At 63.9% G+C, this 55,817-nt stretch carries 52 protein-coding genes, 1 pseudogene and 1 riboswitch (2 of these 54 running past the window's edge); of the genes and pseudogenes, 27 read left to right on the forward strand and 26 right to left on the reverse strand.

Going from position 1 to position 55,817, the window contains the following annotated elements; all coding sequences use genetic code 11:
• The 4 genes from AC0L3I_RS15705 to AC0L3I_RS15720 all read right to left on the reverse strand — a co-directional run.
• Positions 1-604: the 5' portion of an ATP-binding cassette domain-containing protein gene (locus AC0L3I_RS15705; RefSeq protein WP_473527463.1), read on the reverse strand. The gene continues 206 nt to the left of window position 1, outside the view; only the first 604 of its 810 coding nucleotides appear in the window; it begins with the start codon at positions 602-604; the stop codon falls past the left edge of the window.
• Positions 601-1,413 carry an ABC transporter permease gene (locus AC0L3I_RS15710; protein WP_473527464.1) on the reverse strand — a complete coding sequence of 271 codons (813 nt, stop codon included), beginning with the start codon at positions 1,411-1,413 and terminating at the stop codon, positions 601-603. Before AC0L3I_RS15710 ends, AC0L3I_RS15705 begins: the two co-directional genes overlap by 4 nt.
• A 105-nt stretch (positions 1,414-1,518) precedes the next feature.
• On the reverse strand, positions 1,519-2,583 hold the full coding sequence (locus AC0L3I_RS15715; protein WP_473527465.1) for a putative urea ABC transporter substrate-binding protein: 1,065 nt from the start codon (positions 2,581-2,583) through the stop codon (positions 1,519-1,521).
• Between the two features lie 100 nt (positions 2,584-2,683).
• Positions 2,684-2,798, reverse strand: a riboswitch (guanidine-I (ykkC/yxkD leader).
• 141 nt (positions 2,799-2,939) lie between these two features.
• Positions 2,940-3,626 carry a GntR family transcriptional regulator gene (locus tag AC0L3I_RS15720; RefSeq protein WP_473527466.1) on the reverse strand — a complete coding sequence of 229 codons (687 nt, stop codon included), beginning with the start codon at positions 3,624-3,626 and terminating at the stop codon, positions 2,940-2,942.
• A gap of 297 nt (positions 3,627-3,923) precedes the next feature.
• On the opposite strand from AC0L3I_RS15720, the gene AC0L3I_RS15725 reads away from it, so the two are divergent.
• The 12 genes from AC0L3I_RS15725 (at position 3,924) to AC0L3I_RS15780 (ending at position 20,233) form a co-directional block, all read left to right on the forward strand.
• Complete coding sequence (locus AC0L3I_RS15725; protein WP_473527467.1) at positions 3,924-5,051, forward strand: BMP family ABC transporter substrate-binding protein; 1,128 nt, start codon at positions 3,924-3,926, stop codon at positions 5,049-5,051.
• Positions 5,052-5,109: 58 nt separating this feature from the next.
• A complete protein-coding gene (locus tag AC0L3I_RS15730) occupies positions 5,110-6,234 on the forward strand; it encodes an ABC transporter permease (RefSeq protein WP_473527531.1) in 1,125 nt (374 codons plus the stop codon).
• Entirely contained in the window at positions 6,234-7,160 is a 927-nt protein-coding gene (locus tag AC0L3I_RS15735; RefSeq protein ID WP_473527468.1) for an ABC transporter permease, read from the forward strand. Before AC0L3I_RS15730 ends, AC0L3I_RS15735 begins: the two co-directional genes overlap by 1 nt.
• A 25-nt stretch (positions 7,161-7,185) precedes the next feature.
• Entirely contained in the window at positions 7,186-7,887 is a 702-nt protein-coding gene (gene biuH / locus AC0L3I_RS15740; protein WP_473527469.1) for a biuret amidohydrolase, read from the forward strand.
• Between the two features lie 9 nt (positions 7,888-7,896).
• A complete protein-coding gene (locus AC0L3I_RS15745; protein WP_473527470.1) occupies positions 7,897-9,426 on the forward strand; it encodes an ABC transporter ATP-binding protein in 1,530 nt (509 codons plus the stop codon).
• On the forward strand, positions 9,426-10,094 hold the full coding sequence (locus AC0L3I_RS15750) for a cysteine hydrolase family protein (RefSeq protein ID WP_473527471.1): 669 nt from the start codon (positions 9,426-9,428) through the stop codon (positions 10,092-10,094). The genes AC0L3I_RS15745 and AC0L3I_RS15750 overlap by 1 nt, the downstream gene beginning before the upstream one ends.
• Positions 10,087-10,437, forward strand: coding sequence for a cupin domain-containing protein (locus AC0L3I_RS15755; protein ID WP_473527472.1), 351 nt, complete (start codon positions 10,087-10,089; stop codon positions 10,435-10,437). The genes AC0L3I_RS15750 and AC0L3I_RS15755 overlap by 8 nt, the downstream gene beginning before the upstream one ends.
• A complete protein-coding gene (gene atzF / locus AC0L3I_RS15760) occupies positions 10,434-12,263 on the forward strand; it encodes an allophanate hydrolase (protein WP_473527473.1) in 1,830 nt (609 codons plus the stop codon). The genes AC0L3I_RS15755 and atzF overlap by 4 nt, the downstream gene beginning before the upstream one ends.
• 171 nt (positions 12,264-12,434) lie before the next feature.
• Positions 12,435-14,639, forward strand: coding sequence for a hypothetical protein (locus AC0L3I_RS15765; RefSeq protein WP_473527474.1), 2,205 nt, complete (start codon positions 12,435-12,437; stop codon positions 14,637-14,639).
• Positions 14,636-16,066: a YeiH family protein gene (locus AC0L3I_RS15770; protein ID WP_473527475.1), complete on the forward strand. Its 1,431-nt coding sequence runs from the start codon at positions 14,636-14,638 to the stop codon at positions 16,064-16,066. Before AC0L3I_RS15765 ends, AC0L3I_RS15770 begins: the two co-directional genes overlap by 4 nt.
• 45 nt (positions 16,067-16,111) lie before the next feature.
• On the forward strand, positions 16,112-16,825 hold the full coding sequence (locus tag AC0L3I_RS15775) for a phosphoadenylyl-sulfate reductase (protein ID WP_473527476.1): 714 nt from the start codon (positions 16,112-16,114) through the stop codon (positions 16,823-16,825).
• 168 nt (positions 16,826-16,993) lie between these two features.
• A complete protein-coding gene (locus AC0L3I_RS15780; RefSeq protein WP_473527477.1) occupies positions 16,994-20,233 on the forward strand; it encodes a winged helix-turn-helix domain-containing protein in 3,240 nt (1,079 codons plus the stop codon).
• Between the two features lie 60 nt (positions 20,234-20,293).
• Here AC0L3I_RS15780 and AC0L3I_RS15785 read toward each other — a convergent pair whose 3' ends face one another.
• The 11 genes from AC0L3I_RS15785 to AC0L3I_RS15835 all read right to left on the reverse strand — a co-directional run bounded on the left by AC0L3I_RS15785 (position 20,294) and on the right by AC0L3I_RS15835 (position 31,250).
• A complete protein-coding gene (locus AC0L3I_RS15785) occupies positions 20,294-20,929 on the reverse strand; it encodes a LysE/ArgO family amino acid transporter (RefSeq protein WP_473527478.1) in 636 nt (211 codons plus the stop codon).
• Positions 20,930-21,282: 353 nt separating this feature from the next.
• Entirely contained in the window at positions 21,283-22,302 is a 1,020-nt protein-coding gene (locus AC0L3I_RS15790) for an isopenicillin N synthase family dioxygenase (RefSeq protein ID WP_473527479.1), read from the reverse strand.
• A 212-nt stretch (positions 22,303-22,514) separates the two neighbouring features.
• Positions 22,515-23,210, reverse strand: a complete 696-nt coding sequence (locus AC0L3I_RS15795) for an SDR family NAD(P)-dependent oxidoreductase (RefSeq protein ID WP_473527480.1) — start codon at positions 23,208-23,210, stop codon at positions 22,515-22,517.
• Between the two features lie 90 nt (positions 23,211-23,300).
• The gene (locus AC0L3I_RS15800; protein ID WP_473527481.1) at positions 23,301-23,510 is read right to left on the reverse strand and encodes a GFA family protein; all 210 of its coding nucleotides are present in this window, start codon (positions 23,508-23,510) and stop codon (positions 23,301-23,303) included.
• A gap of 45 nt (positions 23,511-23,555) precedes the next feature.
• Positions 23,556-23,810 (reverse strand): hypothetical protein, encoded by a 255-nt coding sequence (locus AC0L3I_RS15805; protein ID WP_473486116.1) that lies wholly within the window; start codon positions 23,808-23,810, stop codon positions 23,556-23,558.
• 482 nt (positions 23,811-24,292) lie between these two features.
• Entirely contained in the window at positions 24,293-24,673 is a 381-nt protein-coding gene (locus tag AC0L3I_RS15810) for a hypothetical protein (RefSeq protein WP_473527482.1), read from the reverse strand.
• A gap of 148 nt (positions 24,674-24,821) precedes the next feature.
• Positions 24,822-27,503 (reverse strand): ATP-binding protein, encoded by a 2,682-nt coding sequence (locus AC0L3I_RS15815; protein ID WP_473527483.1) that lies wholly within the window; start codon positions 27,501-27,503, stop codon positions 24,822-24,824.
• A gap of 58 nt (positions 27,504-27,561) precedes the next feature.
• Positions 27,562-27,858 carry a TOBE domain-containing protein gene (locus tag AC0L3I_RS15820; protein WP_473527484.1) on the reverse strand — a complete coding sequence of 99 codons (297 nt, stop codon included), beginning with the start codon at positions 27,856-27,858 and terminating at the stop codon, positions 27,562-27,564.
• Complete coding sequence (locus AC0L3I_RS15825) at positions 27,851-28,432, reverse strand: DUF1349 domain-containing protein (protein ID WP_123146829.1); 582 nt, start codon at positions 28,430-28,432, stop codon at positions 27,851-27,853. Before AC0L3I_RS15825 ends, AC0L3I_RS15820 begins: the two co-directional genes overlap by 8 nt.
• A gap of 100 nt (positions 28,433-28,532) precedes the next feature.
• A complete protein-coding gene (locus AC0L3I_RS15830; RefSeq protein ID WP_473527485.1) occupies positions 28,533-30,050 on the reverse strand; it encodes a S10 family peptidase in 1,518 nt (505 codons plus the stop codon).
• 102 nt (positions 30,051-30,152) lie between these two features.
• Positions 30,153-31,250 carry a lactonase family protein gene (locus AC0L3I_RS15835; RefSeq protein ID WP_473527486.1) on the reverse strand — a complete coding sequence of 366 codons (1,098 nt, stop codon included), beginning with the start codon at positions 31,248-31,250 and terminating at the stop codon, positions 30,153-30,155.
• Positions 31,251-31,419: 169 nt separating this feature from the next.
• Here AC0L3I_RS15835 and AC0L3I_RS15840 point away from each other — a divergent pair.
• The 3 genes and pseudogenes from AC0L3I_RS15840 to AC0L3I_RS15850 all read left to right on the forward strand — a co-directional run.
• Positions 31,420-31,506 (forward strand): annotated as a pseudogene (locus AC0L3I_RS15840) (amine oxidase); the annotation flags it as partial.
• 3 nt (positions 31,507-31,509) lie between these two features.
• Positions 31,510-32,670, forward strand: coding sequence for a CaiB/BaiF CoA transferase family protein (locus tag AC0L3I_RS15845; RefSeq protein ID WP_473527487.1), 1,161 nt, complete (start codon positions 31,510-31,512; stop codon positions 32,668-32,670).
• Between the two features lie 20 nt (positions 32,671-32,690).
• Positions 32,691-33,827: an extracellular solute-binding protein gene (locus AC0L3I_RS15850; RefSeq protein ID WP_473527532.1), complete on the forward strand. Its 1,137-nt coding sequence runs from the start codon at positions 32,691-32,693 to the stop codon at positions 33,825-33,827.
• A gap of 169 nt (positions 33,828-33,996) precedes the next feature.
• On the opposite strand, the gene AC0L3I_RS15855 is transcribed toward AC0L3I_RS15850, so the two are convergent.
• Positions 33,997-34,833 carry an amidohydrolase family protein gene (locus AC0L3I_RS15855; RefSeq protein ID WP_473486124.1) on the reverse strand — a complete coding sequence of 279 codons (837 nt, stop codon included), beginning with the start codon at positions 34,831-34,833 and terminating at the stop codon, positions 33,997-33,999.
• 50 nt (positions 34,834-34,883) lie between these two features.
• Positions 34,884-35,687 carry an IclR family transcriptional regulator gene (locus AC0L3I_RS15860; protein ID WP_473486125.1) on the reverse strand — a complete coding sequence of 268 codons (804 nt, stop codon included), beginning with the start codon at positions 35,685-35,687 and terminating at the stop codon, positions 34,884-34,886.
• Between the two features lie 234 nt (positions 35,688-35,921).
• On the opposite strand from AC0L3I_RS15860, the gene AC0L3I_RS15865 reads away from it, so the two are divergent.
• The 4 genes from AC0L3I_RS15865 to AC0L3I_RS15880 are packed head-to-tail and all read left to right on the forward strand — an operon-like array spanning position 35,922 to position 38,915.
• Entirely contained in the window at positions 35,922-37,034 is a 1,113-nt protein-coding gene (locus AC0L3I_RS15865; protein WP_473486126.1) for a mandelate racemase/muconate lactonizing enzyme family protein, read from the forward strand.
• Between the two features lie 10 nt (positions 37,035-37,044).
• A complete protein-coding gene (locus AC0L3I_RS15870; protein ID WP_473486128.1) occupies positions 37,045-37,374 on the forward strand; it encodes an L-rhamnose mutarotase in 330 nt (109 codons plus the stop codon).
• Positions 37,367-38,443, forward strand: coding sequence for a Gfo/Idh/MocA family protein (locus AC0L3I_RS15875; protein ID WP_473486129.1), 1,077 nt, complete (start codon positions 37,367-37,369; stop codon positions 38,441-38,443). Before AC0L3I_RS15870 ends, AC0L3I_RS15875 begins: the two co-directional genes overlap by 8 nt.
• Before the next feature lies 1 nt (position 38,444).
• Positions 38,445-38,915: a MaoC/PaaZ C-terminal domain-containing protein gene (locus AC0L3I_RS15880; RefSeq protein WP_473486130.1), complete on the forward strand. Its 471-nt coding sequence runs from the start codon at positions 38,445-38,447 to the stop codon at positions 38,913-38,915.
• A gap of 268 nt (positions 38,916-39,183) precedes the next feature.
• Here the strand turns inward: AC0L3I_RS15880 and AC0L3I_RS15885 are convergent, their stop codons facing one another.
• Together AC0L3I_RS15885 and AC0L3I_RS15890 are read right to left on the reverse strand one after the other, a co-directional pair.
• Positions 39,184-39,834 carry a Vgb family protein gene (locus AC0L3I_RS15885; RefSeq protein WP_473527488.1) on the reverse strand — a complete coding sequence of 217 codons (651 nt, stop codon included), beginning with the start codon at positions 39,832-39,834 and terminating at the stop codon, positions 39,184-39,186.
• A 9-nt stretch (positions 39,835-39,843) separates the two neighbouring features.
• Positions 39,844-41,064, reverse strand: a complete 1,221-nt coding sequence (locus AC0L3I_RS15890) for a helix-turn-helix domain-containing protein (protein WP_473527489.1) — start codon at positions 41,062-41,064, stop codon at positions 39,844-39,846.
• Between the two features lie 137 nt (positions 41,065-41,201).
• On the opposite strand from AC0L3I_RS15890, the gene AC0L3I_RS15895 reads away from it, so the two are divergent.
• Entirely contained in the window at positions 41,202-41,972 is a 771-nt protein-coding gene (locus AC0L3I_RS15895; RefSeq protein ID WP_473486135.1) for a DUF899 domain-containing protein, read from the forward strand.
• Between the two features lie 6 nt (positions 41,973-41,978).
• A complete protein-coding gene (locus AC0L3I_RS15900; RefSeq protein WP_473486136.1) occupies positions 41,979-42,284 on the forward strand; it encodes a hypothetical protein in 306 nt (101 codons plus the stop codon).
• A gap of 120 nt (positions 42,285-42,404) precedes the next feature.
• Here the strand turns inward: AC0L3I_RS15900 and AC0L3I_RS15905 are convergent, their stop codons facing one another.
• Genes AC0L3I_RS15905 through ehuB form a run of 5 tightly spaced genes read right to left on the reverse strand, consistent with a single transcriptional unit; the run spans position 42,405 to position 46,218 of the window.
• Complete coding sequence (locus tag AC0L3I_RS15905; RefSeq protein ID WP_473486138.1) at positions 42,405-43,136, reverse strand: GntR family transcriptional regulator; 732 nt, start codon at positions 43,134-43,136, stop codon at positions 42,405-42,407.
• A complete protein-coding gene (gene ehuA / locus AC0L3I_RS15910; protein ID WP_473527490.1) occupies positions 43,133-43,912 on the reverse strand; it encodes an ectoine/hydroxyectoine ABC transporter ATP-binding protein EhuA in 780 nt (259 codons plus the stop codon). The genes AC0L3I_RS15905 and ehuA overlap by 4 nt, the downstream gene beginning before the upstream one ends.
• Complete coding sequence (ehuD, locus tag AC0L3I_RS15915) at positions 43,909-44,568, reverse strand: ectoine/hydroxyectoine ABC transporter permease subunit EhuD (protein ID WP_473527491.1); 660 nt, start codon at positions 44,566-44,568, stop codon at positions 43,909-43,911. Before ehuD ends, ehuA begins: the two co-directional genes overlap by 4 nt.
• Positions 44,565-45,293 carry an ectoine/hydroxyectoine ABC transporter permease subunit EhuC gene (gene ehuC / locus AC0L3I_RS15920; RefSeq protein ID WP_287049344.1) on the reverse strand — a complete coding sequence of 243 codons (729 nt, stop codon included), beginning with the start codon at positions 45,291-45,293 and terminating at the stop codon, positions 44,565-44,567. Before ehuC ends, ehuD begins: the two co-directional genes overlap by 4 nt.
• A 55-nt stretch (positions 45,294-45,348) precedes the next feature.
• Positions 45,349-46,218: an ectoine/hydroxyectoine ABC transporter substrate-binding protein EhuB gene (gene ehuB, locus AC0L3I_RS15925; RefSeq protein ID WP_352951645.1), complete on the reverse strand. Its 870-nt coding sequence runs from the start codon at positions 46,216-46,218 to the stop codon at positions 45,349-45,351.
• A gap of 219 nt (positions 46,219-46,437) precedes the next feature.
• On the opposite strand from ehuB, the gene AC0L3I_RS15930 reads away from it, so the two are divergent.
• The 6 genes from AC0L3I_RS15930 (at position 46,438) to AC0L3I_RS15955 (ending at position 53,857) form a co-directional block, all read left to right on the forward strand.
• Positions 46,438-47,628 (forward strand): M24 family metallopeptidase, encoded by a 1,191-nt coding sequence (locus AC0L3I_RS15930; RefSeq protein WP_473486142.1) that lies wholly within the window; start codon positions 46,438-46,440, stop codon positions 47,626-47,628.
• A gap of 77 nt (positions 47,629-47,705) precedes the next feature.
• Entirely contained in the window at positions 47,706-48,854 is a 1,149-nt protein-coding gene (locus AC0L3I_RS15935; RefSeq protein WP_473527492.1) for a M24 family metallopeptidase, read from the forward strand.
• 10 nt (positions 48,855-48,864) lie between these two features.
• The gene (locus AC0L3I_RS15940) at positions 48,865-50,121 is read left to right on the forward strand and encodes a sarcosine oxidase subunit beta family protein (protein ID WP_473527493.1); all 1,257 of its coding nucleotides are present in this window, start codon (positions 48,865-48,867) and stop codon (positions 50,119-50,121) included.
• Positions 50,122-50,134: 13 nt separating this feature from the next.
• Complete coding sequence (locus AC0L3I_RS15945) at positions 50,135-50,416, forward strand: sarcosine oxidase subunit delta (protein ID WP_473527494.1); 282 nt, start codon at positions 50,135-50,137, stop codon at positions 50,414-50,416.
• Positions 50,413-53,367 (forward strand): sarcosine oxidase subunit alpha family protein, encoded by a 2,955-nt coding sequence (locus AC0L3I_RS15950; RefSeq protein WP_473527495.1) that lies wholly within the window; start codon positions 50,413-50,415, stop codon positions 53,365-53,367. Before AC0L3I_RS15945 ends, AC0L3I_RS15950 begins: the two co-directional genes overlap by 4 nt.
• On the forward strand, positions 53,360-53,857 hold the full coding sequence (locus AC0L3I_RS15955) for a sarcosine oxidase subunit gamma (protein WP_473527496.1): 498 nt from the start codon (positions 53,360-53,362) through the stop codon (positions 53,855-53,857). Before AC0L3I_RS15950 ends, AC0L3I_RS15955 begins: the two co-directional genes overlap by 8 nt.
• Before the next feature lie 27 nt (positions 53,858-53,884).
• On the opposite strand, the gene AC0L3I_RS15960 is transcribed toward AC0L3I_RS15955, so the two are convergent.
• Together AC0L3I_RS15960 and AC0L3I_RS15965 are read right to left on the reverse strand one after the other, a co-directional pair.
• Positions 53,885-54,922 carry a phosphotransferase family protein gene (locus AC0L3I_RS15960; protein WP_473527497.1) on the reverse strand — a complete coding sequence of 346 codons (1,038 nt, stop codon included), beginning with the start codon at positions 54,920-54,922 and terminating at the stop codon, positions 53,885-53,887.
• 28 nt (positions 54,923-54,950) lie between these two features.
• Positions 54,951-55,817, reverse strand: partial view of an acyl-CoA dehydrogenase family protein gene (locus AC0L3I_RS15965; protein WP_473527498.1) — the 3' portion only. 345 nt of this gene lie beyond the right edge of the window; 867 of the gene's 1,212 nt are visible here — the last part of the coding sequence; its start codon lies off the right edge, out of view — the gene reads right to left on this strand; it ends in the stop codon at positions 54,951-54,953.

Below are 55,817 nucleotides of genomic sequence, written 5' to 3' on the forward strand. Positions count from 1 at the left end.
CGATATCGTGGGTGACCATAACCACCGTCATGCCGTGCTCGGTCCAGAGCTCGGTCAGCAGTTCGTGCATCTCGACGCGGATGCCGGGATCGAGCGCCCCGAACGGTTCGTCGAGAAGCAGGATCTGCGGACGGCCGAGCAAGGTCTGCGCAATCGCCAGCCGCTGCTGCATGCCGCCGGAGAGCGATGCGGGATAGAGGTCGCGCGCATGGGCGAGCCCGACCCGCGCCAGCATGGCTTCGGCCTCTTGCCTGGCGTTTCTGCGCCTGGCGCCGAAGACGCGGCCAAACGGCCCGCCCGAGCGAAAGTCTTCGACCAGCAGCAGGTTCTGGATGGCAGTCAGATGCGGAAATACCGAATAGCGCTGAAAGACAATGCCGCGCTGCGGCGTCGGCTCCGGAATAATGGGCCGATCGCCGACGATGACGACACCACTGCTCTGCTGCTCCTGGCCGAGCAGGATGCGCAGGAACGTCGATTTTCCGCAGCCGCTGGCGCCGACCAGCGACAGGAATTCGCCGGCCTCGGCGGTGACGTTGACCCGCTCGAGCACGCGGGCATCGCCGTAGCTCTTTTCCAGCTCGTGAACGACGATGCGGCTCATCTGGCCTCCACCGGATGCGCCCAGGGGGACACCGCTTGGGAAAGCCGCACCAGCAGCCAGTCGGTGATGACGGCAAGCAGCGTGATCCAGGCGACATAGGGCAGGATGACGTCCATCGAGAGATAGCGGCGGACGAGGAAGATGCGGTAACCCACCCCTTCGGTCGAGGCGATGGCTTCGGCGGCGATCAGGAAAAGCCAGGCCGGCCCGAGCGCCAGCCGCACGCAAGTGATGAGGCGCGGCATGACTTGCGGCAGCACCAGCCGCAAGACCATGGTCCAGCTGTTGCCGCCAAGTGTTTGCGCCTTGGCCACCAACTCTGGTGGCAACTCCATCACCCGGTTGGCGATGTCGCGCACCATCACGGGCGCGACGCCAAGGGCAATCAGCGTGATCTTGGCCGTTTCGCCGAGGCCAAGTGCGATGAACAGGATCGGCAGCAGCGCCAGCGGCGGGATGACGCAGACGACGGTGACGAAGGGCAGCAGGAAGCCCCGCACCCGCGGAATGAAGCCGATGGCGATGCCAAGCGAAAGCGCCGTGAATGTGGCAACGCCGACGCCGGCGAACAGCCTGAGGAGACTGGCGTAGGTGTCGACCCACAGGATAAGGTCGCCCGAGCGCTTGTCCGGAACCGTCGCCAGGTCAAGAAAGGCGGACCACATCTGTGCCGGCGAAGGCAGCAGTTTGTCGCTGGGATTGACGGCCAGTCGTTGCGCCGAAGCGATCAGATAGGCGATCGCCACGAACAAGAACGGCAAGCCGCCGAGGAACAAGGCGCTGCCGCGCGAGACCTTCGCATTGATCATGCGAAGGCGCACCTTCGGCCTTGGCCGGGAAGGGCGCGTGGTGCCCTCACCGCCCCTCGCGGAGACTTCATCCCTGGCACTCATTCCCTTGGCCAGCATGTCGCGTCAGGGCGTTTCGGTTGCGGCCTCGGCCATGAAGGCTGGATCGAAACGCAGCTTGACGTTCTTGGCGTCGCCCAGCGTGGACCCGTCGGGAAAGCTCATGCCGACCATGTCGACACTCGTCGCGTTGGTCCCGAGAATGCCGTGGCTGAACAGGAAGTTGCGGACCAGATCCATCGTCTTCGGCAATTCGGTGCCGTTGGTGAACTCGACCGCCTTGGCGGGGTCGAAGAACATTGCCGTCGAAGCGAGCTGCGCGTCGAAGCCCGCGAGGTCGGTACCGGACGCCTTGGCCATCTCCTCCTTGGCTGCCTTGCCTTCCGGCGTGTCGGAAGTCATCAGGTCCATCGCTTCGTACCACGCGCCGACAAGCGCCTTGCCCAATGCAGGATTGTCCTTCAGGGTCTCGGTGTTGACGACCATCAAGTCGATGATCTCACCGGGAATCTGCGAGGAATCGAAAACCTTCTGCGCACCCGGCATGGCGACGATCTCGGAGACCAGCGGGTTCCAGGTAACGACCGAGGTGACGTCGCTGGTGCCGTAGGCGGCGACCATGTCGGCGTCGGACGTGTTGACGACGGTGATGTCCTTCTCGGCGAGCTTGACCGTGTCCAGTGCCCGCGCCAGCAGGTAATGCGAGACGGAGAGCTCGACGAGATTGACCTTCTGGCCGGCAATGTCGGCGAGCGCGGCCTTGTCCTTGAGGATCACGGCATCGTTGCCGTTGGAGAAGTCGCCGATGATCAAGGCGGTGGTGTCGACGCCGCCGCCTGCGGGGATCGACAGCGCGTCCATGTTGGTCATCGAACAGCCGTCGAAACCGCCGGCCGTATACTGGTTGATGCTTTCGACATAGTCGTTGATGCGGGTGATCTCGACGTTGATGCCGTTTTTTTCAGCCCATTTCTTCATGATGCCGCTGTCGGAGAGATAGCCCCACGGCATCCAGCCGACATAGATCGACCAGCATATTTTGAAGTCTTTCTTGGGTGCCGCGTCGGCGGCGGAAATCATGGGAAGACTGAGTGATGCGGCTAGGATGATTGCGGCCAGCTTGCGAAGCATTGCGTACCCCTGTTCGCGATCCGGATTGCGACCGGACCTTATGTTGGGGCTTGCGGAGCGCGCATCCGGGAGAGGTTCGCGCCAGCAAACCCGTGCAGGGTTCTCCCGGGATTTTGGCCCGCCGTGTTCCGCCGGATGCCTCAGTGCATCCCTGGCGGTCGCATCTCTTGGACCAGCACCGCTTTGTTGCGGCCGGAACCCTAGACGCTCTGCACACCATCAACGAAGCAAGGAGCATGCCAAAGCCCAACTATGCCAAAAGGCCGGCATTTGTGGACCTGTGCGGCTTCGAGCGTTTCGCTTGAGTGACGCGAAAATCATCGCATCGCCGACGGATTGGGCAGTTTGCCTGATTGCTAGGAAGACATCCCGAACGAATCCGCCGCCGGTTTCATCGGGTCAACCGCAGCAAAGACGGCGCTCGCCTCGCTGACGATGGAAACGTGATCCTTGGCTGCATGTCCTGCGGCAGCGCTGTCGCCGCGCATGATCGCGGTAACGATGACGTCATGCTCCTGCCAGGATTTGGCCAGGCGGCCCGGCAGCATGAATTGCGCGCGCCGGAACGGCGCCAGCCGGCTGCGCGTCATTACGGTCAGTTCATAGATGTGCTTGCTGTGCGCGCCGCGATAGAGCCGGGTGTGGAACTCGGTGTTGAAATACTCGTAGTCCTCCTCCGCGCCCAACTGCACGAGGCGCGCCGATGCCTGGTGCTCGATCTCGAGCGCGCGGCGCTCTGCGGTGGCCATGCGCTCGGCTGAAAACCGTGCGCAAATCGCTTCAAGCTCGGCCATACTCTCGAACATCGAGGCAAGATGCTCCTGCGTCACCACGGCGACAGTGGCGCCCCGGTTGGGTCGCCTTTCCACCAGCCCCATGGCGCTCAGCCGGCCAAGCGCCTCCCTGACCGGGGTGCGCGACACGTCGAAACGGGCAGCGAGCGAGGCCTCGTCGAGCTTTTCGCCGGGGCGCAGGAAGCCGGTGACGATCCGGTCACCGATCGCCCTCACCATCTGATCGACAGTCGTGCCCGACCTGATCAAGCTGCGCTTCCCCGACAATTCTCCTCCGTCAGTCTTTTTCGCGGCCGTGCGGCAAGTGGCTCGCCGGAAGTTTCGACTCGGGCGCGCCCTCTATGCCTTTATTTTAATCTAGATGTCAAACTGGCTAATTGAAAGGCAAAAAGTGCATGCAATTGCCTTTCGCTTGAGCACGGCAAATCGGCACGCCAACTGATTTAATTGGATAAATTCTAGCCTTTGAACTGGCACAGCGATTGCATGCACTTTTACGAGAAGGGAATTAATCGACCCGAAAAGGGTTCAACAGGGAGCATTCACATGACCGAGAGATTCATGCTTAGCCGCCGCGAGTTGCTCAAGACCTCCGCCGCCGGAGCGGCGCTCGGTCTGGCCTCGGCGTCTTTCCCGATCAGCAGGGCGTTCGCCGCTGCCGTCACTGTCGGCTTCATCTATGTCGGACCGAAGGACGACTACGGTTACAACCAGGCGCATGCCGAGGGTGCTGCCACATTGAAGGCCATCGAGGGCATCTCCGTGGTCGAGGAGGAAAACGTCCCCGAGACGGTCGATGTCCAGAAGTCGATGGAATCGATGATCAACCTCGACGGCGCCTCGCTGATCTTCCCGACCTCGTTCGGCTATTTCGATCCGCACATGCTGGCCATGTGCGCGAAATTCCCCGACGTGCAGTTCCGCCATTGCGGCGGCATGTGGAACAAGGACAAGCATCCGATGAATGCCGGTTCCTATTTCGGCTATATCGGCATGGGCCAGTATCTCAACGGCGTCGCCGCCGGCCACGCCACCAAGACCAAGAAGATCGGCTTCGTCGCCGCAAAGCCCATTCCGCAGGTCCTGCTCAACATCAACTCCTTCCTGCTCGGCGCACGCTCGGTCGACCCGACCATCACCTGCCAGGTGATCTTCACCGGCGAATGGTCGCTGGCGGTCAAGGAGGCGGAAGCCACCAATGCACTGGTCGATCAGGGTGCCGACGTCATCACTTGCCATGTCGACAGCCCGAAAGTCGTGGTCGAAACGGCGGCGGGACGCGGCGCCTTCATCTGCGGCTACCATGCCAATCAGAGCCCGCTGGCGCCGGAAAAATATCTGACCGGCGCGGAATGGAACTGGGCGAAGGTCTACAAGATGTTCGTCGACGACCTCATGGCCGGCAAGCCGCTGCCCAATTTCACGCGCGGCGGACTGGCCGACGGCTTCGTCAAGATGAGCCCGCTCGGCCCCGCCGTCAGCGAGGCGGCGCGCGCCCAGTTCGACGGCACGCTCGCCGAAATGATGAAGGGCGGCTTTTCGGTGATCAAGGGGCCGTTGAAGAACAACAAGGGCGACGTCGTCGCAACCGAGGGCCAGACCTTCGTCGAAGCCGCGATCGAGTTGGAAAGCATGGACTATCTCGTCGAGGGTGTCGTCGGCTCGACCGCTTGAGCATGGATCGGAGACGGGGGCCATGGCAGACACCGTGAGCAGTGCGAGCGTGCCAGTGATGCTCGGCGCCCGGGGCTACCCCACGGCGCTCGAATGGATCGCCCGGCGGGCGGAGGCCTTCGTCATCCCGCTCGCGGCGCTGATCGTCGGCATGGCCCTGTTCAGCCTGTTCATCGCGCTGGTCGGCAAATCGCCGGCGCAGCTCTATGAAACGATGTGGCGCGGCGGCTTCGGCTCGTGGTTCTCGGTCCAGAACTCGCTGTCGCGGGCCGCACCCTTGCTGCTCGCGGCGCTCTGCGTGGCGCTGCCGGCCCGGCTCGGCCTCGTCGTCATCGGCGGCGAAGGCGCGATCGTGCTGGGCGGCGTTGCCGCGGCTGCGATGGGCGTGGCCACCAGCGGTGCCCCCGCCTTTTTCGATATTCTTGCCATGGGCGTGGCGGGCATGGCCGCCGGCGGCATCTGGATCGGTGCCGTCGGCGCGCTACGCCACTACCGTGCCGTCAACGAGACCATATCGAGCCTGCTGATGGCCTATATCGCCATCGCCCTGATGAACCATCTGGTGGAAGGGCCGCTGCGCGATCCTGCCTCGCTCAACAAACCGTCGACCGAGCCGCTGGCGGAGGCCTACCGCATCGGCAATATTCCAGGCATGGACGTGCATTGGGGCCTGGTCGTCGGCGTTATCGCCTGCATTCTGTCCTGGCTGCTGATCGAAAAGACCCGCTGGGGGTTCGCCGCCCGCATCGCCGGCGGCAATGTCAGGGCAGCCCAGGTGCAGGGACTTGCTGTCGGACCGCTGATCGTCGGCTTCACCGCGCTGGCCGGCGGCTTCGCCGGCCTTGCCGGCATGCTGGAAGTTGCCGCCGTGCAAGGCAGCGCCAACGCCTCGCTCGCCGCCGGCTATGGGTATACCGGTATCCTGGTCGCCTTCCTCGCCCGCCACAATCCGCTCGCCATCATCCCGGTCGCCTTCCTGCTTGGCGGCATCGACGCCTCCGGCGGGCTGATCCAGCGCCGCATGGACCTGCCCGACGCCACCGTGCTGGTGCTGCAGGGCATGCTCTTCGTCGTCATCCTGTTCAGCGAAACCTTCTACGGCCGCTTCAAGGCCTTCAATCCCGACCTCTGGCAGAGGGGTGATCTCTTGAAGGGGCCTGATCTCTTGAAGGGGATTGCCTGATGGACTCGACCGAGATCGGCCTCTGGGGCGTTCCGCTCGCGATGCTCGGCGGCGCCATCCGCGTGTCGACGCCCTTCATCTTCGTGTCGCTGGGCGAAGCCATCACCGAGCGTTCGGGGCGCATCAATCTCGGCCTCGAAGGCACGCTGGTGTTCGGCGCGATGACTGCCTATGCCGTCGCGGTGATGACCGGCTCGCCATGGCTCGGTCTGCTGGCCGCCGCCGCCGCCGGCCTTTGTTTCGGCCTGTTCCACGGCTGGATCTGCAAATTCCGTGGGGTGAACGACATTGCCATCGGCATTGCGCTGATGCTGTTCGGCTCGGGTCTCGCCTTCTTCTTCGGCAAACCGTTCATCCAGCCCTCGGCGCCCGACCTGCCGGCGATCCCGTTTGGCGGCTGGTCCGATGTTCCGCAGGTGCAGGCGGCGCTCAACATCAACGTGCTGTTCCTGATCGGTGCAGCACTTGCCGTGTTCCTGTGGTGGGCTTTCCGCAACACCCGCGCCGGCCTGATCCTGCGCGTGGTCGGCGACAGTTCCGACGCCGCGCGCGCCATGGGCCTCAACCCGAATACGGTGCGCCTCATCGCCACCGGTATCGGCGGTGCGCTGGCCGGTATCGGCGGCGCCTATCTGTCGCTCTACTATCCCGGCAGCTGGACCGAAGGCATTTCGTCGGGACAGGGGCTGATGGCGGTGGCGCTGGTCATCTTCGCGCGCTGGAACCCGCTCGGCTGCTTTGCCGCCGCGCTGCTGTTCGGCGGCGCCGGCGCGCTCGGGCCGGCGCTGCAATCGGTCGGCGTCACGCAAGGCTACTATCTGTTCTACGCCGCACCCTACATTCTCACCCTCGTCATCATGATCGCCACCTCGTCGCCGAGCCGTTCGCTGGCTGGCGCGCCGGGCGAACTGTCGATCACCAAATGACGTTTCCAGACTGGAGTTTTGCTCAATGAACGCCAGAGCCGAGGTCACGCAGCGCTATATCGATGCCGATCCCTATCCATGGCCCTACAATGGCGAGCTTCGGCCCGACAACACGGCGCTGATCATCATCGACATGCAGACCGATTTCTGTGGGCCGGGCGGTTATGTCGACCATATGGGCTACGACCTTTCGCTGGTGCGGGCGCCGATCGGGCCGATCAGGTCGGTGCTCTCCGCCATGCGGGCGAAGGGCTACACCATCATTCATACGCGAGAGGGCCACCGGCCCGATCTCGCCGACCTGCCGGCCAACAAGCGCTGGCGCTCGCGCCGCATCAATGCCGGCATCGGCGACCCCGGACCCTGCGGGCGCATCCTGGTGCGCGGCGAGCCGGGCTGGGACATCATCCCCGACCTCTATCCGGCCGAAGGCGAGCCGATCATCGACAAGCCGGGAAAGGGCTCGTTCTGCGCCACCGACCTGGAATTGATCCTCAACCAGCGCGGCATCGAAAACATCGTGCTGACCGGCATCACCACCGATGTCTGCGTGCACACGACGATGCGCGAAGCCAACGACCGCGGCTTCGAATGCGTGATGCTGGAGGATTGCTGCGGGGCGACCGACTACGGCAACCATCTCGCTGCGATCAAGATGATCAAGATGCAAGGCGGCGTGTTCGGCGCGGTGTCGAACTCGGCGTCGTTCGTGGCCCAGTTGCCATGAGGTTCGACCATGGGTGACCGCGGCAAAAAAGCGGTTGGCGTCGAGACCATCGGCATGAGCATGCGCTTCGGCGCCTTCACCGCGCTGGACCACGTCTCCATCAAGGTGCCGGCGGGATCGTTTCATGCGCTGCTTGGCGAAAACGGTGCGGGCAAGTCGACGCTGGTCAAGTGCATCATGGGTTTTTATCACCCGACCGCCGGCAACATTCTGGTCGACGGCCGCGAGGTCACGATCGCCAGTCCGAAGGATGCCTCGGCGCTCGGCCTCGGCATGGTTTACCAGCATTTTACGCTGGTCCCGTCGCTGACGGGTGCGGAAAACCTGGTCATTTCCCGCGAGAAGGTGCCGGGGATCATCGACTGGCGCAAGGAGCGCGCCGCACTTGCCCAATTCATGGAGCGGATGCCGTTCAAGCTGCCGCTCGACGTCAAGGTGGCGGAACTCGCCGCCGGCGAGAAACAGAAGCTCGAAATCATCAAGCAGCTTTATCTCGGCCGCAGCTTTCTGGTGCTGGATGAGCCGACGTCGGTGCTGACCCCCGGCGAGGCGCAGGAAGTGCTGGGCCTCGTGCGCGGCATGACCAAGGCGGGCGACCTCACCGTGCTGATGATCTCGCACAAATTCCACGAGGTGACGGCTTTCGCCGACGACATCACGGTGCTGCGCAAGGGCAGATTGACCGGAACTGGGAAAGTATCGGACCTATCTCACAAGCAGATGGCGGCGATGATGATCGGTGACCAGCCGATCGCCGCGCTCGACTCGCGTGCTCCAGTGCCTGTCGGCGCCAGGCAAATCCTGACGGTGAAGGCACTGAAGGCGCCCGACCGCACCGGCCTGAAGACCATCAACATCGGTGAGCTCGATGTGAAATCCGGCGAGATCGTCGGTGTCGCCGGCATTTCCGGCAACGGCCAGAAGGAGTTTTTAGAAGTCCTTGCCGGGCAGCGTACGCGTGATGCCGGCGACGTTCTGGTGAAGGGATCGCCCTACGGCGCCAGCCGCACCGAGGCACGCACGCTCAATGTGCGCTTCATCCCGGAGGAACCGTTGCGCAATGCCTGCGCGCCGAGGATGACGGTTGCCGAAAACATGGCTTTCCGGACCTTCGACCTGAACGAGGCCGGCAAGCCGATAAGCTGGATCCGGATGAGCGCCATCAGGGACTATGCGACGCGCCTGGTCGAGCAGTTCAAGGTCAAGACGGCCTCGCTCGCCTCGCCGATTTCGTCGCTCTCCGGCGGCAACGTCCAGCGCGCTGTGCTCGCCCGCGAACTGACCGGCGAGGTCGATCTGCTGATTGTTTCGAATCCGTGCTTCGGCCTCGACTTCTCCGCCGTCGCCGAAATCCGCGCCCGCATCATGAAGGCGCGCAACGCCGGCGCCGCCGTGCTCCTGATGTCCGAGGACCTCGACGAATTGGTGGAGCTTTCCGACCGCATCTTCGTCATGTCCGACGGCGCGCTGGTCTATGAGACGCCGATCGCGCAGGCGAGCGTCCAGACGATCGGCGAGCACATGGCCGGACATCACTGATGGCGGCAATCGACGCGCTGCCGTTTCCGTTTCCCTTCAAGCCTGAGGCGATGGCGCTGGTCGTCATCGACATGCAGCGCGATTTCGCCGAGCCGGGCGGCTTCGGCGCCAGCCTCGGCAACGACGTCAGCCGGGTGGTGGCGATCGTGCCGACGGTGAAAAGGCTGATCGAAGGGTTCCGCGCCGCCGGCCTGCCGGTGATCCACACGATGGAATGCCACAAGCCCGACCTTTCGGATCTGCCGCCGGCCAAGCGCAATCGCGGCAATCCATCGATCCGGATCGGCGACGTCGGCCCGATGGGCCGTGTGCTGATCGTCGGCGCGCCGGGAACGGCGATCCTCGACGAGCTTGCCCCGCTGCCGGGCGAGATCGTCATCGAAAAACCCGGCAAGGGCGCGTTCTATGCCACCAGTTTCGGTGAGGACCTGAAACGACTCGGCGCGCAGCAACTCGTCTTCGCCGGGGTCACGACGGAAGTCTGTGTGCAGACGACGATGCGCGAGGCCAACGACCGCGGCTATGAATGCCTGCTGGCCGAGGATGCGACGGAGAGTTATTTTCCGGAATTCAAGGCGGCCGCGCTGGCCATGATCAGGGCGCAGGGCGCGATCGTCGGCTGGACGGCGACGACGGACCAGGTGCTCAAGGGAATTGCCGATGCCTAACATTGCATACCCGGCTCTCATCGATGGGGGCTGGCGTGATCTGGCATTCGAGCATTTTCGCGACGGCATCACGGTGCATTGGCTGCTCAAGGGCGGACCGGCCGAACCGTCCGTCGCCATCCTGAACTATCGGCCCGGCGCCGGCGTGCCGCGCCATCGTCATGTCGGGCTCGAAACCATCGTCGTGCTGGAAGGCACCCAGAGCGACGAGAACGGCGACTATCCTGCCGGAAGCGTGATCCTGAACCTGGTCGGGACCGAGCATTCGGTGTGGACGAAAGACGGTTGCGTCGTGCTGATCCAGTGGAATCTGCCGGTGGCCATTCTGGACGAGACGAAATGAGCGACATCCGTTTTGATATCGGGAGCCTGCACGCGGCCTATGCCTCTGGCACGTCAGCCGCGACCGTAATTGAAACCGTGTTCCAGCGCATAGCGGAAGCGGACGATCCCGGCATCTTCATCCACCTGGCGAGCAAGGCGGACCTGCTCGCCGAAGCCGAAGCACTCGGCGGATTCGATCCCGTGGCAAAGCCGCTCTGGGGCGTGCCGTTCGCGGTCAAGGACAACATCGATGTTGCCGGCATGCCGACCACGGCGGCCTGCGCCGAATATGCCTACTTGCCGGCGAAAGACGCCACCGTCGTCGCGCGTCTGAGGGCAGCCGGCGCGCTGGTCGTCGGAAAAACCAATCTCGACCAATTCGCCACCGGCCTCGTCGGCGTGCGCACACCTTATCCAATCCCGAGAAACGCGGTCGATCCGAAACTGGTGCCGGGCGGCTCCTCGTCCGGCTCGGCTGTGGCGACGGCGCGCGGCATCGTTTCTTTCGCACTCGGCACCGATACCGCCGGCTCCGGCCGCATTCCCGCCGGCCTCAACAATATCGTCGGGCTGAAGCCGACCGTCGGCGCGCTGTCGGCCGTCGGCGTGGTGCCGGCCTGCCGCACGCTCGACTGCGTCTCCGTCTTTGCGCTCACCGTCGATGACGCCTACAGCGTCTTCAGGGCCGCGGCGGCAAAGGATGATGCCGATCCCTATTCGCGCTTCACCGCGCCGCCGCCGCTCGGTCCGCGTCCACCGGTGCTGTCTGTCGGCGTTCCGGCAAAGACGGACCGGGAATTTTTTGGCGACGCGGCCATGCAGGCGGGATTCGAAGCGGCGCTGCGGACGCTGGAAAAACTTGGCTGCCGGCCGGTCGAAATTCCGTTCGGTGATTTCTACGCCACCGCCAACTTGCTTTACGAAGGCGCCTGGGTGGCCGAGCGCTATGCGGCGATCGCGGATTTCATGGAAGCGAACGAAGCGGCCATGCATCCGGTGACGCGCACAATCATCGGCGGCGCGCGAAAGCTCTCCGCGGCAGACGCGTTCAACGGCCTCTATGCGCTGCAGGCCTACAAGGCCAGGCTGGCGCCAGTCATCGCCTCGGTCGACCTTTTCTGCGTACCGACCGCGCCGACGCATTACACTATCGGCACCGTCTTGGCCGATCCGATCGTCACCAACAGCCGGCTCGGCACCTACACCAATTTCGTCAATCTGCTCGACATGTGCGGCATCGCCATACCGACGGGCAAGCGCGACGATGGCTTGCCGATGAGCGTCACCTTGCTTGCCGCTGCCGGCAAGGACGCCCTGACGGCGGCGCTGGCCAGCGAGGTCCATCGAGCCAGCGGTCTTGGCCTTGGCGCGACTGGTTGGGCGATGCCTGCTTCCCCCGCCAAAATCCCTGATTTCGATGACGACATGATCGAGATCGTCGTCGTCGGCGCGCATCTGTCGGGAATGCCGCTCAACGGCCAGCTCTGCGCGCTGGGAGGCCGGATGAGCAGGGCCGCCAAGACGGTCGCCTCCTATCAGCTTTACGCGCTCGCGGGCCAATCTGTGCCGAAGCCGGGGCTAGTGCGTGTTGCCGATGGCGAAGGGGCGGCGATCGATGTCGAGGTTTGGCGGCTTTCGCCAGACGCGTTCGGACGCTTCGTGGCCGCGATCCCGCCGCCGCTCGGCATAGGCACGATCGAGCTCGACGAGGGGACATCGGCCAAAGGCTTCCTGGTCGAAACCGCCGGGTTGTCACGAGCTATCGACATTTCGGGCTATGGCGGTTGGCGTAGCTTCATCGCAAAGGCCGGCGGAGAGCGACTGGAAAGCGTTCCGGCCGATTGAACGACCGGCCGTTCGCGCCGGCAACCTCGGCGCGACCTCAATTCATAGCAGCGATGCTCGGCGAGCCAGCCACGCCGAATGCCGTAAGCGATCCGTAAGCGCGCGTGTTCGAAACATTGCACCGTGAGTGGCAGGCGACATCAAGCGCTTGCGACTGCCGGAGACCTCGCGATGCGAACAGGCAGTGCAGTGGCCGCAACAGGTTTCGTCGGGACACATCAGACCCGGCGATGGTCCGTGCCGTCGGGTTTTTCTTCTCGCCGGACGCTGTCGACGGCAGCGGTGATAATTCTCAGCCTGCTGCCGGCTTCGGGGATCGCTGGAGATCAGACCCCCGATTGGCGCCTGAACGCTCGAATCGTCGCCGTCGGGCTGCCCGACGTGGCCGGCGTGCGCGAGGTGGGCCGCTTTCATGTCGGCGGGCCGATACCGGGAAATCCGGAATTCCTTATGGCGACGCGCGAAGGGCGGGTGCTCGATCCGCTCAGGGTTCTGGTGGCCGTGGGCAGCAATTTCGGCGCACCACCGGGCGATCCGGCGCTTGAGGCCGGGGCGATCCTGTCCATCGATCCGCGCGCGGGCAAGTCTGGTGGCACCATTGTCGTTCCGCAAGACCTCACCGGTAACGACGGAGATGCGCGGGTTCAGCTCTACACGGCGCAGAGCGAACGGTTTCTCAACCGGCAGTACAATGCCGGAGCCCGAACCGCTCGCCTCGCAGCCGCATCCGGACCGCGATATATTTCGATCAACAACGCCTTCGGAAGGCCCTGGATCGCTAACGCGCCTAGCGGGATTAATGGCGAGGGCAGCGTCACCGTCGTCGACCCCGACGGTGCGCCACTCGCCAACGCGCCAAGCCGCGTGGCCGGCGGCGTGTTCGCCGGCCGACATACCGATCGCGAGCAGACGCCGAAAGCACAGCCGAGCGGCTGGCTTGGCAAGCTGCTGAATTATCAGGCAAGCGGCCAGCTTACAGCGGGCGGAATGCGGACGGGCGCGCTCGGAACGGCGTTTCTCGGTCCGTCGCCGGACGGCAGCGGCTTTGCCGTGTTCGCCGCCGTCACGGCGGATGGCGGCGTGGTTCAAATCCATGTCCAGGACGGCGTCGACGGCTTGGCCGGGCCTGGCACGGTAAGCACCGGCCGGCGCACGGTAAGCACCGGCCGGGGCACGGTAAGCACCGGCCGGGGCACGGTCAGCACCGGCCACGGCATCGGCGACGATCCCGGCGTCATCGGCATCGCCTTCAAGTGGAACCCGGACCGCGCTCTCTACATCGCCGATCCGGGCCGTGACCGGCTGGTGCTGCTTGAACTGGAGGACGACCGGCGGCATTTCACGGTGGCCGGGACCCGCACGATCTCGCTGCCGGAATTCGACCGTCCGGTCGACGTTGCCGCCGTCATTCCCGAAATCGCCAATCCGCAGTTTTCGAGCCACACGACGTTGGCCGGCGGGTCTGATCTGTTCGTCGCCAATCGCGGCGACGGCTCGCTGCTGCGCTTGAACCAGGACGGCCGGTTTCTCGCCCGGGCGACGATCGAGATTCCAGGCCTTGGACCCCTCGGCCCCGATCGCCTTCGTGCGATTGCGACATCGGCTGACGCGCAGCGGATCTGGATAACGATAGGCGGCGACATTCCGGGATTTCCGGGTCGCGAAGGCGTGCTCATCGAGATCCCCACCTTCGGCGAGCACGGCGCGTCAAAGACGACGCAGGAGACGCAAGGCACACCGGCCGACGCCAATCTTGTGGCACGCGGAAAACAGGTGTTTCAGACCGACTACACGCCGCAGACCGGCCTCGGCCCACTGTTCAATGCGGCGTCCTGCGTGGCCTGCCATCCCGGTCCCGGCGGCGCGAGCATTGATGAAAGCCACTTTGCGCGCAGGATAGCCCACATGGATCCGGTGTCTGGGCGCACGGTTCCGATCGATCATCCCAACAGCCCGGTCGCCAGACGCCATGCCTTGCGCGATGGCATGGCGATCGTGCCGGCGGCGATGCCAAGCCAGGCCAATGTGATTTCGCTGCGCATGCCGCTCGCTCTCTACGGTATCGCCAGGATCGACGAGATACCCGACAGCGTCATCGAAGCGCAGGCGGTCAGCAAGGGCGACGGCATCAAAGGCCGCGCACATCACGTCGTCGACGCCCAAGGCGCATCGCGGGTCGGCCGATACGGTTGGAAGGCTGATATCGCCACCCTCGAAGACATGGTGGCGAACGCTTTCGCAAACGAACTCGGCGTCACCAGCGCGACTGTCAGCCGCGAGGCGGGCGCGCAGCCGATCGAAGACGATTCCGCACAGATCGACGCGGTCGCCTCCTATCTGCGAGTGCTCCGCCTGCCGGATGGGGCAAAGCCATGAGCCTCGCCCTGACGCTCCCCCATGCGCCGGAAAAAGTGCGTCCGGTCTTGCCTGGCGTCATCGTTGCTGCGGCACTCGCCCTTGCGGCCGGCTGGATCGCCGGCGGACTGGGCGAGCCGCTGTCGCGCAACCCGGTCCTCGTCGCCATGCTCTTCGGACTGCTGATCGGCAGCAGCTTCGCCTGTCCGGACGCCTTGCGCCCGGGGCTCGACTTCACCAAGCGCTATCTGTTGCGGCTCGCCGTGGTGCTCGTCGGCTTCCGCATCACGACGCGGCTGTTCCTGGATCTGGGGTTCATGCCGCTCGCGGTGGCGGCCATCGAGCTGATCCTGGTGCTGACGCTGCTCTACGCCATCGCGCGCAAGCTGTTCAGGCTCGACGCCGAGATCGCGCTGCTTGTCGCGGTCGGCAGCGCCGTCTGCGGCGCCGCGGCGATCCTCTCGATGGCCGCGCTCGTGCGTGCACGCGACCAGAGCGCCGGCATCGCCATCGCCTTGATCACGCTGAGCGGCCCGGTGGCGTTGCTCGCCTATCCGGTCATGTTCCTGGGCGGTTGGCTGCCGCATCTCGACGACCGCCTCTATGGAGTGTTCGTCGGGGCGAGCATCTTCGAACTGGCGCAAGTCTACGGCGCCTCCTTCGCCATTTCCGACGACGCGCTGAACACCGCCACACTGGTCAAGCTCAGCAAAGTGCTGATGCTCGTCCCGCTTCTGCTGGCCGCCAGCCTGGTGTTTCGCAGCCGCAACAAGGCGCAAGAGGCCGCGCCGATCCCGTTCCCGTGGTTCATCGTCGCGTTCATCGGCGTGGTGATGCTCAATTCGGAGATCATCCTCAATCCGCAACTGCGCCGCGTCATCCTCGATGTCGACCAGTTCCTGTTCCTCATGGTGATGATCGCGCTCGGCATCACCACCCGGGTCGGCCGACTCGGAGAGGCCGGTGGCGCTTGGCGCCTGATCGGCGTCGGTTTCGTCGGGGTAGCTCTGTCGGCGGCCCTGGCCTATTGTGCGCTGATCCCCTTCTCGGCGACCTTCCTGGCCGCATCACCCTCATCGAGCCAAAGCGCGATGCTTAGCAGCCATGGCGGACGGCTTTTCGCCTCGGTCGGTTGCGCCAAATGCCATGTGCCGGCGCTGGAGGGTGTCAACGGCGAAGTCGAGCTGTACTCCGACCTTTTGCTGCACGACATGGGGCCGGCGCTCGACGACAAGATCGTCCAGGGCGATGCCATCGGCGCCGAATGGCGGACGACGCCGCTCGTCGGCGTCGGCCTGCGCCAACGTTACCTGCACGACGGCCGCGCGACCACGCTGCGCGATGCCGTCTTCGCCCATGGCGGCACGGCGCAGATCGTGCGCGACCGCTTCTTCGACCTGGACGAGACCGACCGCCAGGCGATCCTCGATTTCGTGGCGAAGCTATGATGCGGCCTCGTCACACCACCACCGTTTTTGATCGGCCGAACCGCCATGTATGAAGCCCTCATCGCAGAGCTGAACCATCTCGACGGACCCGACCTGCTGGCGCCGCTCGTCAGCGACGTGTTTTGCGGAAACATAGCGCTGGTGTCCTCGTTCGGCGCGGAATCCGCGGTGCTGCTGCATATGGCGGCCTCGATCGACCGTTCGCTCCCCGTCATCACGCTCGACACCGGAAAGCTGTTTTCGGAAACGATCGCCTATCGCGCGCAGTTGACGGCTCTGCTCGGCCTCACCGATCTGCGCGTCATCACGCCCCAGGCGGATGTCTTGCGGGCGCTCGACGGCGCTGGAACGCTGCACCGCCGCGATCCGGACCGGTGCTGCCAGATCCGCAAGGTTCTGCCGCTCGAAAATGCGCTGACTGGTTTCAAGGCCTGGATTTCCGGTCGCAAGCGATATCATGGCGGGCTTCGCGCCGATGTTCGGACGCTCGAGGAAACTGACGGACGCGTGAAAATCGATCCGCTTGCCCGCTTCACCCGCCAACAGATCGAGGCCTATCTCGATTGCTATAATCTTCCCCGGCACCCGCTCCTCGAAAAAGGCTACCTCTCGATCGGCTGCGCGCCCTGCACGGTCGCGTGCGGCAGCGCTGACAATCCGCGCGCGGGCCGCTGGAGCGGACTGTCGAAGATGGAGTGCGGGATTCACCGGTCGCCCGCCGGCGCGGCCTCACACAATTCGGTCTCCTCCGCGTCCTGATTTCGCGATCGCAGACATCCAGTCGACGCCTAGAATCGGCCATTGCCGCTTCATCTGCGAAGCCACTACGAATTGTCGCATGATTGCGCTACCCTAAGGTCAATCTGGGCGGCGGGACGGTCATGGCGGCACGACCGACGCTCGATGATTGGTCGAGCGGGAGCCCCCATGACCCCCCTAGACGCCGTTGAAGCCGATGCGAAGCGCCCGCTCTCGGGCACAGGCCGGATCGCCAAACTGGCGGCGCCGCGCAGCGCCAGGATATTGAGACGGAACCGCGTTCTCGAAGCGATCGATCTGAAATCGCGATCGAGCGTATGCTGGGTGGCCGCGCCGGCCGGCTACGGCAAGACGACGGCGGTCATCGACTATCTCGAAAGCGTCGAGGCACCGCATGTGTGGTTCCGCATCGACGAGGGCGACCAGGATATTGCGCGCTTCTTTCAATATCTGGCGCAGTCACTCGCCTCGGCCGCGGACATGCCGGTGTTCGGCGTGGAGTATGCCGAGCAGCCGAAGGAGTTCGCCAGGCGCTTCTTCAGGGCTTATTTCGCGCGGTTGAAGCCCGGCACCATTCTGGTCCTGGACGATTTGCAGGACGCCGACACGCTCGAATTCCGGGCGGTGCTTTCCGTGATGTTCCGTGAGCTTCCTGACACGGTTCGCTGCATCTGCGTCTCGCGCACGCTGCCCCAGGACGAATTGGGCGACCTCGTTCTCAAGGGTCAAATGGCCGTCGTCGACCGGTGGGCGCTCGAATTCTCGACATCGGAAGCACGCGATTTCGTCAAGCTGCGTTCGAGGAACGGCGCCGTTTCAGTCGATGTCGAAGCGGCGCGCGGCTGGGCGATCGGGCTGGTTCTCCTCGCTGACCACGGTTCGGCGGTCGGACCTGACGACACGAACGGGACAGCACCCGGCGGGCAGAACGCGCTGTCGGACGTTCTCGGCCGTCATTTCTTCCTTTCCCTCCCCGCCGCCGACCAGGACATGCTGCTGAAACTCAATCTGCTGCCCGAAATCAGCGCCGAGCTGGCGGACGTTATGATCGGGTCGGGCGAAGCGGGAAAGCTGCTCGACAGGCTCTACAAGCGACAGTTGCTGGTCACGCGAACGGAAAACAGCCGCGGCGTCTTCCACCTGCACGACCTCTTGCGGGACTTCCTCGACCGACGCTTCGCGCAGCGTGTGCCGATTGAAGAGCAGAAGTCGCTCAAACAAAGGGCGGCAAAGGTCCTCGCGGACGCCGGTCGTTATGACGAAGCCATACACCTCGCCTTGCAGGCAGAGGACTGGGACCGGTCGAGCGGACTCATGCTGGGCCGGGCGGAGGCCGTGCTGGCGCAGGGACATCGGACAACCTTCATCGAATGGGTCGGCCGGTTGCCGGAAGCTTTCATGAATGGCTGGCATTTCTATTGGCTGGGCGTGGCCCACATGCCGGACGACGCGGCGGCAGAGCACTGGCTGTCGAAGGCATGGCACGCCTTTGGCGAGGCCGACGATCAGCGCGGGCTTTGTCTTACGGTGTCGCGCGCGGTGCTGGTCAAGACGGACAGTTGGCGCACCTACGAGGGTCTTTCGGTCTGGACTCGCCGGGCGTTCGAAATCATCGAGCGCGGCCTGCCGGAACTGCCTCCCGAGGAAGCGATGCTGGTGCGCATCGGTATGGTGCGGGCGCTGAACTTCGGCGACGACTACTATGGCAACAGCCCGGCCGGACAAGCGCTGGAAACCGAACTCCTGCAGCGGTTGACCCGGAATCCCGAGCAGGATCCGAGCGGCTTGCGGCTGCTTGCCAGCGAATCCCTGATCGAGCATTCGGTATCGATCATGCGGGCCGATTTGTTCACGAAGGCCGTCGACAGCGTCGTTGACGATTTGAGCGACAAGGAGATGCTGCCTTGGGTCCTCGGCATGTGGCTGGTCGAGTTTGGCGCCAAGAGCGGCCGTTATTTTCCCTACAAGAGACGGGGTTTTCCCTATCCTTCGGCCGAAGCGGCGTTGCGGGAGGCGATCGCCATCGGCGAGCGCGAATCGCTCAAGGGCGTGGAGTTCGGTGGCCTCTATCACCTTCAGATGCAGATGAAGTTCCGCAACGATTTTGCCGAGTTCCAGCAGGTGGTTGAGCGCCTGGCCGAGATCGCTGACAGCCGTTTCAGCACGCAAGTCGCCGTCGTCGCCAATTGCTTCGCTACGCTTCATGCCAGGCAAGGCGATTTCGCGGCCGCCTATCAGGATTGCGAGCGTTTCATGGCGGCGAGCGAGGCCGCCAACGAGCCGATGGTCGAGCGCTGGGCACACTATATCACGAAGTTCCAGGTGCTGCTCGCCGACAGGAAGCCGCGCGAAGCCGCCACGTTTCTTGACGATTTGCTGCCGCGGCTGGACGGCGGCGCCCGCAAACGTACCGAGATATGCATTCTGGCAGCGGCCGCGCTGGAGAGCCTGTGGGACGGCGATCCGCACTATGGCGATCGGCTGAAGCTCTTCATGGAGGCGCTCCGCGACATCAGCTGGCCAATGGTGCTCCTTAACGTTCCGGAGTTGCTCGCCGAACTGCTTGGCGATGCACTTGAGCGCGGCATCGAGCCCAAGCTTTGCCGGTCGCTGATCGGGGAACGCCGGCTGGACGTGCCGCAGCGGCGGCCCGCGGCCTGGCCATGGCCGCTCAAGGTCCACGTTCTCGGAGGCTTTCGGCTCGAACTAGACGGAAACCCTCTCCCTCTCGGCGCCAAGCCACCGACGAAGGCTCTCGACATACTGCGGGTACTGGCGATCTCGAAAGACAACACATGCTCGATGGAGACCCTTCAGGACTGGCTGTGGCCCGACCTCGACGGCGACCAGGCGCGGGCGGCCTGCGAGCAAGCGCTGCATCGGCTGCGCAAGCTGCTCGGGCGGATCGACCTCATCGTTCAGCGCGAAGGCAAGCTTCGGCTCGCATCGGACAAGGTCTGGGTCGACCTCGCCGACTGGCATGCACGGCTCAAGGCCATCACGACAACCAATGGCCGGCCGTCGGGACTGCGCCTGGAAGCGGAAGCGCTCTTCCTTGCATTCCCCGGTCCGCTGTTTCTGCACGAGCGAGCCAGCTTCTGGTCGCTCGCCGCCGCCGAAAAAGTGCGTCGCGATCTGATCGATCTCGCCTTGCGGATCGGCCAGCGGCTGGAGGCGACCAACGCCCATGAAGCGCGCTCAATTTATCTGAGGACGTTGGACCTCTATCCGGATGCCGGACCCGTCTGCAAGGCGCTGATCAAGGAGCGGCTGTCGCGCCGTGATTTCGAAGGTGCGGTCGACGACTATGCGCGCTACGAACGGGCGCTGCGTGTTGCCGGAGAAGCGGCGCCCGCTGCGGAAATACGCGCCTTGGTCGACCCCCATCTTGTGCGACACACGCGCTGAAGACGATGTGTTGCGCTGTCTGGCGAAACACCGGGCTATCCTCGATCTGGCGGTCATAACTCAAGCTCCGTTCAGGATGTTTGCGGCCAGGAGAATGGCTGCCAGGATCAGAACGAGACCGGCGATCGCGTCCATCCGCCTGCGGTAGATCGGGCGGTCGAAGCGGCGGGACAGGCTCACCCCGGCCAGGCTCCAGCCATAGAACTTGATCGCGGAAGCCGCGAGGAACCCGGCTGCGAACCCCGCCTGTTCCTCGCTGCCGTAGCTGAACGAGAGAACGCCGACGAGAAACATCGCCTCGAGCCAAACCAGAGGATTGAGCCAGGTGACGGCAAGCATCGAACCGATCGCCCGAGATCGGGACTTGCCGCCTGTCGTGGCAGCTGCCGTCCTGCGTCTGCGGCTGATGTTGAGCAAGGTGCGCGCGCCCCACCAGGCGAGGAATACGGCGCATACCGCCTGCAGGACACCGGAGATTGCGGGATGGTGCGTCAGCAGCGTCCCAAGCCCGCCGATTCCCATGGTCACCAAAGCGATTTCCGAGAGGTAACCGGTGGAAGCGACCGCAAAGGGGTGGCTGCGCGTCAGTCCCGTCTGGATCAGCATGAGGTTCTGGGGGCCGAGGGAAAAGATAAGCCCGAGGCCGAACACGAAGCCGGACACCGCTGCCGGCGACAACAGGGCGTCGGCTGTCATGTGACGCCACCCGGCTTTTTCGGTCGCGCACCCTTCGGCATCTGCCGCCTCCCACGCGACACAGTTTGGAAGGCAGGCGCATATGGATCGCTTACGGCAAAGCCGGCAGTCTCAGTTCATGGTTCGACGACCACAGCTGATTTGCCGAAATCGCACGAAAAAAATGGCCGGGCTCGAATACGGCCCGGCCAAAAGAAGGTTACAACCTTCAGAGGGGAACGCCGTTCAGCGGAATGGGAGGAAACCGTCGAACGGTCTTACCTGTTTGAGCTTGTTTGGGCGTGTTGGCGACGAACAAAATTCCAAAAGCCGGCGGGATAACGAAAATTCCCGTTCTATTTGCTCAGGCGTCTTCAGACAGGTGACGCCCTCGTCTCAAGGAGATCGGCATAGTGCCGGCGCGCCACGTCAGGATGCGAGCGCAAGCGACTTTTCAGCACGTTGGTTCCGACATCGCGAAACAGCGGATTGTCCGGATCGCTCGCCGGTCCGCGAGCCTCGGCAGCCAGTTCTTCAGGCAGGGTGAGCAACGGGATCGTCGCATCGAGCCGGGCGCTGAAGAAGAACGGAACGGAAATCCGCTCGACACCGGCCGGCGGCGTGACGACACGGTGGACCGTCGCCCTGAGATAACCATTCGATGCCAGTTCGAGGAGCTCGCCGATGTTGACCACCAGCGTTCCGGGGATGGGATCCACATTCACCCAGCTTCCGTCATATTCGACCTGCAGCCCCTTATTGTCGTCCTGAAGCAGGAGCGTCAGGAAACCGCCGTCCTTGTGTGCGCCGACGCCCTGGTCGCCGCCGGTTGCACCGCGTCCGGGATAACGCACGATCTTCATGCGGTGGTTGGGCTCACCGCTATAGATCGGATCGAAAGCGTCCTCGGCCTGGTCGAGCGACAGCGCGAAAGCCTTCAGCAGGCGGATCGCCACCGCCGTCGCCCTGGTCTGCCATGCCAGCAGTGCCGGCTTGAGTTCCGGCAGGACCGAAGGCCACTGGTTCGGCCCTTGCAGCCGCGTCCAGGCAGGAATGCCCGGCCCCTGTGGTATGGGTCGACGCTCGACGCCGATGTCGAGCTGTTCGCGCCAATCGGCCTTGCCCTTGGTCAGTTCGCCACCGGTGCGCGTGTAGCCGCGGAATTGCGGGGACTTGACCATTTCGATGGCCAGCTTGTCGGCTTCCGGCAAGGCAAAGAACCGGCGCGAGGCGTCGAGCACCTCGTCGACCTCCACAGTCGAAATTCCGTGGCCGCTGAGATAGAAGAAGCCGACATCGCGGGCCGCCGTGCGCAGGTCGAACAGAAAGGTCCGACGCTCCGACGCGCCCTGTTCGAGACGGCTGAGATCGAGCACGGGTACAATCCTGGCCATGGTCAACCTCCTCCTGCCTCAGGCTTGGATCAGGCCTCTACGGTGACACGCAGGTCGTTGCGATCAAAGCAACGCTCGATCCAATCTCAATGCCAATGGAAGAAAGTCAGCGCTGCGTTTGGCGGCCGGCAGGCAAATAACGTCCGCACGGATGTTCCACGGCACGAAGGCATCATGACAACCATATGGACGAATTGCAGTCCGGCCGAGACTCAGAAATTTTCGACCCATGGCCTGAGTTCGAGCTCCCAAGTCCAGGCGCTGCGGTGCTGCCGGTGGATTGCGAGATAGGTTTCGGCGATCGCGTCCGGAGACAGCCGGCGATCCTGCCGGTCGGGTTCGCCGGCCTGTCCGGGCTCGTTCGCCGCGATCACACCGTCGATGATGAAATGCGCGACATGGATGTTTTTCGGCGCAAGTTCGCGGGCCATGGATTGGGCCAGTCCGCGCAGGCCGAACTTTGGCATGGCAAAGCCGGCCGAACCCGGAAACCCTTTGACGCTGGCGGTGGCGCCGGTGAACAGGATCGAGCCGGAGCCGCGGGAAAGCAACCGGCGCGCGGCCTGCTGGCCGACCAGGAACCCGCCATAGGCGCCGACCAGCAATGCCTGTCTGACCGCTTCGGGTTCGAGGTCGGCGATCGGTCCGCGGGCGCGGCCGCTGGCGTTGAAAACCACAAGCGACAGCGGACCGGCCTTGTCGGCGACGTCGAACAGGTTTTCGACCGACGCAACATCGGCAACGTCCGTCTCGACCGCCAGCGCGCCCGTCTCGTCAACCAGCGCGCTCAGCTTGCCGACGTCGCGGGCAGCCAGGACCACGCGAAAGCCCTCCTTGGCGAGAAGACGTGCAAGCGAGGCGCTCAGCCCCGGCCCTGCTCCAGCGATAATTGCCACGTCCGATGTCATGGAGCTTCTCCTTTACGGATTCTGGTGTGGTACGGATTCTAGTGCGGCGATTCAGGTCCTACCACTCGTGTTTCTGAGGTAGACCATCGGTCAGATCGTAAAAATCGGATTTCGAGCCGACATACATTTGTCCGCCGAGACGAAGGCCGGTCGGCCGATCAAGGGTCGACTTGCAGCCCGCCATGACGGCAAAGTTGCCGCTTGGTGCGCGCACATTGAGCAATGCCAGGCGATCGGCTGAGCAAGCTCGCCTGCAATCTCGTAGCGCACGCCGCCGCAGAGACAACGTCCCGTCGCCATCCGGTCCTCCGTGATCCGCCGCAATCGAGTAGTGCGGTTGGATTGTTATGACATCGAGGGTTTCGGCGCCAGCACAGCCGCTGGTGTGGTGAATGGCCCCTGCGTAGCGAAAAGGACAATGCCCGCATCGCGCACGAGGTCGATGCGGACCGCTTCTTCAAACTGATGTCCGATCTGCTGCGGGATTAGGGCGAATTCGAACGGCACCCTCCTGATCTTGCGTGGATCGCAGAGGGGCGGCGCTACCGACTTGAAGGATCGGTGCGCGCACCCGCCGACGGCGCGCGATTTCGACGCCATCGGCGGCTTCCTGTGCCTCACCCCACTGCCCTCTTCCTTCGGATCAGGAAGGCGTGAATGATCTTGGGAAAGTCTTCCACGCTGCGAGCCCAACTCTATGCGTGCCGGCGGGTACGCAAATCGGTGCCATCACCCATTTTTGGGCGGCCGGTTTCCCAGTTTTCGCGGGCGTGTTCTTGCTTTTGCGGGAATTACCTACTTTTCGTGCGGTTCCAGGCGATAGGCGCCCGTCGGGAACGACGCGTTTTTGTATGCAGCGGTATCGCCATGCAGTCCGCGGTGGCTCCGATGCCCACGGCGCTTATGAAACCGAGCAGGATGATGGAAATGCAGCAAACAGCGTTGATCGCGAGCGCCGTCACCATCTGCCAGTCCCGCACCGCTACGAGGGTGTAGGCGACAATGGAAAGATGCGATGCGGCGAAAAGGCTCCAGGTCCAATAAGAGACCGCAGTCGCACCGAGCGGCCGCCCATTACCGGCTCACCGGTCGAGAGCATCCTGGATCGATGCTTGTTCCATCGGATCGGCCATCGGAGTGGCAGCGGGCTCGCTCACGAGAACCGTGGCGCCGTCTCGCATAATCTCGAAATCGAGAGATGGCTGGCCGACGGCTTGAGGCAAGGAGATCACCATGTTTTGCCCCGGTCCGAGCGTGGAGACGAACCGCATCGGCTGCGCATCGGCCCCTGAAGCCAGGGTCGCAACGACCCGGTAGCCGTCCTGCTCGACCGTGTAGTAGACGACGCCTTTGACGTGGCCGAAATGGATGCTGTGGCCGTTCCCCGGCGCAAGTTCCGAAGCCGCGGCCACGATCGTGGTGGCGAGCAAGACCGTCGCAAATGCGGTAGAATATCTGATCATTGCTATTCTCTCCGATTGGCGAGCTCATGGACTGCTTCGCAGTCTGTTCCAAACTCACAAGCGCAACCTATGCGCGGGGGCATTCGCGCACATCGGTACGGTCACCTAGTTTCCCGGCAGCTGATCTCCTAGTTTTTCACGGGCTTGCCTAGTTTTCACGGACTTGCAGCGCAACTGCCGACGGCAAAAGCCAGGGCTCGCCGCGAAGGCGGAGCAGAATTTCCATCCGGTTTGCTGCGTTGAATTTGCCGAGCACGGCGGAGACCTGGTGCTCGATTGTCCGCGGCGAGCGCGACAGACGCCGTGCCGCCTCCTTGTTGCCCAAACCTTGAGCGATCATTGTGAGTACCTGTTGTTCTTGCCTCGTCAGGCCCAGTGGATGCTGCCTAGCCACGGTGTACGGCCCCCGGCGCTGCTTCGGCAGCTGATTGGCAGCTCCGATGCGCTGCGCCAGCTTTCGCGCCAGCGCTGCCGCGGGGCGCGCTTCGACGCCCTCGAATGTAGCCACGGCGCGAGCCAGCGCCGCGCCGGCATCGGTTCCGCGGACCTGCATGAGGGCGAGCGCTGACTCATAGGGAAGACCCAGGCGGGACCATTCTGCCGAGGCCGCCGTCGGGTCGCCGCGGAGTTCCAATGCTTGCGGCAAAGGAATAATGCGGCCGGCCGGCACCGGCAGCGATCCCGCCATTCCGCAGCGCTGCCACCAGACTGCCAGTTCACCGACGTCCCAGGGACGGAAATTGTCGAGGTCCATTTCGGTGAGGGCCGTCAGCTGCTCGTGACCGGCGCCGGGCTCCTCGGCAAGCCAGGCGGCCTCGGCCAGCGCCAAGCGAACCGGTATGACGCGTTGAGCCTCGCCGGTCGTCAGACCCTCCTGGAGCGCCTGCTCCAGCAGGGCCGCGCCACTGGGTTCACCCAGCCGGATCCGCGCCCTGCCGAGTTCCGTCAGAGCCGGCAGGTGCATCACCATCGGCAGGCGTTCCAGATTCATGACGCCTTGGGCAATCGTCTCGGCCTCGCGAAAGCGGCCCTGCTCGGTACGAAGCTGTGCCTGCCGGCCGAGCAGGTATTGCGCAGCCGAATCGAGGTCGTGCCTGGCGCAAAACGCAATCCCTTCCGCGAGCAGCCGTTCGGCCAAGGCGAAGTCCTTGGCCACTACCGCGCATTCGGCGAAGTTCGTATAGGCTCGCGACGCATGGTCGTGAAACCCGTGATCGAGCGCCAGGGTAAGGCTTTCCTCCAACCGCTCACGCCCGCCCGGGCGGTCGGCGAACATCAGCGCTGTGCCGACATTGTTCAGGGCGTGGACGCGTGTCTCGACCTCACCCAACCGGTCCGCCAGGCTGATCGCGCGCTCGCCCCATTCGATCGCCTCGTTGAAGCGATAATGCAGCATGTGTAGCTGCGAGCGCGTGCTGTAGGCCATCGCCAGTTCCGGCCCAGGCGGCAGGTTCTCCACTTCACGCACTGCCTGATCCGCGTAGTCTTCCGCCTCCTGACCCTCTCCGCGGCGCCAGTGGAGACGCGACAGCCAGCGCAGATTGGCCCCGACCTTGTCGATGCGCCCAAGCTCCCGCCAGATCGCAATGGCGCGATGCCGCGCCTCGATGATTTCATCGTAGACGAACAGTGACAGGCCCGCCTCGTAGGCCCAGTCTTCACAAAGCTGGGCAGCCAGCGCCGACGGAGCCTCTGAAACGTATCGGAGTGCGGTCGCCAGATGTGAAGCCGCCTCTCTATGCGCGCCCAGACGCGCGGCCTGCTCGGCGGCCTGCGGCGCGAGCTCCAGGACGCGTTCGCCGTTGTCGGCGCCGCCGGCATGGTGTACCCGTCGCGACAGTAGAGCGCTTGCCTGCGCCGCCGGAAGTTCGGAGAGTGCCGCTTCGACTTTCGCATGCAGTGACCGTTGGAGAGACGGAGCGAGGCGGTCGAGCGTCGCTTCCCTGGCAAGCTCGTGGCGAAACGTCAGCGCGCCTTGAACATCCCGCCGCAGCAATCCCCGTCCCACGCACTGATCCACGAGAACTTCGGTCTCGTCCCCGAGAAGTGCCCGGATCAGCCACGGCTCAACGCTGCCCGGCATGATGCTCATGACCTCCAGCACCTCGCGCTCTCCTGGGGTCAGGCGCGACAAGCGCGACCAGACCGCATCGCGTATGGAATCGGGCACGCGCCCCGATTCGATCTCACTGCTAGACAGGAGTTCGGTGACGAAGAAGGGATTGCCCTCGGTAATGCGATAAAGCCCGTCGGCGGAGCGGCCGGCCCGCTCGGCCAGCACCGTCACCGCCTGGGAAGACAGCGGTTCCAGGGTCACGCGGCTCACCGAGGCGGACGGAAGGTCGCCGAGCACGTGGGTCAGAGGATGATCGGCACTTATCTCGTCTCTGCGCATGCTGAGCACCAGCATCGTGCGAAGCAGGGAGACGCGGCGACCGAGGTATCTTACCAGGTCAAGTGTCGCATTGTCGGCCCATTGCATGTCCTCGAAGACGAGCACGGTCGTGCTCTTGGTGTGCTGAAGCGCATTCAACAACGCCGGAAAAAGCCGCTCCGGCGCCGCGGTCTCCTCGAGCAGCTCCGCCACGCGGGGGTCTAGCAGGTGCGCCATGTCCTGAAGAGGACCGAGCGGGCGCGGTGTGAAGAGCGCCTCGCACCAGCCCCACAGCATTCGGTAATTCCTGTCCGCGTTTTCAGCGAATTCGCGCAGGAGGGAAGTCTTGCCGACGCCCGCTTCGCCGTCCACCAGCACGGTCCCGCCGTGTCCGGCCGCAGCTCTCTCGGCGCTAGCCAACAAAGTTCCAAGCGGCCCCTCTCGCTCAAGCAGCATAAAAGCTCACGCCTCCTTAACCTTGAAGGTACAGCAGTAAGCCTCGAGTGCAACAACGTCATTTCACGCGGATTGATTGGAATGACGGCTTTCGTCTATTTCGTCTTCGATCGCATCGTGGATGGCTGCCGACGGCGCGAACGCCGTCGGATAGGCAGATAGTGTAGAAAGACCTGCTGCCGATGAAGATGACATCCTCGACCCGTCCCACCGCCGATTGCGTGGTGTCGTTGTCCCGGTTGAAGCGGAAGGATTCCGGTCGGATTGAGACGATCACCTTGCCGCCTATTCGCCTGTCGGAACGATGCTGCTGTGAAAGCGGCGCCCCGATCCGGTGCCACGACGCATCAGTCATGGAGTTCCCTCGAGATCGCCGGGCCGACCGAAAAATCGCTGAATGTGACTTCGAAACCTTCACGTTGCGGCGAACAGCACATCATGCCGATATCGACTGTTTTCGAGGGCGGGAAGTAGGCGAGCCGCACCGGCTTCCAGTGATGGTCGGAGGCATCAAGATACTGAACACGGATGGTCCCGGCATGGCGGGTCAGCCGGATCCTGACGCCGTCCGGACCAGCCGGGATGCTGACCAACGACCAGTCGGAAGCATCATTGGTGACGACGACGGAAAAATATGCCAGCCCGTCGGTGAACTCGATGCCGGCCTTGACCCAGTGCGTCTCGCTCAGCCGGACCATCAAACCGGCCTGATCATAGAGCACCTTGTAGTCCCCCTTGACGGTGACCTCGGCGCTGAAGTCGCCCTCGACCTGCCGGTAGAGGAAGTGGCCATTGTCGCGCCAGAAGCCATAAAACGTCTCGCGCCAGAAATCGGTCTCCTTGCCGGTCCGCACATGCACGGAGCTGTCGCCGAAAGCATGATGCGGTGGCGGGTTGAGCCAGGTCAGTTCTGCATTCTGAGATGTCATCGACTTGCTCGTCTCTCCAGTTCGCCTTGCCTTGTCCGTCGCTCATGCGAAGAGGCGGCTACGATCTCATCCAGATCATTTGTACCCGGCTTCAACCGTTTCATTTCGGCGCTTGGTAAAGCTCGGACGCGGCCTCTCTCAGCGCGCGCCGGCTGTCTGGCCTGAAATACATCATGTGGCCGCCTTCCAGCAGGTCGACGCGGATGGGCTTTGCGCCGGGAAGCGAAGGAACCTGGCCGACCAGGTAGCGTGACACCAGATAGGGTGTCACCAGGTCGGTGTAGCCGTTGACGATCAAAATGCCGAGGCCGGGATTTAGCACGCGAGCCTGCTGAAGGTCATCCATCACGCCGACATAGCCCTGTCGCGTCGGGCTCGTCCCGTAATCCCAATTGCCGCTGACTTCACGGTTGAGAAGCCGGTAGCTTAGATCGGTGCGGAATTTCAGTTCCTCCCTGATATAGCTGACAAAGGCGGATGTGAGCGCCGGCACACTTCGGTCGAGCACCGGATCAGGGCCGCGAGGCCTTGGGCTTTCCGGAGCGATGTCTGCGGTTTCGATCGTGCCGTCATAGGCGCTGAGGACATTGCCCCTTGCCCGCGCAAACTCCTTGGCGAAGAGGGCGGTGGGAATGCGCGCAAAGTTTCGTTTGACGAGTTCGAGCGGCAGGCCGGTGATTTCGGCAACGCGCGGGCTCGCCAGGCGCCCACCCTGTTCGAGCCCGCTGGCGAGCGCGACGAGGTAGTCGCCAAGCGCATAGCGTTCGACATCGGCCAACCGCTCCTGCAGTTCGGAACCGGTGACGCCTTCGCTGCGCAGGCGCACCGCCGCTAGCGACGGCAGTTCAAGCGCCCAATGGAGCGGCTGGAACTCGTCGGGCCGCACGAGTGTGAATTCGAGCGCCGGCGAGATGAGCACGATGCCGCGAGGACTGATGCCGATATCATCCTGAAGCGTCTTGGCAAGCAGTGCCGCCCGAAACCCACCATAGCTTTCGCCGGCCAGAAACACTGGCGACGCCGTGCGGCCCGCCTGCGCCAGATAGAGCCGGATGAAGGCGCCCATCGTGGCACCGTCTTGGTTGACGCCCCAGAAGCTGCGTGCCTCGGTTCCGGGTGCTTCGCGGCTGTAACCCGTTCCGACGGGGTCGACAAAGACCAGGTCGGTCATGTCGAGCCATGTGTTCGGGTTGTCCAAAAGCCGCTGCGGCGATGGGAGAAAACTTCCATTAGCCGCCGTCGCCATCACGCGTGGACCGAGCGCGCCGAGATGCAGATAGGCGGAAGCTGCTCCGGGACCACCGTTGAATACGAAAGTGATCGGGCGCTGGGGATCAGGTTCCCGGCTTGGCTCGGGACGCAGCGTGTAGGCGACATGAAAGATTTCCGCGGTGACGTCGCCCTTGCCGGATAGCAACGACAGCGTGCCGGCCCTTGCCTGATAGTTGAGCGTGCGTCCCGCGATGACGATCGAATGATCAGAGACCTGGGGCGGCGGAAGCAGCGACAGAACGCCGCCCGAAGGCGACGGCCGCTCGGCCACTTCCGCATGGCCGGCTGGAAGGCCGCCAACCAGCAGCAGCATAGCAAGGGTGATTTCTAGCAGCTTGGTACGCATGACGACTCCGCAGCGGAACGACTGGAAGCTACCACGCCGATGGCTCAGCCGAAATCACAGGACCGTGCACGCCCTCGCTGCTGGAAGGAGACAGCGTGACTTTCAACGCACGATCTTCACGCACATCGGCGTGCCGACATCGATGGATCGCCCGGTGTTGGCCAGCCGCCCCGTGGCCGCGTCGCGCGCGAAAATCGAGATGCGGTCGGCGTTCTGGTTGGCCGAGAAGAGATGGCCGCCCGAGGGCGTCAGTGCCAGATTGCGCGGCGTGGCGCCCCCGCACGGCGCATAGTCGACGAGCGCGAGCCTGCCAGTCTGCTGGTCGACAGAAAACACCGCAACGCTGTCATGGCCGCGGTTGGAACCGTAGAGGAAGCGGCCATCGGGCGAGATCTGGATGTCGGCGCAATGATTGCCGCCGCGCGCCTGCTCTGGGACCGCCGGCTTCGTGTCGATGACCGAGAGCCTTCCTGTCGTATCGTCGAGCGCAAGCGACGCCACCGTTGAATCCAGTTCGTTCATCACGAATACGAAGCGCCCGCCTGGGTGCAGCGCCACGTGACGTGGGCCGGCGCCGGGCGCAAGCACCGACTCCGCCAGCCTGGTCAGGCTGCCGTCACGCCCGATGCGGTACGAGACAAGCCGATCGATGCCGAGATCGGCGACGATCGCCACGCCGCCGGCAATCGTCTCGGTGACGCTGTGAGCATGGGAGCGTTCCTGACGAGCTGTATCGGGGCCTGTTCCGGCATGGGTAACGCTCGACAACGGCGCGGTCAGACCACCGTCCTCGCGCAGCCCATAGACGACGACCGAGCGATCGGGACCGCCTTCGCCGATGCCGTAATTGGCGACCAGCAGCTTCGTTCCGTCGCGCGTGATGGTGTTGTGCGCGGTGATGCTGCCAAGCGTCGGCTGCTTGTTGATGTAGGAAAGCGCGGCGGTTTGCCTGTCGAAGCGGTAGGCCGAGACCACGCCTTCGCGCCAGGTGAGCACCTCGGAATTGGCATAGACGTGGGAGCCGTCCGGCGTCACCGACAGAAAGGTCGGATTGTCGATGTCACCCGTCTCAGTCAGTTTCCTCGTCTCCAGCGTCTCTTCGTCGAAGCTGTAGACGCCGAGCCCGACGCCGCGCGCGCCCTGAAAATAAGGCGCCTCGCGGTTGAGACTGCCGACAAAGACCAGACAGGCATTCCGCATAAATCCTCCCTTGTTCCGCGGCGTTGGCCGCCGCGGATTCGCGCGAAATTTCGCCTGTTCACGCTTGCAAGGCAATCCCATATGTGAAAAGTTTATTCACAAAAGAAGACTGACGGGAGGATAGATCATGCAATTCGCTGTTCCACGGTTCGTCGGCACCGGTGATCGCGAAGGAGAGCTCGTGCTTTACTGCGAGCACCTGCAGACGGTGAAGTACCACAATCCGGCCGATTTCGCCGGCAAGACGGAGAAATAGGCGATGGCTGCCATTGCCGAATTGCCGCTGACCGGGCTCGTCGTCGTCGACATGAGCCAGTTCCTGTCCGGGCCCTACTGCTCGCTGAGACTGCTCGATCTCGGCGCCCGCGTCATCAAGATCGAACGCCCGGATGGCGGTGACCTGTCGCGCCGGCTTTATCTCAGCGACACCGAGATCGGCGGCGACTCTACAATCTTCCACGCCATCAACCGCGCCAAGGAAAGCTTTGCCATCGACCTCAAGGACGAGGCCGACCTTGCGGCGCTGCGCTGCCTGCTGGCCAAGGCCGACGTGCTGATCCAGAATTTCCGGCCCGGCGTCATCGAGCGCCTGGGTCTCGACTACGAGGCGGTGCGCAAGATCAATCCGCGCCTGGTCTATGCCTCGATCAGCGGCTATGGCGAGGAAGGCCCCTGGGTCAAGCGGCCTGGGCAGGATCTGCTGGCGCAAGCCCGCTCCGGCGTGATGTGGCTGAACGGCGACGAGGACCAGGGGCCGGTGCCTTTCGGCCTGGCGATTGCCGACATGCTGGCGGGCTCCGCCGCCGCGCAAGGTATCCTTGCCGCACTGGTGCGGCGCGGCGTGACCGGTACGGGCAGCCATGTCGAGACCAGCCTGCTCGAAGCGCTGGTCGATTTCCAGTTCGAGGTGCTGACCACGCATCTCAATGACGGCCGCCGCCTGCCGCGGCGATCGGGGTTCCGCAGCGCCCATGCCTATCTGTCGGCGCCTTACGGCGTCTATCCGGCCAAGGACGGCTATCTCGCGATCGCGATGACGCCGATCCCGAAGCTGGCCGATCTTTTGGAGCTCGAAGCGCTTGCGCCCTATCGCGATCAGCCGTCGACCTGGTTCACCGCCCGCGACGAGATCAAGGCGATCATCGCGCAAAAAACCGCGACGAAGACGGTCGACGAATGGCTTGTCATCCTCGAGCCTGCCGACATCTGGTGCGCCAAGGTGCTGACCTGGCCGGAGATGATGGCCAGCGAGGGCTTCCAGGTGCTCGACATGCTGCAGACTGTGACGCGCGAGGATGACGTCTCGATCCTCACCACGCGCTCGCCGCTCAGGGTCGATGGTGTGCGCGCCAAAGTCGAGCGGGCCGCGCCGCGGATCGGCGAGCACAGCGCAATGATCCGCAAGGAATTCGGACTGTGAGCGAGGTGACGCTCAAAGGCATGACCTGGAGCCATCCACGCGGCTACGACCCGATGGTCGCTTGTTCGGGACTGTGGAAGCAACGGACCGGCGTCACTATCGAATGGGACAAGCGCTCACTGCAGGATTTCGAATCCTTCCCGGTCGAGGAACTGGCCCGTGCCTATGATTTGATCGTCATCGATCATCCGCATGTCGGCCAGATCACCGCCGAGAATTGTTTGGCGCCGCTCGATGTCGTTGGCCGCGAAGCGGAGCGCGCGGCGCTGGCGGCGGGCAGCGTCGGCCGGTCCTATCCGAGCTACAACTGGCAGGGCCGGCAGTGGGCGTTTCCGATCGACACGGCGAGCCAGGTGCAGGCGTGGCGGCCGGACATGCTTCCCGCCGCCCCGGCGAACTGGGCCGATGTGCTCGATCTGGCACGGCAAGGCCGCGTGCTGTTGCCGATGAGGCCGCCGCATTCGCTGATGGTGTTCTACACGCTTGCCGGCAATCTCGGCCGGCCCGCCGTCGAAGAGCCTGGCGCCCACGTAAATCCTGACACGGGCAGCCGCGGTTTCGAGATGATGCGCGAGGTCGCGGCTCTCGTCGATCCGGCCTGCCTCGGCATGGACCCGATCGACGTCCTGGAGCAAATGGCCAGCTCCGGCTCACGGATCGCCTGCGCGCCGCTGATCTATGGCTATGTCTCCTATGCCATCGCCGGCTTTCGGAGCAGCCGCCTTGCCTTCGCGGACATTCCGGCTGCGGGCAATGCCGATCCGGTCGGCTCGGCGCTCGGCGGAACCGGCATTGCCATGTCGGCCTTTTCGAAGGCGAAGCAGGCGGCAATCGACTTCGCCTACTGGATCGCCAGCGGCGAGGTGCAGCGCGGCCCCTATGCGTCGGCCGGCGGCCAGCCCGGCCATGCCGCAGCTTGGGACGATGCAGCCGTCAACACAGCCGCCGGTAATTTCTACATCAATACCCGCGGCACAGTCGAGGGTGCCTGGGTCAGGCCACGCCATGATGGCTACATGGCATTCCAGCAGGCTGCGTCCGATCGCATCAATCTCGGCCTGACCGAGAAGCACGATGCCGGCCGCGTCGTTGCCGATCTCAATCGCCTGTTTGTGGAGAGTTTCCCGGCACCCGGCGCTGCCGGTGGAGGATCCTGAAACCAACTAAATGGAGGAGAACATGAACAGTCTGATCCGCGGCAACCCACGCTGCTGATCGGCCTCGGCTTCCGGCTGTCGACCGCAGGCGGCAATCGAGCGCGGTGATCGTGCTACTGGTTTCGCTCCACGGCCGCGAGCGGGACGTGCGACGACGATCTGAGGCGGCTTACAAGCTCCACAGCCGCTTCGCGTTGGCGGACAGCAGCTTTGTCCGTTCGTCGACGCTTGCACCGGCAAGCAGCGCGTGCGTCGCCGCCACCCAGGTCGCAAGCCCGCCGCCAAGCGTGCAGACCGGCCAGTCGCTGCCCCACACGACGCGGTCCCAGCCGAAGCATTCGATGGTGTGCTCCACATAGGAACGCAGCGTTTCGATAGTCCACGATCCAGTGTCCGCATAGGCGACCACACCGGAAATTTTGCCGACGACGTTCGGGCGGCGCGCAATCTCCGCCATATGCTCGCGCCAGGGATGCTCACTGCTGCCCTTGATGTCGGGCACGCCGCAATGGTCGAGCACGAACTGCACGTCCGGCGCGAGATCGGCGAGTGCAATCGCCTTGGGGATTTGGTGCGGCAGGACGACGAGGTCGAAGGTCAATTGTGTGCCGGCAAGCCGTTTGATGTTTTCGCGAAACAGCGCGCCTTCCGAAAGCTCGTCCGGCATGACGTGGAGCACCCGCCGAAAACCCTTGACGAAGGGATCGGCGCGCTGGCGCTCGATATAGGCGGCAAAGCCCGGCTCTTCCGGACGGCAGGAGGCGATCGCCCCGCGCAGCAAACTGTCCCTCTGTTGTGACAGCGCTTTCACATGGCTGGTCTCGGCCTCGATGTCGGCTGGATCGACATCGACTTCCATATGCAACGCGCCCTCTATGCCGGCACGGCGGGCCTGGATTGCATATTCGTCGTAGGAAAAATCGCGGTTGAGCGCCGGCACGCCGGAGAGCCAGGGATAGCGCAGTGCCGACTGGTCGATCAGGTGCAGATGGGTATCGAAGATCATGACGGCGCTCTCCTCCTTCGGCGTTTCAAATCATCTCACGGAGAAATCTTTCATTCAAATAAGAATTTACGTACCTGCCTGACCGTTGATCCCGCCAGTTGCGACAGCTTTTCGGTCGCCGCCAGCAACAGCTCTATCGTCCTGGTGATATCGGGCGCCTTGGGTGCGTTGACCAGGGTTATGTAGGGGATCGACAGCGCGGCGATCGCCCTGCCGTCCGAGCCAAGCACGGGTGCCGACAGGTTGAAGACACCGGCGGTCTGCATCGACGCCATCATCTCATAGCCGCGTTCACGAATCTGGTCGAGGCGGGCGAAGAATTCCGGCGATTGAGGCGGCTTGTCGGTGCTGCGCAGATGTTCGGAGATCATCATCTGCCGCTCTTCCGGTGAGCGGAACGCCAGCAACACATGTCCGGAGCCGGTGTCGAACAGGCTGATATGGGAGCCAACACGAATCGAGATGCCCCAATAGTCCGGAGCTTCTTGCTGCGCGATAACCACGGCAGAACCGCGGTCGAAGACGACAAGCTGGTTTGCCTGCTGCGAGGTTTCGGCAAGTTCACGCATCAGCGGCGTCGCATAGGAGACCAGCCGCCGCACCGGCGCGTGCAACTGCGCCAGTCCAAACAGCTTGAGCGTCAGCGAATAACGATCACCGTCGGGCCGCGTGACGTAGCCGCGTCGCACCAGCCGGTCCAGCATACGGTAGAACTCGTTGGGGCTGCGGTCGAGCTTCTTGGCGATTTCCGCCTGCGTCAGGCCGCCGTCGACGCCGGCCAGAAGCTCGAGGATGTCGAGCCCCTTGTCGAGCGCCGGGGCGCGATATCGGTCCTCGTCCTCGTCCTCCGCCATAGCACTCCCCAGTGAATTTTGACATTCATATACGCACAATGGCTGTATCCGGAAAGAACTTTCAAACTTGACGACCCCGTAAATGTTTTGTTTGTATATGAATTAAGCCTGCAAATCGGGTCGGCGCGACGGGAACCGCTTAAGGCCAGGCGACCGGGTGAAAATGAGCCTGGACCTGTCGCCGGCCCATCTGTTTTCTGCCCGATACCGGCAAGACATTGCGAGGTTGACGTCATGGCAAAGATCGAAAAAGTCGAACTGCGCATGGTCGACCTGGTGCCGAAGGTCAAGCGCACCGATGCGATCCAGAGTTTCGTCAGCCAGGAGACACCGATCGTCACCATCACCGACACCGACGGCGCGGTCGGCACCGGCTACAGCTACACGATCGGCACCGGCGGCTCCTCGGTGATGCGGCTCCTGGCCGATCACCTCGCGCCGCGGCTGATCGGCCGCGACGCCGATATGATCGAGGCGATCTGGCACGAGCTCGAATTCGCCACCCACGCCACGACGATCGGCGCGATCACGGCAATCGCGCTCGCGGCCATCGATACGGCGCTGTGGGATCTCAGGGCGAAGAAGCAAAACCTGCCGCTGTGGAAGCTGGCCGGCGGCGCCAAGGACCGCTGTCCGCTCTACACGACCGAAGGCGGCTGGCTGCACATCGAGACCGAGGCGCTGGTCGAAGACGCGCTGGCCGCCAAGGCCAAGGGTTTTCGCGGCTCGAAGGTCAAGATCGGCAAGCCGCACGGCTCCGAGGATCTCGCCCGGCTGACCGCGGTGCGCCAGGCGGTCGGCTCATCCTACGAGATCATGACCGACTGCAACCAGGGCTTTTCGGTCGACGAGGCGATCCGCCGGGCGGAGCGGCTGCGCGATCTCGACCTCGCCTGGATCGAGGAACCGCTGCCGGCCGACGACATAGACGGCCATGTGCGGCTGTCGAATGCGACGTCGACGCCGATCGCCATTGGCGAGTCGCTCTACTCGATCCGGCACTTCCGCGAATATATGCAAAAAGGCGGCTGCTCGATCGTGCAGGTCGATGTCGGCCGCATCGGCGGCATCACGCCCTGGCTGAAGGTCGCGCATGCTGCCGAGGCGTTCGACATCCCGGTCTGCCCGCATTTCCTGATGGAACTGCATGTCAGCCTGACCTGCGCCATTCAGAACGGCCGATATGTCGAGTATATTCCCCAGCTTGACGAGTTGACCGGCAAGAAAATGCGCATCGAGAACGGGCACGCATTGGCGCCCGACGAGCCCGGCATCGGCATTGACTGGGATTGGGACGCGGTCAAGGCGAAGAGCATCGCGGAATTCACGACCGAAATAATGGAGTAGGGAGCCGGAAATGCAGCGGATGGGAATGGTGCTCGGCCTCAAGCCGGAAAAGGTCGCCGAGTATGTGCGGCTTCACGCCGCCGTCTGGCCTGAAGTCCTTGCGATGATTTCGGCCTGCAACATCAGGAATTATTCGATCTATCTCAAGGAGCCGGAGCACCTTTTGTTCAGCACTTTCGAGTACCACGGCACCGACTATGCCGCCGACATGGCGAAGATGGCCGCCGATCCCAAGACGCAGGAATGGTGGGCACTGTGCATGCCCTGCCAGGAGCCGCTGCCGACCCGCGGGGAAGGCGAGTGGTGGGCATCGATGGACGAAGTCTTCCATCATGACTGACGGTGTTTTCGATCCTGCCTCGCTCTCCCAGGCGTGGGCACAGCCGTCAAAGCCCAAGCCGATTGTGATTTTCGGCGCCGGGTCGATCGTCGGCGATGCGCATTTCCCGGCCTATGGGAAAGCCGGATTCCCCGTCGCCGGGGTTTTCGATCCCGACCATGCCAAGGCGGAAAGACTGGCGCAGAAATGGGGTGTCACCGCTTACCGGTCGGCCGAGGAGGCCGCGGCGATCAAGGACGCGGTCTTCGATCTGGCGACGCCGCCGGCTCATCATGCCGGCGTGCTCAGGGCGTTGCCCGATGGTGCGGTGGCGCTGATCCAGAAGCCGATGGGCAGCGATCTCACCGAGGCGACCGAGATCCTCGAAATCTGCCGCTCCAAAAACCTGAAGGCGGCGGTGAATTTCCAACTCCGCTTTGCGCCGATGATGCTGGCGCTGAAGGATGCGATCGCCAAGGGCTGGCTGGGCGACGTGGTCGATTTCGACGCTTGGCTGGCGCTTGCCACTCCCTGGCAACTCTGGGAGTTCCTGCTGAAGGCGCCGCGCGTCGAGATCGCCATGCATTCGATCCATTATCTCGACCTGATCCGGCAATTGCTCGGCGATCCCGGAGGCGTTCACGCCAAGACGCTCGGTCATCCCGGCCACAAGGTTGCGCAAACGCGCACCAGCGCGATCCTCGACTATGGCGACACGGTACGCTGTGCGCTGTCGATCAATCACGATCATAAATTTGGCCGAAAACACCAGGCTTGCGAGTTCCGCATCTGCGGAACCGAGGGCGCCGCCTACCTCAAACTGGGACTCAATCTCGACTATCCGCGCGGCGAGCCGGATATCCTTGAAATCTATCCGAAGGGCGGCTCCGACTGGATTACGGTGCCGCTCGTCGGCGAATGGTTTCCGGACGCCTTTGTCGGCCGCATGGCCAATGTTCAGCGCTACGCGTCAGGCGAGGATGCCGAACTTGTCAGTTCCGTCGAGGACGCCTGGAACACCATGGCGCTGGTTGAAGCCGCCTACCAATCGAGCGCGGCGCCGGCAACACTGATCGCGGCGAGGCCCTGACATGGAGCAGACTGTCTATTTCGAAGACTACAAGATCGGCTCGTCGCGCACGACCAGCGGGCGCACCATTACCGAGACCGACTTCGTCGTTCACGCCGGCCATACCGGCGATTTTTTTCCTCACCACATGGACGCCGAGTTCATGAAGACGACGCCGTTCGGCCAGCGCATCGCCCATGGCACGCTGGTCTTCTCGGTCGGCGTCGGGCTGACGGCAAGCGTCATCAACCCGGTCGCCTTTTCCTACGGCTATGACAGGTTGCGCTTCATCAAGCCGGTGTTCATCGGCGATACGATCAAGACCCGCACCACCATCTCGGCTAGGGAAGACGACCCCAAGCGGCCGGATTCGGGCCGGGTCATCGAACGCTGCGAGGTGATCAACCAGCATGGCGATGTGGTCCTGGTGGCCGATCACATCTACATCGTCGAGCGCCGTGATAAGCCCAACAGCGCTTCGAACTCAGTTTGACAAAACGCGCTTTTTTAGCCAGGCCTCAAGTTCCCGGAAGTGGCTGACGGTTAGGTCAACTCGTGCCGCCAGCCTCGATCTCGCGGGCCAGTGAAAGATGGCGCCGAAACCCCGAGACAAAAACCCGCCTTGGCGGCGGCCCTTCACCTGTCAAGTTGAAACTACCTACAGTTGCAATTCCATCGCTTCAGGTTTGCGCTGCTTCTCATTGCCGTGCGGTCCAATCGATTCGTCAAGGGGGAAAGCGCGCCCGCGAGCGCCGCTTCGGTTACTTGCTCGTGGAGCCTCGCCTCGGCCGGCGGATGGCTCTCACCTTGCCGCTGTTTCCACCGCCGCAGAAGAACTGATCGCTACCATCGGACTCGAGCCCCGACACGCCTGTTCCAGGCGGCATCTCGAGCTTCTCCAGGACCTTTCCCGTTTCAGGATCTATCCGCCTGACGTCGCTCTCGTCACCTTCCCAGGTGCCGTGCCAGAGTTCGCCGTCGATCCAGGTGACCCCTGTGACGATACGGTTGGAATCGATTGTGCGAAGAACTGCCCCTGTCTGCGGATCGATCTGATGGATTTTGCGACCGCGATTCTGCCCAACCCAAAGTGTCCCTTCGGCCCAGGCGAGCCCGGAGTCGCCGCCGCCACCTGGCGCCGGGATCGTGGCCACCACTTGGCCGGTCTTCGGGTCGATCTTCTGGATGCGATCTTCGGTGATCTGGAACAGGTGCTGACCGTCGAAGGCCGTTCCGGCGTGCGCGGCGACATCGATCGCGCGCACCACCTTCCCGCTCGCAGGATCCAAGGCGTTCAGTCTGTCTCCGGACGCAAACCAGACGTGCTGACCGTCGAACGTAACCCCAGCCACCTGGTCGACACCCGGAAAGGGTCCATATTCGCGGAGGACTTCGGCTGCAGATCGCTTCATGATTCTATCCTAATAGCCCGACAGCGAGCCGGGGAGTAACAAGATTGTCGGGAATCCCGGCACGGGTGGGGTCATCCAACGACGCGCTCGCCCGCGACCGAACGACTGCACCTTGCCTGCTGCCGCAAGCTGCTCGAGCGATCGCTGCACAGTGCGCGAGCTGGCTCCGAGCGCAATTGCGAGCGCCGAGCTCGACCACGACTCGCCGTCGGCGAGGAAGGCGAGCACCGCTGCATGCTGCTCGTCGACGGGCGGCGCCAGCACCATGACATCGCGTGGGCGGCGCGGCTTAAGCGCAAAGCCTCGCTTGGTCGCGCTCACATCCGCCAGTGACCGCAGCTCTGCGCGAAGCCGGCCGACTTCGACCCGCAAACGGGCGCGATGCGATTCATCGGCGTGCTTGCCGCCGAAGGCGCGGGCGACGAGCGTACTTCTCGGCACGTCTGCGGGCCAGGCTTCGCCCAGCGTGCGTGCAAGCGCGAACAAGACCGGGCGCGTCGCGAGCGAGACGATCATGCCGGCGTCCCGCACGACATTGCGGCACGCGTCGACGACGAGCGCCCCCGACGCCAGCAGCGCTTCGACCTCCTCAAGCAGGAGCGGGCGCTCCTTGCCACGCGCGATCAGGCGCGCCGCGGGCGTGTTCATCACGAGGGATGCGCCTTCAACCTCGGCCGTCAGCGCGGGAATGTCCGCCTGGCGCGCGGCGTGCTCGGCCCGCGCGAGCGCAACGCGCGCCGCCTCGGTCCGGAGGCGGCGAATCGCGAGCCCCGCAATCACCAGCTCGTGGGCGGCCCTCGACGCGGGTGGGAGCGTTGTCGGGTCGAACCCGGCGAGCCTGCTCTCGGCCTCATCGAGGCGTCCGATCAGGAGCAGGCGCCGAGCCTCGAGATTGCGCGCATGCGCGGCATTGACGTGGTCGCCGTGCTTTTCAAGCGTCGACCGCGCGGCGTCGAGTGCCTTCGCCGGCCAGCCGAGGTCTCGCGAGACGAGTGCGATCTCGGCTTCGGCGACGACGCACCTCGCCCGGGCCACGGCCTCTTTCGGACCGAAGGCGCGCGCAGCACTTTTGAGGAGAGCCTTTGCTCGAACGAGATCGCCGAGCTGCGCCATCGCGATGCCGCGCAGCGCAAGCGCAGGCGCATCGTCACGCAGGGCGACCCGCTTCAATGCGCCGAGGGGATCACCCGTTGCGAGGGCGCGCGCCGCAGCGGTGATCAGCGAGTCCATCGGAATCCCGTCACACTTGTAACTCTCACCATTCGAAATCCGGTCCTAATCTATCTCAGGACCAACAACCAGCGCGCCGTACGAAAACGGTGCGAACGAGGCAGGACATAGAGGACAGAACATAGAGGAGAAGAACGATGCCGACACACAGGACCGGAACACGTGAGGAGTGGCTGGCAGCGCGGCTTGATCTGCTCAAGGCGGAGAAGGAGCTCACGCGACAAAGCGACGAGGTGGCGCGGCGGCGGCAGGAATTGCCTTGGGTTCGGATCGATAAGGATTACCGATTCGAGACCGACGAAGGCAGCGCTTCACTGGCAGACCTTTTCAGGGGACGCTCGCAGCTCCTCGTCTACCACTTCATGTTCGGGCCCGATTATACGGCGGGCTGTCCGGCCTGCTCGGCGATCGCGGACGGATTCGACGGCTTCGTCGTCCACCTGGCCAACCACGACGTCATGCTTTCGGCGGTATCGCGGGCACCGCTCGCGAAGCTGCAGGCGTACAAGGGGCGGATGGGATGGACGTTCCCCTGGGCCTCCTCACACGGCAGCGACTTCAATTTCGACTTCGACGTTTCGTTCACCGAGGAGCAGCAGCGCGAGGAAGGCATCGAATACAACTATGTACGCGAGGCGCCTCTCGCCAAAATACCCTCACGTACGACTGCCGACGGCTCCGAGACGTTCGCTGCAATGAGCGGAACAGACATGGCCACGTACACGCGCGAGAGGCCAGGCATGAGCGCATTCGTGCTCGAGGACGGCGTCGTCTACCACGCCTATTCCACCTATGCGCGCGGACTGGACGGCCTCTGGGGCATGTATCAGTGGCTCGACCGCGCGCCCCAAGGGCGTAACGAGACGGGCGTCTGGTGGCGCCGCCACGACGAGTACGGCCAAGGCTGACGTTCGATGACACTGCACTCCAACCACACGCAGAAGATGCCGCCCGCAGGCAGCGGATCTGCCGATTTCCCAAGCGACAATGTCGCCGCCCGCGGCGCGGCCGACTGGCTATCCCTGGCAGCCGCGCCAACCTTCGCAATGATGGCGCTGCTGACGGCCGTCACCGGTGATGCGGACATGATCTGCTCGGCGGCGCGAGATGCGTCGCCGCTGAGCGGAATGGTCGTAATGTACTTGCTGATGAGCGCCTTCCATTCGGCGCCTTGGCTGAAGCTGGTTGGCAGCCGACGAAGCGCTGTCCGCCGGTCGTGATCCGGCGCTCGCCGGATCAAACGGCAACCGGCGCGCGACCTGGCGCAGCCCCGACATGGCGATGGCAGTCGATTTTGTGCAAATGTCATTCCCGGCGGAAGAGGGAATTCAGAGCGTAAATTACAGAGTTCCGCCGGATGTGCTGGCCTCGCCTGCATGACGCATCATGCGGCGAAAACTCATCGAGATATGAGCTCGCCTTATGTGCCCGATGGACTCCCAGTCGCCGATCTCGGCGGCGGCAAGCACCTCTTCCATTTCGCGGCGGAACGCAGTGAACTCCTCCACAAGGCCCAACTGCGGCATCATCTTCAGGACGACGCGCGCGACCTGAAAATACAGGCGCTCGCTGATCTCGCGCAGCGGCTGGTTGCCGGTCATCGCGGTGAGCTCGTAGAAAAAATCCATGTTGAGGCGCAGGAAAGCGCGCTGGTCGGGATTGAGCACATCGGAATCGCAGCGCGCGATGAGTGCCCTTATCCGGTCGAGGTCGTCCGCCGTGCGCGGGATCGGCGAAAGCTTGCCGACGAGGAGCGCCAGTTCCAGGCGCAAGTGATAGACCTGCTGCAATTCCTCGATGTCGACATCGGTGACGATCGTGCCGACGCCATGGACGGATTGAACCAGACCCTCGGATTCGAGGCGCGCCAGGACACGGCGAACCGGCGTGCGGCTGATCTGGAATTCCTGGGCAAGCTCTTCCTCGGAGAGATGGCTACCTGGCGCGTAGTCGAGCAGGCAGATGCGGTCGCGCAGTATCCGGTAGATACGCTCGAACCGCTCCCGCGCCGAGAGCGGACGCGGCGGTGCGGCGGTCACGGCCAGGGGCGTGGCATCCGTCTCAACCGTCATCCAGCCTCCAGGACAGCGTGCAGGAACTGCTGTGTCCGCTCGTTCTTGGGGGCGCCGAACAACTCGCTTGGCGGCCCCTGCTCGCAGATCTTGCCGGCATGGAAAAAGCAGACGCGATCGGAGAATTCCTTGGCAAATCCCATCTGGTGGGTGACCATCAGCATGGTGAGGTCATGTTCCCTGCCGAGTTTTCGGATGACTTCAAGCACTTCGCCGACGAGTTCGGGGTCGAGTGCCGAGGTCACCTCGTCGAACAGCATGATCTTGGGCCGCATGGCGCAAGCGCGGGCGATGGCGACACGCTGCTGCTGGCCGCCGGAAAGCTGCGAGGGATAGTGGTCCTTCTTCTCCGACAAGCCGACCATGTCGAGCAGCTCGGCCGCACGCGCCTCGGCATCGGCGCGCTTCATGCCGAGCACGGTTATCGGGGCCTCGATGCAGTTCTGCATAGCCGTCATGTGCGGGAACAGGTTGAACGACTGGAACACCATGCCGATCTTGGCGCGGATCTTGCGAATGTGCGCGAGATCGGCGGGAACAAGCTTGCCGTTCCTCTCCATGTGGGTGAGCGGCTCGCCTTCGACCCAGATGACGCCGTCATTGATCGTCTCCAGCGTCATCAGCATACGCAGCACCGTGGTCTTGCCGGAACCTGAAGGGCCGATGATGGAGACCTTCTCGCCGCGTGCTATTTCCAGATGGAGCCCGTCGAGAACGGTCAGCGCGCCGTAGCGTTTCGAAACATTGTCGAAGCGGACCATCGGTTGTTCCGTCATCGCATGATCCTCCGGTTGAGCAGGCCTTCGAGGGAGCGAATGAGCGCGGCAGAAACCAGGCTCATGGCAAGGAAGAACAGGCCGACCAGCGTCATCGGCTCAGTGTAGCGGAAGGTTTCGGAGCCGATGATCTTGGCCGTCTGCATCAGCTCCAGCACGGCGATTGCGGAAAGCAATGGCGTCTCCTTGAACAAGGCAACCAGATAGTTGCCGAGCGCCGGAACGATCGGCGGGATCGCCTGCGGAATGATGATGTCGCGGAACGTCGTCCAGGCCGACAGGCTGAGCGCGACCGAGGCTTCCCACTGGCCGCGATGGATGTTGTCGAAACCGGCGCGATAGACCTCGGAACAATAGGCAGCGTAGTGGATGCCGATGGCAAGCACCCCGGCGGTGAAGGCGTCGAGCACGACGCCAAATTTCGGAAAGACGAAATAGAGAAAGAATATCTGGATCAGCAGCGGGGTCGACCGGATCAGTTCGACCAGCACCGAAATCGTCCAGCCGGTCCACGGCACGGCGATGCGGACGACCGCCAGCACCAGGCCAAGCGAGGCGGCAAGCGCAAAGCCGATCAGCGTCGCCTCGATGGAAACGATGGCAGCGCGGGCGAGCACCGGCAGGATTTCAAAAGCAAATGCCCAGTCCCAGATCATGCTGCCTTCCCCCGCGCCAGTCCGAGCGAAGCCCGCCTTTCGAGAAGCCGCATGCCGATGGTCACAACCAGCGACATTGCCAGGTACATCAGCAGGACGAGGGTGAAGATCGGAATGGTCTTGAACGTGTTCTGGTTCATTTGCTGCGCCTTGAAGGCGAGGTCCGAGAGCGTGATCAGCGAGACCAGCGCTGTCGATTTCAAAAGCTCGATGAACAGATTGCCCCAAGGCGGGATCATGGCGACAAAAGCCTGCGGCAGGATGATCCGGCGCAGCATCTGGGGGCGGCTCATGTTCAATGCGGTAGACGCCTCCCACTGTCCACGGGCGACGGACTGGATCGCGCCGCGCACGACTTCCGACCCGTAAGCACCAACGTTCAGGCCGAGCGCCAGGACAGCAACCAGGAATGCGTTGAGCGTGACACCGAATTGCGGCAGCACGAAAAACAGCCAAAACAATTGCACCAGCGCCGAGGTGCCGCGGAAGATCTCGACATAGACCGTGGCCAGCCATCTGAGCGGCGCCGGGCCATACATCCTTGCCAGCGCCGCCAGCACGCCCATGACGATTGCCAGCAGGCTACCGAGGATAGCGATCTCGATCGTCAGGACCGCGCCTTGCAGCAGCCCCGGCATAAACACTTTGTAAGATTCCTGCGTTGCCAAGGCACCGATCACGACAAGCGCGACGACCAGCATGGCAACGAGCGTACGTATCCCCATGCGGATTCCCCCAGGAAAAAGGGGCGGCGCTTTCGCGCCGCCAGCAGTTGGGAACCTATTTGCCCGCGCAAAGCTCCGCGGTGGTCTTGTTGGGGAGGTAGTCCTTGCCGAAGCCGAGCGGCTCGACCAGCGCGATGTGCTCCGGCGAACCGAGGAACGTCTTCAGCTCGGCGTTGAACGCCTCCTGCAGATCGGTGTCTTCCTTGCGGAAGCCGAAGCCGCCATGGCCTTTCACCGACTTGCCGGCAACCTCGCCGAACGGCTTGGTCGATTCGACGCCGTCGGCCTTCTTGGCCATGTCGGCGATCGAAAGAGCGGTTAGTGCGGCAGCGTCGGCACGGCCCGACTGGACGGCGGCGACCAGGCTGGACTGGTCGGGCAAGGCAACGATCTGCCCTGCGGCGACGCCTGCGTCCTTGGCGTAACCGCCCTCGACGGCGCCGGCCATCACGGCGAGCTTGAGATCCGGGTTTTCCTTGAAGCTGGAAAAGTCCTTCACGCCCTTCGGATTGCCTTTTGCCACCAGCATGGCCTGACCGATGCCGTAGGACGGCTCGGAGAAATTGATCTCGGCGCAGCGCTTCGGATTGATGAACATGCCGGCGGCGATGATATCGAAGCGGCCGGCCTTGAGACCTGGGATAAGCGAACCGAATTCGGTCAGCACGCCGTCAACCTGCGCGATACCCATCTTGGCGAGCACCGCCTTGGCAACTTCCGGCGCTTCGCCGGTCAGCTTGCCGTCAGGCGTGGCGTAACCGAACGGCGCCTCGTTGGCGAAGCCGACGCGGATGTAGCCGTCCTTCTTGGCCCGTTCGAGGGTGGTTTCCGCATAAGCGGGCAGCGCCGTGAGTGATGTCGCGGCAAGCGCGAGGCAGGCGGCGGCTTTCACGACCATCCGGCGCGATATCGATGATTTGAACATGCTTTTCTCCCATTGAACAACTGACTGATGATTCCCAGGGCGCGGCCTTCTTCGAGGTCGACACCTGCTTGTCAAGACGTATACAACTGCCCTAGACATTGTGCAAGCGAAGATATAAAAACCACGGAAAGTCGGTAATAATTCGTAGTCAAACCACGAATTATTGCCCTAGTTGTGCACAATTTAAGAAAAACCAGCGTACCGGTGGGTGGGATTTCGGTGGCGAGCGCGAGCGGTTTCGGGACTTTCACGCAAGCGGAGTATGCGCAGCGCCTGGTCGGCGTGAAGACGCGCATGGAGAAGGCCGGCTTCGACCTCATCATCTGTCAAGATCCAGCCAATATGTGCTGGCTGACCGGCTATGACGGATGGTCGTTCTATGTTCCGCAATGCGTGCTCGTCCATCTGGAGGAAGACCGGCCGATCTGGTTCGGCAGGGCGCAGGACGCCAGGAGCGCACGCCTGACCACCGGCCTGCCGGAGAAGAACATCGTGCCGTTCTCGGAACGGCTGGTGCAGCAGCCCGTCGAGCACCCCTATGACGAACTCGCCCAGCTGATCCGGTCGCGTGGCTGGAGAAACGCCCGCATCGGCGTCGAGATGGACGCGCATTATTACACCGCGCGCTGCCATGCCCATCTCGTCAGCGGGCTGCCTGACGCGCACTTCGCCAACAACCACGATCTCGTCAACTGGGCGCGGCTGGTCAAATCCGAAGCCGAGCTGGTGCTGATCCGCGAGGCCGGTGCGATCTGCACGCACGCCATGAAACGCGCCATCGAAAAAATGAGACCCGGCGTGCCGCAGAACCATGTCATTGCGGAAATCTATCACGCACAGATCATGGGCGTGCCTGGAGCGGGCGGCGACTATGCCGCGATCTGTCCGCTGATGCCCGTCGGCGAGGGCACCAGCACGCCGCATCTGACCTGGTCCGACGCGCCGCTGCCGGACAGCGGCCTCGCCATTCTGGAGATCGCCGGGGTGCGGCGGCGCTATCATGTGGCGCTGACGCGGACCGTACATTTCGGCAAGCCGCCGCAAGCCATCATCGACTTGGCCAAGGCGATCGTCGAGGGCGTCGACGCCGGCCTTGAGAAGGCGCGCCCCGGCTACACCGCCGAAGAGGTCGAAGCCGCCTGGCAGGCAGTGTTGAGGAAGAACGGGCTGAAGAAGGAGAGCCGCGTCGGCTATCCGGTCGGGCTCGCCTACCCGCCCGATTGGGGCGAACGCACCGCAAGTCTTCGTCCCGGCGACACCACCGAGATGCAGTCCGGGATGTGCTTCCATTTCATGGCCGGCGTTTGGCTCGACGATTTCGGCATCGCCATCTCGGAATCCTTCGTCGTCACGGATCACGGCGGCGAACGCCTCTGCGACGTGGCGCGCGAACTCATCGTCATCGACTGACCATGACGGACGGGAAGCCGGTAACTGACGAAAGATCATGCCGGCAACGAAACCGGTAACCAGCACGAGGACGCCTGATGGACCGTAATCCGTTTTCCGAGGCCGAAATCGCCGGCCGCCTTGTCAGGGTCCGCACGGCGCTGGCTGAGCGCGAGCTGGACGCGGGGGTCTTTGCTTCGCCGGAGAACGTCTTTTACCTCACCGGGCTCGATCACTGGGGATATTTTGCCCCACACCTGCTGATCGTGCCGCTCGAGGGAAAACCTGTTCTGGTCACCCGCTCGATGGAAAAGGTGACGATCGAAAAACAGGTGACGGCAGCGGAATTCCGCGGCCATTCCGACAGCGAAACGGCAGCTGATCTTGCCGCGCGGGTCATTGCGGAGACCAGCCTGTCCGGCAAGCGGATCGGCCTCGAATACTGGACGGCGGGCCTCAGCCATGGGCTTGCCGTCGCACTCCAGACGCAGGCCGATGCCAGATGGAGCGATGTTTCCGGGCTGGTCGACAAGATGCGGCGGGTGAAGAGCGCCGAGGAACAGGCGCTGATGCGTCAGGCGGCACAAGTGACCGACGCCGCCGCCGGCGCCGCGATCGCCGCGATCTCGGACGGCGCTTCCGAACAGGAGGTCGCGGCCCAGTGCGTTGCGGCGATGATCCGCGCCGGCGGTCATGCCCCGGGCTTCGGACCTTTCATCCGCCCGGCCGCCCGCCTGGGCGAGGAGCATACGACCTGGGGCGACGGGATCTATCGCAAGGGCGAACCGGTCTTCGTCGAACTGTCCGGCTGCATCTCGCGTTATCACGCGCCGCTCGGCCGGCTCGTTCGCATCGGCCATATCAGCGACGAAGACGCCGCGATGGCGGAGGTGACCGCCAAGGCGTTTGATGCCGTCGTCGAGGCACTCAGGCCCGGCGCCAGAGCGCGCGACGTCTACGCCGCCTGGCAGACCGTCGCGGACGAGGCCGGTCTTTCCCACTATCGCCGCCATCACTGCGGCTATCTGGTCGGCGCCGGCCAGCCGCCATCATGGACCGGCGGCAATTCGGTGACCGGCTTGAGGCACGATTCCGACCTCGAAATCGAGACGGGGATGAGCTTCCACATCCTGTCGTGGCTGATGGGCACCGGTCGCGGCGATGACTTCGTCTCCAACACCGTACTTCTGACCGATGCGGGCGCCGAAGTGCTTACCCGCACGCCGGCCGGCCCGATTGTCCGCTAGGCCCGCACGCATGTCTCGCTACTCGGCATTTTCAATTTTCCGCAACGCGCTGTCTGGCCAGAGGAACTGGCAGCGCGCCTGGCGGGCAGCGGAGCCAAAACCGGCCTACGACGTGATCGTCATCGGCGGCGGTGGACACGGCCTCGCTACCGCCTTCTACCTCGCCGAGAACCACGGCATCCGCAATGTCGCGGTGCTCGAAAAAGGCTATATCGGCGGCGGCAATGTCGGGCGCAACACCACCGTCATCCGCTCCAACTACCTGCTCGACGGCAACACCCAGTTCTACGAATTCTCGATGAAGCTCTGGGAGGGCATGTCGCGGGCGCTGAACTTCAACGTCATGTTCTCGCAACGCGGCCAGCTCGTCACGGCGCATTCGGCCGATCAGCTCGACGGCTTCAGTCACCGCGCCAACATCATGCGGCTGAACGGCATCGATGCCGATATCCTCGACCGCGACGAGGTGCGCCGGCTGGTGCCCTATCTCGATTTTTCCGACACGGCCCGCTTTCCGATCCATGGCGCCATCTTCCAGGGCCGGGCGGGCACGGCGCGCCACGACGCCGTCGCCTGGGGCTATGCGCGCGCCGCCGACGGTCATGGCGTCGACATTATCCAGAACTGCGAGGTGACAGGCTTCCTCCGCGACGGCGACAGGATCGTCGGCGTCGAAACGACGAAAGGCCGGATCGGCGCCGGCAAGGTCGGCCTCGCTGTTGCCGGTCATACATCCGTGCTCGGCGCCAAGGCCGGCCTGGAACTGCCGATCGAAAGCCACGTCCTGCAGGCGTTCGTCACCGAACCGCTGAAGCCGTTGGTAGACCACGTCGTCGCCTACGGTGCCGACCATTTCTACGTCAGCCAGTCGGACAAGGGCGGGTTGGTCTTCGGCGGCAATCTCGACGGCTACAATTCCTACGCCCAGCGCGGCAATCTCGGCGTCGTGCGCGAAGTGGCGGAGGCGGCGATTGCGCTGATGCCGTGCATTTCGCGCGTCCGTCTGCTGCGCCATTGGGGCGGCGTCATGGATATGACGCCCGATGCCAGCCCGATCATCTGCCCGACATCGATCGAGCGCCTCTATCTCAACGGCGGCTGGTGCTATGGCGGCTTCAAGGCAACGCCGGCTTCCGGCTGGTGCTTCGCCCACACGATCGCCACCGGCAAGCCGCATCCCTTGATCGCAGCCTACGGGCTCGATCGTTTCCGCACCGGCCACACGCTCGATGAGGCTGGCGCCGGCCCCTCAGCCTGGCTGCAATAGGAGGCGGAAGACAATGCTGCGCATCGAATGCCCATGCTGCGGTCTGCGCGACCATGACGAGTTCCGCTACGGCGGCGATGCCTCGGTCACGCGCCCGGCCCACGACGATCCCGATCCGGAGGCCTGGTACCGTTACGTCTATGTCAGGACAAATCCGGCTGGGCTGCATCGCGAATTCTGGCAGCACGTGACCGGTTGCCGCCAATGGCTGGTGGTCGAACGCGACACGCGCAACCACGCCATTGCATCCGTCGATCTCGCCAGGAAATTGCCGGCCAGGAAATCACCAGCATGAGTTCGAACCACAAGCGGCTGGCGATGGGTGGCCGCATCGACCGCGAACAGCCGGTAGAATTTACCTTCGACGGCCGCGAGCTGGCTGGATATCGCGGCGACACGCTTGCCTCCGCGCTGCTCGCCAACGGCGTCACCCTGGTCGGGCGCAGCTTCAAATATCATCGTCCGCGCGGCATTTTTTCCGCCGGGCCGGAGGAGCCGAACGCTTTGGTTACGCTCGGAACCGCAGGCAGGCGCGAGCCGAACCTGCCGGCGACGACGCTGGAACTTGCAGACGGCATGGTCGTAGAAAGCCAGAACCGCTGGCCATCGCTTGCCTTTGACATGCAAAGCGTCAACGGCCTGCTGGCGCCGTTCCTTTCGGCCGGCTTCTACTACAAGACCTTCATGGGTCCGACGCGCCGCGCCTGGATGTTCTACGAGCACTTTATCCGCAAGGCGGCCGGGCTCGGTAGAGCCGGCACCGACCCTGATCCCGGCCGCTACGATATCAGTCATGCGTTTGCCGACGTCGCAATCATCGGCGGCGGCCCGGCGGGATTGTCGGCGGCGCGTGCTGCCGCGGCGGCCGGCGTGCGGGTCGCACTGATCGAACAGGATTTCCTGCTCGGCGGCCAGCTTTTGGCGGAGCCGCCCGACAGCGCAGCGGCCGCATGGTTGAGACAGGCCGAGGCCGAGCTGGAGAGCTCCGAACCCGTCACTCTGATGAAGCGGACAACCGCTTTCGGCATCTATGACGGCAATGTCATCGGACTGGTCGAGCAACGCGACCCAACCAATCCGCAGCTGGCCGGCGAAGCGCGGCAGACGTTCACCATGCTTCGCGCCCGCTCGATCGTTTTCGCCACCGGCGCCATCGAGCGGCCAATAGTGTTCTCGAATAACGACCGGCCCGGCGTCATGCTTGCGTCGGCCGCCCGGACCTATCTCAACCGTTTCGCCGTCCTGCCCGGCAAGAAAATAATCGTCGCCACCAGTAATGACGGCGCCTGGCGCGCCGCCTTCGACCTTGCCGATGCCGGCGCAGAGGTGACGGTTGCCGACCTGCGCGCAGCACCACCCGCCGCGCTCGCCACAAGAGCCGCACGGCTCGGCGTGGTGGTGCGGGCCGCAACACGCATCATCGACTTGCGCGGCGGCCATGCCGTCAGGCGTGCAACACTCAACGGACCGGACGGCATATCCGAGGCCGCCTGCGACCTGGTCTGTGTATCCGGCGGCTGGTCGCCAACCGTGCATCTCACCTCGCACCTGGGCGTCAAACCTCAATATCGCGACGACATTGCCGGCTTCGTGCCGGGCGCGTTTACGGCGGACCGGTTCGGCGCCGGCTCGATGATGGGAGCCTATTCGACCGCCGATGTCATCGAGGACGGTCATCGCGCCGGCACCGAGGCGGCATCGTTCTGCGGCAAGTCGGCGCCGGTGCCCGCTCCGTCGAAACTCGATCTTGGCGACACCGCCACGGCCCCGTTTCGCGAAATCCCTTCTCTCGGCCGTGGAAAAGCCTTCGTCGATTTCCAGATGGACGTGACGACCGGGGATATCGAGCTTGCCCATCGCGAGGGCTATGAATCGGTCGAGCACCTGAAGCGCTACACCACGCTCGGCATGGGCACCGACCAGGGCAAGACCAGCAATTTTGAAGCGCTTGCCTCGATGGCGGCCTTACGCAATGCAACGATCGCCGAAACCGGCGCCACGACCTTTCGACCGCCCTATACGCCGGTCGCCATCGGTGCGCTTGCCGGACGCGCCATCGGCCATCATTTCAAGCCGATCCGCCGCACGCCGATGCACGACTGGCACATGGCGAACGGCGCCGAGATGCTGGAAGTCGGGCTCTGGATGCGGCCCTATTTCTACAGGCAGTCGGGACGTGACGTGAACGAAGCCTATGTCGCCGAAATGCGGTGTGTGCGCCAGGCCGCAGGCCTGATGGACATCTCCACCCTCGGCAAGATCGACGTCCAAGGCCCGGATGCCGCGATTTTTCTCGATCGCATCTACGCCAACGGCTTTGCCAAACTGCCGGTTGGCCGTGCGCGCTACGGCGTCATGCTGCGCGACGACGGCATCGTCTTCGACGACGGCACAACGACGCGTCTGGCCGAGAACCGGTTCTTCATGACCACCTCGACCGCCAAGGCCGCCGACGTGCTGTCGCGTCTTGAATTCCTGCTCGATACGGCCTGGCCGGATTTGCGCGTCGCCGTGACCTCGGTGAGCGATGAATGGGCGGCGATGTCGGTTGCCGGACCGAAAAGCCGCGCAATTCTGAGTGCCGCGTTTCCCGCTCTCGATGTTTCCGACGCGGCACTTGCGCATATGGGATTGCTCGAAAGCGAATGGCAGGGCCGTGCGCTCCGCATCCTGCGCCTCAGTTATTCCGGCGAGCGCGCCTACGAAATCTATGTCGGCGCAACTGCCGGTGAACAGCTTTGGAGCCGCCTGCTCGAAGCAGGCAGGCCGCTCGGCCTGAAACCTTATGGCGTCGAGGCGCTCGGTGCGCTGCGCGTCGAAAAGGGCCATGTCGCCGGACCTGAAATCGATGGGCGCACGACACTCGACGATCTTGGCCTCGGCCGCATGGCCGGCAAGCGCACCGGCTTCGTCGGCGATGTCCTGCGCCGGCGCCCCGCCTTCCAGGCGCCCGACCGCCAGCGCCTGGTCGGACTGGAATGCATCGAGGAGGGAAAACGCCTGCGCGGTGGCGCTGTGCTGTTTCTGCCGGGCGAGAAACCTTACGGCCACGGGCGCGGCCGCGTCACCTCCGTCACCTTCAGCCCCGAACGCGGCCACTATGTCGGGCTGGCCTTGCTTGCCGGCGATGTCGCCAGCGAAGGAAGCGAGGTCGTGGCCGTCTATCCGATGAAAGCCGAAACGGTGCGTGCCCGCATCGTCTCGCCGGTATTCCTCGATCCGCAGGGGGAGCGACTGCATGACTAGCCCGGAGTTCAGCCTATCTGTGGCCGATTGTCCGCTCATCCAGGTTGAGGGCTGGGACGGGACGCTGAGGCAATTCGAAAAGAGCCTCTCGGCGTCGCTCGGCACCAAACTTCCCGCCTCGGTCGGAGAGACCGTTCATCACAAGGGTTTTCTCGTCATCCGCGTTTCACCTCGCCGTTTCTGGCTGGCTCTCGACGACGGCGCGCAAGTACCTTCGCTTGCCGTCGACCCGGATCTCGGCTGTTCAGTCTCTCTGGGCGAAGGTCGCGTGCGCTTCACAATGGCCGGGGCCGACATCGCGCGGGTTCTCTCCAAATGCATCACTGTCGACTGGCGCGCGCCGGCGGCCGCTCCGCGCCGGGCCGTGCTGACATCCTTGCATCATGTGCCCGTGCTCTTCCTGTGCACCGGCGAGACTGCGTGCGAACTCATCGTGCCGCGAAGTTTTTCGCGAAGCCTCTCGGATTGGATTGCTGACGCCGCGGGGTAGGGAAAGGACCAGGCGCGAACGCTCCCCTCAGGAGCCACTCCACGGTCTCGCTCCTTGGATGATCTCTTGAGCACGTGCGGCAAAGCGACCGGCGAGAGGCCACTTGCTGGCGGCATCGGCCGACGCCGCGCTTCCTGCCCGCGCCCGGTCGGCGATGCCGACGAAGATCACCGCGAAACGGAACAGCGAAAAAACCAGGTGGAAGCGTTGCAAGGGCGCAGTCGGTACGGCATGCGCGAAATAATGGTCGAGGAATTCGCGCTGACTGGGGATGCCGAGGGCGGCATGATCGAGGCCGAGGATGCCGCCATATTCGTCCGGGGTCGAATGCCAGGTCATCGAGCAAAAGCCGAGATCGGCGAGCGGATGGCCGATCGTCGACAGCTCCCAATCGAGAATGCCGATCACCTCCGGCTTGTCGGGATGGAACAGCAGATTTCCGAGGCGGAAGTCGCCATGGGCGATCGACACGCGCCCATCATCCTCGGGCAGATGCTGCGGCAGCCAGTCGGCGACCGCTTCGAGCGCCGGAATTCTGTCGCTCGGCGATTGCCTGAGCTGCTTGGTCCAGCGCTCAATCTGGCGCTCGAAATAATTGCCGGGCCGGCCGTAATCGCCGAGACCGACTTCGTCGGGACAAACAGCATGCAATTTGGCCATCGCTTCGGCCATGCCGAAATAGATCGCGCGTCGCTCCGCGGGGACAAGGCCAGGCAGCGAACAGTCGTGGAAGACGCGACCATCCAGCCGCTCCATCAGGTAGAAGGGCGTGCCGAGCGGCTCGGCACCGTCGTGATAGAGCACCGGCTCGGGCACCGGGACATCGGTCGGCGCGAGCGCTTCAAGCACGCGGAACTCGCGGTCGACGGCATGTGCCCCGCGCAGGATCGGCCCGGCCGGCTTCTTGCGCAGCACCATGCGATGCGCACCATAGTCGACGAAGTAGGTGGGGTTGGACTGTCCGCCGCCGATCCGCTCGAGCGTCATTGCGGCATCGCCGAAGCGGATCGCGAGAAAGCCCTTCAATGCCGCAGGATCGAAGTCCGCATTCAGCGGCTGCGCCATCTTTCCTCCTGAGACGCCACCGCGTCTGTTATGCCTCGCCTTCGACAGTCCAGCGCCAGAAGCCCCTCTGTTCCTCGTTGAGGAAACGGTTCAGCACCATCTTGTGGACCTCATCGGCGCCGTCGACCAGCCGCGCCTGGCGCGCGTAGCGGTAGATCCATTCGAGCACGGTGTCCTTGGAATAGCCCCGCGCGCCATTGATCTGGATCGCCACATCGGCCGCGTCATGCAGCACGTTGGCGACCTGGACCTTGGCCATCGACACGTCCTTGCGGGCAAAGCCGCCGCGGTCCAGCTCCCACGCAGCCTTCATCACCAGCAGGCGGCCGATCTCGATGCGCATGGCGAGGTCGCCGAGCTTCAGCTGGACGCTTTCGCGATCGGCGAGGCGCTGGCCGAAACTGTGGCGCACGGCAGCGTAGGCGCGCGCGATCTCGACGCAGCGCTTGGACAATCCGAGCCAGCGCATGCAGTGGGTAAGCCGCGCCGGGCCGAGCCGCACCTGCGTCACCTTCATGCCCCTGCCCTCGCCGGCCAGCATATCTTCGACAGGAATTTCGAGCCCATCGAATTCCAACTCGCAATGTCCGCCATGCTCCTCCGGGCCCATGATCTCGATGCGGCGCATGATGCGCCAGCCCGGCTGGTCCTTGTGGAACATCAGGGCCGACAGCCCATGGCGCGGGTCGTCCGAGGTTCGCGCGATCAGAATGAAATGGCTGGCCTGCTGCGCGCCGGTGATGAACCATTTGCGGCCGGTCACGACATATTTGTCGCCGCGCCGCTTCGCACGCGTCATGATCATCGAAGGGTCCGAACCGCCGCCGGGGTGCGGTTCGGTCATGGCAAAGGCCGAGCGCACCTTGCCCTCGACAATCGGCTTCAGCCATTTTTC

This window comes from Mesorhizobium sp. WSM4840 (assembly GCF_055811755.1).

What these genes read in the sequence shown, in the direction of transcription:
- AC0L3I_RS15710 (WP_473527464.1), bottom strand. Translation starts at nt 1,413, where the DNA reads ATGATCAATGCGAAGGTCTCGCGCGGCAGCGCCTTGTTCCTCGGCGGC.
- AC0L3I_RS15715 (WP_473527465.1), bottom strand. Translation starts at nt 2,583, where the DNA reads ATGCTTCGCAAGCTGGCCGCAATCATCCTAGCCGCATCACTCAGTCTT.
- AC0L3I_RS15725 (WP_473527467.1), top strand. Translation starts at nt 3,924, where the DNA reads ATGACCGAGAGATTCATGCTTAGCCGCCGCGAGTTGCTCAAGACCTCC.
- AC0L3I_RS15730 (WP_473527531.1), top strand. Translation starts at nt 5,110, where the DNA reads ATGCTCGGCGCCCGGGGCTACCCCACGGCGCTCGAATGGATCGCCCGG.
- AC0L3I_RS15735 (WP_473527468.1), top strand. Translation starts at nt 6,234, where the DNA reads ATGGACTCGACCGAGATCGGCCTCTGGGGCGTTCCGCTCGCGATGCTC.
- biuH (WP_473527469.1), top strand. Translation starts at nt 7,186, where the DNA reads ATGAACGCCAGAGCCGAGGTCACGCAGCGCTATATCGATGCCGATCCC.
- AC0L3I_RS15745 (WP_473527470.1), top strand. Translation starts at nt 7,897, where the DNA reads ATGGGTGACCGCGGCAAAAAAGCGGTTGGCGTCGAGACCATCGGCATG.
- AC0L3I_RS15750 (WP_473527471.1), top strand. Translation starts at nt 9,426, where the DNA reads ATGGCGGCAATCGACGCGCTGCCGTTTCCGTTTCCCTTCAAGCCTGAG.
- AC0L3I_RS15755 (WP_473527472.1), top strand. Translation starts at nt 10,087, where the DNA reads ATGCCTAACATTGCATACCCGGCTCTCATCGATGGGGGCTGGCGTGAT.
- atzF (WP_473527473.1), top strand. Translation starts at nt 10,434, where the DNA reads ATGAGCGACATCCGTTTTGATATCGGGAGCCTGCACGCGGCCTATGCC.
- AC0L3I_RS15765 (WP_473527474.1), top strand. Translation starts at nt 12,435, where the DNA reads ATGCGAACAGGCAGTGCAGTGGCCGCAACAGGTTTCGTCGGGACACAT.
- AC0L3I_RS15770 (WP_473527475.1), top strand. Translation starts at nt 14,636, where the DNA reads ATGAGCCTCGCCCTGACGCTCCCCCATGCGCCGGAAAAAGTGCGTCCG.
- AC0L3I_RS15775 (WP_473527476.1), top strand. Translation starts at nt 16,112, where the DNA reads ATGTATGAAGCCCTCATCGCAGAGCTGAACCATCTCGACGGACCCGAC.
- AC0L3I_RS15780 (WP_473527477.1), top strand. Translation starts at nt 16,994, where the DNA reads ATGACCCCCCTAGACGCCGTTGAAGCCGATGCGAAGCGCCCGCTCTCG.
- AC0L3I_RS15785 (WP_473527478.1), bottom strand. Translation starts at nt 20,929, where the DNA reads ATGACAGCCGACGCCCTGTTGTCGCCGGCAGCGGTGTCCGGCTTCGTG.
- AC0L3I_RS15790 (WP_473527479.1), bottom strand. Translation starts at nt 22,302, where the DNA reads ATGGCCAGGATTGTACCCGTGCTCGATCTCAGCCGTCTCGAACAGGGC.
- AC0L3I_RS15795 (WP_473527480.1), bottom strand. Translation starts at nt 23,210, where the DNA reads ATGACATCGGACGTGGCAATTATCGCTGGAGCAGGGCCGGGGCTGAGC.
- AC0L3I_RS15800 (WP_473527481.1), bottom strand. Translation starts at nt 23,510, where the DNA reads ATGGCGACGGGACGTTGTCTCTGCGGCGGCGTGCGCTACGAGATTGCA.
- AC0L3I_RS15805 (WP_473486116.1), bottom strand. Translation starts at nt 23,810, where the DNA reads ATGGCGTCGAAATCGCGCGCCGTCGGCGGGTGCGCGCACCGATCCTTC.
- AC0L3I_RS15810 (WP_473527482.1), bottom strand. Translation starts at nt 24,673, where the DNA reads ATGATCAGATATTCTACCGCATTTGCGACGGTCTTGCTCGCCACCACG.
- AC0L3I_RS15815 (WP_473527483.1), bottom strand. Translation starts at nt 27,503, where the DNA reads ATGCTGCTTGAGCGAGAGGGGCCGCTTGGAACTTTGTTGGCTAGCGCC.
- AC0L3I_RS15820 (WP_473527484.1), bottom strand. Translation starts at nt 27,858, where the DNA reads ATGACTGATGCGTCGTGGCACCGGATCGGGGCGCCGCTTTCACAGCAG.
- AC0L3I_RS15825 (WP_123146829.1), bottom strand. Translation starts at nt 28,432, where the DNA reads ATGACATCTCAGAATGCAGAACTGACCTGGCTCAACCCGCCACCGCAT.
- AC0L3I_RS15830 (WP_473527485.1), bottom strand. Translation starts at nt 30,050, where the DNA reads ATGCGTACCAAGCTGCTAGAAATCACCCTTGCTATGCTGCTGCTGGTT.
- AC0L3I_RS15835 (WP_473527486.1), bottom strand. Translation starts at nt 31,250, where the DNA reads ATGCGGAATGCCTGTCTGGTCTTTGTCGGCAGTCTCAACCGCGAGGCG.
- AC0L3I_RS15845 (WP_473527487.1), top strand. Translation starts at nt 31,510, where the DNA reads ATGGCTGCCATTGCCGAATTGCCGCTGACCGGGCTCGTCGTCGTCGAC.
- AC0L3I_RS15850 (WP_473527532.1), top strand. Translation starts at nt 32,691, where the DNA reads ATGACCTGGAGCCATCCACGCGGCTACGACCCGATGGTCGCTTGTTCG.
- AC0L3I_RS15855 (WP_473486124.1), bottom strand. Translation starts at nt 34,833, where the DNA reads ATGATCTTCGATACCCATCTGCACCTGATCGACCAGTCGGCACTGCGC.
- AC0L3I_RS15860 (WP_473486125.1), bottom strand. Translation starts at nt 35,687, where the DNA reads ATGGCGGAGGACGAGGACGAGGACCGATATCGCGCCCCGGCGCTCGAC.
- AC0L3I_RS15865 (WP_473486126.1), top strand. Translation starts at nt 35,922, where the DNA reads ATGGCAAAGATCGAAAAAGTCGAACTGCGCATGGTCGACCTGGTGCCG.
- AC0L3I_RS15870 (WP_473486128.1), top strand. Translation starts at nt 37,045, where the DNA reads ATGCAGCGGATGGGAATGGTGCTCGGCCTCAAGCCGGAAAAGGTCGCC.
- AC0L3I_RS15875 (WP_473486129.1), top strand. Translation starts at nt 37,367, where the DNA reads ATGACTGACGGTGTTTTCGATCCTGCCTCGCTCTCCCAGGCGTGGGCA.
- AC0L3I_RS15880 (WP_473486130.1), top strand. Translation starts at nt 38,445, where the DNA reads ATGGAGCAGACTGTCTATTTCGAAGACTACAAGATCGGCTCGTCGCGC.
- AC0L3I_RS15885 (WP_473527488.1), bottom strand. Translation starts at nt 39,834, where the DNA reads ATGAAGCGATCTGCAGCCGAAGTCCTCCGCGAATATGGACCCTTTCCG.
- AC0L3I_RS15890 (WP_473527489.1), bottom strand. Translation starts at nt 41,064, where the DNA reads ATGGACTCGCTGATCACCGCTGCGGCGCGCGCCCTCGCAACGGGTGAT.
- AC0L3I_RS15895 (WP_473486135.1), top strand. Translation starts at nt 41,202, where the DNA reads ATGCCGACACACAGGACCGGAACACGTGAGGAGTGGCTGGCAGCGCGG.
- AC0L3I_RS15900 (WP_473486136.1), top strand. Translation starts at nt 41,979, where the DNA reads ATGACACTGCACTCCAACCACACGCAGAAGATGCCGCCCGCAGGCAGC.
- AC0L3I_RS15905 (WP_473486138.1), bottom strand. Translation starts at nt 43,136, where the DNA reads ATGACGGTTGAGACGGATGCCACGCCCCTGGCCGTGACCGCCGCACCG.
- ehuA (WP_473527490.1), bottom strand. Translation starts at nt 43,912, where the DNA reads ATGACGGAACAACCGATGGTCCGCTTCGACAATGTTTCGAAACGCTAC.
- ehuD (WP_473527491.1), bottom strand. Translation starts at nt 44,568, where the DNA reads ATGATCTGGGACTGGGCATTTGCTTTTGAAATCCTGCCGGTGCTCGCC.
- ehuC (WP_287049344.1), bottom strand. Translation starts at nt 45,293, where the DNA reads ATGGGGATACGTACGCTCGTTGCCATGCTGGTCGTCGCGCTTGTCGTG.
- ehuB (WP_352951645.1), bottom strand. Translation starts at nt 46,218, where the DNA reads ATGTTCAAATCATCGATATCGCGCCGGATGGTCGTGAAAGCCGCCGCC.
- AC0L3I_RS15935 (WP_473527492.1), top strand. Translation starts at nt 47,706, where the DNA reads ATGGACCGTAATCCGTTTTCCGAGGCCGAAATCGCCGGCCGCCTTGTC.
- AC0L3I_RS15940 (WP_473527493.1), top strand. Translation starts at nt 48,865, where the DNA reads ATGTCTCGCTACTCGGCATTTTCAATTTTCCGCAACGCGCTGTCTGGC.
- AC0L3I_RS15945 (WP_473527494.1), top strand. Translation starts at nt 50,135, where the DNA reads ATGCTGCGCATCGAATGCCCATGCTGCGGTCTGCGCGACCATGACGAG.
- AC0L3I_RS15950 (WP_473527495.1), top strand. Translation starts at nt 50,413, where the DNA reads ATGAGTTCGAACCACAAGCGGCTGGCGATGGGTGGCCGCATCGACCGC.
- AC0L3I_RS15955 (WP_473527496.1), top strand. Translation starts at nt 53,360, where the DNA reads ATGACTAGCCCGGAGTTCAGCCTATCTGTGGCCGATTGTCCGCTCATC.
- AC0L3I_RS15960 (WP_473527497.1), bottom strand. Translation starts at nt 54,922, where the DNA reads ATGGCGCAGCCGCTGAATGCGGACTTCGATCCTGCGGCATTGAAGGGC.